Raw genomic sequence first — 57,671 nt, 5'->3', positions numbered from 1 at the left:
GAACCGACAAGCTGGAGCGCGCCGAAGCCGCCCTTGCCGTTGCCGAGCTTGCGGAACAAGGTGCCGGCGCTGTTGCGCAGGAGGAGGTCATTCTTGCCGTCCTCGCCACCCGGGCAATCCGGAGCTTCCAGGAGTCCAGCGGGCGCGTGGCGTTGATCGATCCTGCCCAACCCTGATACTGGCCGAAGCCCAGCCGGCTGGAGGCGTCGACGATGCCGCCGGCCGGCGCCGACGGCCTGGTGCCAGGGTCGATCACATGGACGGCGCCCTGCTCGTCGGCGTACGCGACGTCGCCGCCGAACTTGTCGACGGTCCACGTGACGTTGCGGTCGTCGGCGGTGTCGCCGCGCGGGAAGGTGGCCGGCGTGGCCGTGCTTCCGTCGCCGAGGTCACGGCGTACGAGGGAACCGCTCTCGTCGTGATGGACGAGGAAGTTGTCACCGAGCAGATAGGGGGACGCCGGAAGCGCGGTGTTGACCTTCCGGGTCAGGTCGAACACGCCGGCCGGGCCCTGGACGCCGCAGCTCCAGCAGAGGAAGCGGGCGGTCGCCCGCACCTCGGTGGCCGTGCAGGCCGAGCCCGTCGCCACCGCCGCGCCGAGGACGTCGGTGCGCAGGTTCTGCGGCTGAAGCTTGCCGGGCGCGGCGCTCCACAGCGTCTTGGACCACAGCCCGGCGCCGGTCACCGAACGGGAGGTGTACCTGCTGTGGCCGACGTCCACGATGTACTGCCGGGCCGGGTTGGTTCCGTTCACGATCACGTGACTCAGCGACGCGTCCACCACCGCACCGACCAGTCCGAAGCGCCCGTGCCGCCGACGTAGACGACCCCGTTCGGCGCCTGGATGAGGCCGCTGTTCGCGGTAACGACGGACCGACCCGAGGCGCCGGTCCGGGCCGACGATCACGGAATCGCGGGCCAGGCCCACGTCGTGATAGTCGGCGACAACGGGAGAGCGCCGCGCCACCAGGGTGCCCGAGCGGTCGTAGACGTCGGTCGCGAAGGTCCCGACGAAGGCCACCCGTCGGTGGTGAGCAGAACTTCGGAGGGCGCCGTCTCCGGCGCCGGAAGGGCGTGAAGCGGCCGGTACGCACGTCGAGCAGGCCGTAGTGGACGACGGCGCCCGCGGTCGCGTCGCCCGCCAGAACCTGGAACCCGGTGAGGCCGTCGGGCAGACCGGACGTCTCGATCCGGTACCGGGTGTCGGCGTCCACCAGCCGGGGCGGCACCGTTTCGTTGATCAGAGTGTTGCCGTACAGCTTGGTGTCCGAACCGGAGATGGGGACGTTCCGCCACGCTTGCGTGGCCGCGTTCAGCACTGTGAGCACACTGGGCGCGTTCGGGCCGACGGAGAACGAGTCGCCGCCGGTCGGCCCGAACCGGCTCGCCGCGCTCGTGCCCAGGCCGGGGATCGCGGTGGTGAGCCCGTCCGCGTGGGTCGTCCAGACCCAACTCGACGTGCTGTTGTGCCGGTGCAGGAAGCCCGTCGCGCCGGCGAACCCGATCTCGTCGGACGGGTAGTAGGCCGCCGTGTCGGCGGGGAAGACGGTGATCTCGGAAGGAGCGGCCGCAGCCATCGCGGGGGCGGGGACCGAGGTCCCCGCCGTCACCGCGAGTGCGCCTCCCTTTTAGAGAGTCGCGACACCCAGCACCTCGAGGGTCCAGGCGTTGACGAACGCCTCTTCCTTCCAGGCGTCGTAGCGGCCGCTCGGGCCCGCGTGCCCGGCGCCCATCTCGGTCTTGAGCAGGTAGTCGCCGTCGGGGGCGGTCGCGCGCAGGCGCGCGATCCACTTGGCCGGCTCGTGGTAGAGCACGCGGGTGTCGTTCAGGCTGGTCATCGCCAGGATCTTGGGATAGGCCAGCTTGGCCACGTTCTCGTACGGGCTGTAGGACTTCATGTACGCGTACACGTCGGCCGACTCGAGCGGGTTGCCCCACTCCTCCCACTCGGTGACCGTCAGCGGCAGCGACGGGTCGAGGATGCTGGTGAGCGGGTCGACGAACGGCACCTGGGCCACGATGCCGGCGAAGTCGTCCGGCGCCAGGTTGGCCACCGCGCCGACCAGCAGGCCGCCGGCCGAACCGCCCCGGGCGACCAGGCGGTCGGCCGATGTCCAGTGGCCGCGCACCAGCTGACGGGCGCACGCGATGAAGTCGGTGAACGTGTTCTTCTTGGCCAGCAGCTTGCCCTCCTCGTACCACCGCCGGCCCATCTCGCCGCCGCCACGGATGTGCGCGATGGCGTAGACGACGCCGCGGTCGAGCAGCGACAGCCGGGCGATCGAGAAGAAGGGATCGATGCTTGCCTCGTACGACCCGTAGCCGTACAGCACCGCCGGCGCCGTGCCGTCCCGCCGCGCGCCCTTGCGGGCCACGATCGAGATCGGCACCCGGGTGCCGTCGTCGGCGATCGCCCACTCGCGGAACTGCTCGTAGTCGCCGGGGTTGTAGCCGCCCAGCACCGGCCGCTGCTTGCGCAGCGTCATCGTGCGGGTGATCAGGTCGACGTCGTACATCGCGTCGGGAGTGATCATCGAGGTGTAGCTGATCCGCACCGAGGAGGTGTCGTACTCCGGGTTGCCGGCCAGGCCGACGCTGTAGAGCGGCTCCGGGAACTCCATCTCGTACGAGTCGGTGCTGCCGTCGACCATCACGCGCAGCCCGGTCAGCCCGTCCCGCCGCTGCGAGACGACGATGTGCCTGACGAACGCGTCGACCGACTCGATGCGGGTGCCCGGCTCGTGCGGGATGAGCTCGACCCAGTCGCCCGGCGCGTCGGCCGACGTGTAGGACACCGCGAAGTCCTCGGCGTCCTTGTTGTGCAGGATCAGCAGGCGGTGGCCGTGGTGCTCGACCGAGTACTCGACACCCTGCTCACGCGGGGCGACCAGGATCGGCTCGGCCGTCGGGGTCTCGGCCGGGATGATCCGCACCTCTGAGGTGATCTTGCTGCCGGCGTCGATGACGACGAACTTCTCGCTGCGGGTGAGGTCGACGCCGACCCAGAACCGCTCGTCCGCCTCCTCGTAGATGACCACGTCGTCGGCCGCGGCCTGGCCGACGGTGTGCCGCCAGACGCGGTACGGCCGCCAGGCGTCGTCGACGGTGATGTAGAACAGCACGCTGCCGTCGGCCGACCACGCCGTGCCGTACGAGGTGTCGGGGACCTCGTCGGGGAAGACCTCGCCCGTACCCAAATCCTTGATCTTGAGCGTGAAGCGCTCGTCGCCCTCGAAGTCGGTCGAGTAGGCCAGGCGGGTGCCGTCCGGGCTGACGTCGAACGTGCCGAGCGCGAAGAAGTCCTTGCCCTCGGCCAGCACGTTGCCGTCGAGCAGCACGTCCTCGCCGGCGACGGGCCCGTCGGCGGACGGCGGATCGGTCTCGCCGGGGCGCACGGCCACCCGGCAGTGGATGCCGTATTGCTGACCCTCGACGGTACGGGTGTAGTACCAGAAGTCGCCCTTGCGGCTCGGCACCGTCAGGTCGGTCTCCTTGGTCCGCGACTTGATCTCCTGGAAGAGCGTGTCACGCAGCTCGGCCAGGTGTGCCGTGGCGCGGTCGGTCCAGGCGTTCTCGGCCTCGAGATAGGCCGTCGTCTCCGGGTTCTCCTTGTCGGCGAGCCACGCGAACTCGTCGGTGACGGTGTCGCCGTGGAAGGTGCGCTCGTGCGCCGCCTGGCGCGCCGAGGGTGGGCTGTCCGGAGTCTGAGAAGTCACCCGCACAACGTTACCGGGCGGTCCGATTTCCTAGCCTTCTTTACTTCTCGCACGCGGACCGCGGCCGTTCGAACACGTGTACGATATGCCAGAGTGGACGATCTTAACGGCGTTGGGGGACGGGCAGAATGAGGGAGCACGTGCTGAGCGCGCTTGTGGACATCTGCGGGCCCGACTATGCGCGTGTCGCTCGCTCGGTGGACACGGTCGCCGGCCGTCGCGCCGGCTTCGTCGCGCTGCCCGCCACGCCCCACGCGGTCGCCGACACGGTCCGGCTCGCCGCCGGTCTTCCGCTCCGGTTCGTGGTCCGAGGTTCCGGGTCAAAGATCGATTGGGGTACGCCTCCCGGCGCCGACATCGATCTGATCATCGACACCGGACGTCTCAACGGCATGTGGGACCACGACGTCGAGGGCGCGACGGCCGAGGTCGCCACCGGTACGCCCGTCCACGCTCTCCAAGCGGCACTGGCGCTGCGGGGCCAGCGGCTGCCGGTCGATCCGCCGTCCCGCACGGCCACGCTCGGCGGCATGCTCGCGCTGAACGAGTCGGGCCCGCTGCGCCACCGCTTCGGCACCCCCGCCGAGTACGTCGACCGTGTCACCTACGTCGACGCGGAAGGCCACCCCGGCGAGTCCGACGGCGAGGACGGCCGCCCCGGCCTGGCCGAGATCAAAGGCGTGATCACGTCGGCCGTGCTCCGCCTCCAGCCGCTGCCGCCGGCCCGGCGCTGGGTCGGTACAGCGGTTGCCACCCCACCCCAGATCCGCAAACTCGAGTCGGCCGCGGCCGACCTCCAGCCGAGCGCCATCGAGATCGACCTGCCGGCCGGCGGCCCGGCGGGCACACTGGCGGTGCTCTTCGAGGGCGCCGAGGCGGAGGCGGTCGAGCGCGCCGAACAGTTGGCGGCCCTGTGGGGCGCGGGCGCGGTCGTCACCCCGATCGCCCCACCGTGGTGGGGCGCCTACCCGTTCGGTCACGACGACGTGGCGCTGCGCCTGGCGGTCTCCCCCGACGACCTGCCAGCCGTGATCTACTCCCTGGGCGACGCGGTCGGCACACCGGTCCCGATACGAGGCTCGGCCGGCCTGGGCCGCGTCCACGCGGTGCTGCCCGGCTCCCTGCCCCCCGACCGCCTGCGCGGCATAGTCGACAGCGTCCGCCACGTCCTGCTGGCTCGCGACGGCCGCGCGGTGGTCATCGCCGCCCCACCAGCCGTGGCCACCCAAATCGAAATGGCCGACCGCCACGACCTGTTCTGACCCGCACCTCGCCGCCCTCCACGCCTCACTTGACCGACGGCTCGCGGCTCGCGCTTGGCGTGGTCTGACCCTCGCGCGCCTGGCCCCTGGCGCCCGCGCCGCCGGTGTTTTAATCCGCCGGCGCCCTCTGGCCGTTACCCGTCTCGCGCCTTCTGCCCTTCACCCGTCTCGCGCCTTCTGCCCTTCACCCGTCTCGCGCCTTCTGCCCTTCGCCCGCCCGGCGGCTTCTGCCCGGTACCCGTCCCGCCCCGCCGGCCGTTGGCGGCTTGGCGGCTTCCGGCCTTCACCTGCCTGGCGGCTGCTGGCCCTTATCTGCCTGGCAGCTCCAGGCCTCGCGTCGCGCCGCTTCACGCCCTTGCACCCGTCGCCTGACGCCCTCGCGTCGCGCGAGCTGTGCGTCCTTGCGATCGCGGCTGTGCGTCCTTGCGTCGCGCGGCTGTGCGTCCTTGCGTCGCGCGGCTGTGCGTCCTTGCGTCGCGCGGCTGTGCGTCCTTGCGTTGCGCGGCTTCACGCCCTCGCGCGAGCCGGTCTCACCCGCCCGGCGGGCTCTGACCTCATCCGCCCGGGAGCCTTCGCCCTTCGCCCGCTTGCCCTTCGCCCGCTTGCCCTTCGCCCGCTTGCCCTTCGCCCATCTTCGGCCCTCGCCCACCTTCGGCTTCGCCTACCCGGCGACGCTGGCTGGGCCGGACGGCGGTTCCTTCTGGTGCGGGGCTCGCTTGGCGAGGTTCGGTCGTGGAGCTGGTCAGCGTGAGGCTTGCCTGGCGGCGTTCGGCCGTCGCCTGGTCGGTGCGGTTCGGCTGGCGAATGGGCGTGCCTAGTCGGCGCTGGGCCGCCCGGTGGCAAGCGTGGGCTGGTTAGCGCTGGCCGCCCAATAGTGTTCAGGCGTGGGCTGGTCAGCGCTGGGCCGCCCGGTGGCAAGCGTGGGGTGGTGGGCGCGGGAGCGGCTGATGATGTTCAGGCGTGGCTGGTCAGTGCAGGACTGCCTGGCGGCGTTCGGTGGCGGCTGGGTGGCGGCCCGGCATGGGGTCGGTGCCGACGGCGTAGGTGAGGTAGGCGAAGCGGCCGATCTGGGCGGTGCCGGTCAAGGCCAGGTGCCGCGCGGTCAGGTGCCGGGGCAGCAGCGGGACGCCTTTGCCGAGGACGACCGGTGCGATGCCCAGGATGATCTCGTCGAGGAGGCCCTGGTCGACGAACTGGCCGACCAGGTCGCCGCCGCCTACCAGCCAGACGTTCTTGCCCTTGGCGGCTACCAGCATGGCCTCGTGTACGCGCTGGACGTCGCCGCTGACCATGAAGATGTTGGCGTCCGGCACCAGCGGCAGTTCGCGGTTGGCGAAGACCCAGCAGGGTGCGTCGCCGTACAGGTCGTGCCAGTTCTGCGGCTCGGCCAGCACGTTGTCGTTCTCCAGCACCCACTCGTAGGTGTTCGCGCCCATGGCGAACGCCCCGACACCCGCGAAGAAGCCGCCGAACGGGTTCTCGGTGCCCCCGTCCACGTCGGCGAGCCAGTCGAGCGAATTGCCTTCGTCGGCGATGTAACCGTCGATGCTCGTGGCCGTGTAGTACTGAGTTTTCGCCATGACAATCACCATGCCACGAGCAACCGGGCGAATGGGGCGAATCAGCCGAGGTGGGGGTCTGGCTCAGGCGTCGTTGCGGAGGACCAGGATGGCGATGTCGTCCCGGGGCTCTTCGACCGAGAAGTTGATGGTGGTGGAGCGCAGGCGGGCGGCCATCACCTCGGCCGGGTAGCCGGCCAGCGGTCCCGCCGCGTCGCGCAGGCGACCCGTGCCGAACAGCTCGCGGCCCCGGCGGCGCTCGGTCACGCCGTCGGTGTAGAAGATCAGGGAGTCGCCGGGCTGCAGGCGTATCTCGGCGTCGGGGGACGAGATCGTCTCCAGCAGGCCGAGCGCCGTGCCTCCCTCGCCCACGAACGACGTCTTGCCGTCCGCGTGGACCAGCACCGCCCGGTCGTGGCCGGCCAGGTGCAGGCAGACCGAGAGCACGCCGTCCTTCTCCCGAGCCACCGACGCCATCGCCAGCGTGCAGTAGCGGCCGCCGCCGCGCTGCACCAGCGTCTTGTTGACCCGGCACAGGATCTCGGTCATCGGCTTGCCGTCGTCGACCAGGATCCGGATCACGTCGCGGACCAGGCCGGTCACCGTCGCCGCCTGCACGCCTTTGCCGGAGACGTCGCCCACCACCACGATCCAGCTGTCCGCGCCCGAGGGCACCACGTCGTAGAAGTCGCCGCCCACCTCGGAGCCGGTCGGCACGTACTCCGCCGCGAAGCCGACACCGTCGACGCGGGGCAGGGTCGGCGGCAGCAGGGAGGCCTGGAGCGTACGGGCGACCTTGTGCCTTTCGTCGTGAATGCGGGCGTTGTCGATGGCCAGGGCGGCCCGGCGGGCCACGTCCTCGAGGATCGCCACCTCGTCGGTGTCGTGCCGGATGCGGTGGTGGCGGCCGACCGCCAGCGTGCCGAGCCGGGTGCCCCGGGCCACCAGCGGCACCGCGAAACCCTCGGCCGGCGGCGGCAGCATCACCTGGGTGCCGAGGCGGGACGCCTCCTCGAGCCGGGCCAGGACCGTGTCGGGGCCGGTCTGGGCCAGCGTCTCGTGCAGCTCGGGCAGCGCGCTCTCATCGGTGTGGGTCGCCGCCGCCAGCTGGAGGTGGCCCCAGGCGTCGGTCGTGTGCACCGCGCACCACTGGCCCAGCCGGGGCACCACCAGCTGCGGGATCAGCGCCATGGTCAGGTTGACGTCGAGCGACTGGGCCAGCAGCTCGCTGGCCTCGGCCAGGAAGGTGAGCCACGTCTGCCGGCGCAGGTCGGTGCGGCGCAGGCGGTCGTTCTCCAGGTGGAGCGAGAACCGCTCGGCCACCATCGTGGCCAGCGGCTGGGCGTAGCCCACGGGAGAGGCGTCGAGCTCGAGCTCACCCGCGTACGGCCGGTTCACCGACAGCGGCACCCTGATCGTCTCGGCGTCGTCGCGCGGGGCGCGGCCGTACCGGGCCAGCAGCTGCCGTCCGCCGCCGTCGCCGCGGTCGAGCCGGATGACGCCGCCGGCCGCGCCGGTCAGCCGGGCCAGCTGGGCGAGCAGGCCGGCCGCGAACTCGGCCAGGCCGTCCTCGCTCGGCCGCTCGGGGCTGACGTGGAGCAGCGATGTGAGCGCGCCCGCGCTCGGCGTGCCACCCTCGATCTCCTGGGAGACCGCCGGCACCACGGCCGCGGTGGTCTGGCCGGTCGTGGTGCCCTCGAGGCGGAACCAGACGCCCTTGCCGGTGCCCTCGTGCACGGTGCCCCAGCGGCTGGCGAAGTGGTCGACCAGCAGCAGGCCGCGCCCGCGCTCGGCGACCTCGCCGATGTCGGGGCTCTCGTTGCGCGGGCCGACGGCCAGCTGTTCGACCGGGCCGGGCGCGAAGTCGGTGACGGTGACGGTGAGACCTGTCGCGTCGGCCCGTACCTCGATGTCGAGCTCGGTGTTGGCGTGCACGACCGCGTTCGTGGAGAGCTCCGTGGTCAGCAGCAGGGCCTCGTTGAGCAGGGAATCGAGTCCGGCTTCCTCGAGGACCGAGCGCACCAGGGCGCGCGCCGCCGCCGGCGTACGCCGGTCGTTGGGCAGGCGAACGCGCCGGACCAGCCCGCCCGCCGGACTGTCCGAGATCTCCCCGGCCTCCGCTGACACGCATGCATCCTCTCCTGAGGATGGGCCTGTGCACAAAGTCGTGTCTCGCATTGACCCGGTCGGGCGAGAGAGGATAGGGCGGCCCACGCAGTTGGACAGCGAGTGAGGACAGCATGACCGCCGCCAAGGAAGTCAGCGTCGGTGCACCCGACGACACCGCCGTGCTCGGTGAGCTCGCCGACGCGCTCCGGCGGGTTCGCCGCGGCGATCTCAAGGTTCGGCTGCCCCGCCGGAGCGGGATGGCCGGTGAGGTCGCGGACGCGTTCAACGAGGTCGTGTCGCTCCAGGAGCGGCAAAATCTCGATCTGCGGCGGATCAGTCGCATCGTCGGACGGGACGGCCGGCTCACCGAGCGTCTTGACGACGAGGGCCTCGACGGGGCCTGGGCCGACAGTGTCCGATCGGTGAACGCCCTGATCGACGACCTCGGCCGGCCGACCACCGAGATCTCCCGGGTCATTGTCGCCGTCGCTGAGGGTGACCTCTCGCAGCACATGGCACTCGAGATGGACGGGCGACCCCTTCGGGGTGAATTCCTGCGCATCGGCCGCACGGTGAACACGATGGTCGACCAGCTGTCGTCGTTCGCCGACGAGGTGACGCGGGTGGCCCGCGAGGTCGGCACCGAGGGCGAGCTCGGCGGTCAGGCCGACGTCCGTGGTGTCGCCGGCACGTGGAAGGACCTGACCGACTCCGTCAACACGATGGCGTCGAACCTGACTCACCAGGTGCGATCGATCTCACAGGTCGCCACGGCCATGGCCCGCGGCGATCTGTCGCAGAAGATCACGGTTTCCGCCCGGGGCGAGGTGGCCGAGCTGGCCGACACCATGAACGGGGTGACCGACACGCTGCGCTTGTTCGCCGAGCAGGTCACCCGCGTGGCGCGCGAGGTGGGCACCGAGGGCAAGCTGGGCGGTCAGGCCGAGGTGCCGAACGTCGCCGGTACGTGGAAGGACCTGACCGATTCGGTCAACTCGATGGCGTCCAACCTGACGAGCCAGGTCCGTAACATCGCCCAGGTCTCCACGGCGGTGGCCAAGGGCGACCTGTCGCAGAAGATCACGGTGGCCGCGCAGGGCGAGATCCTCGAGCTCAAGGACACCGTGAACACGATGGTGGACCAGCTGTCGTCGTTCGCCGACGAGGTGACCCGGGTGGCCCGCGAGGTCGGCACCGAGGGCAAGCTGGGCGGTCAGGCCCAGGTCAGAGGCGTTTCCGGTACGTGGCGTGAGCTAACCGAGAACGTCAACCAGCTGGCCGCCAACCTCACCGACCAGGTACGCAACATCGCCCAGGTCTCCACGGCGGTGGCCAAGGGCGACCTGTCCCAGAAGATCACGGTGGACGCCCGGGGCGAGATCCTGGCCCTGAAGAACACGATGAACACGATGGTCGACCAGCTCTCGTCGTTCGCCGACGAGGTGACGCGGGTGGCCCGCGAGGTGGGCTCGGAGGGCAAGCTGGGTGGCCAGGCCCAGGTGAAGGGCGTCTCCGGCACCTGGCGCGACCTGACCGACAACGTCAACTACATGGCGTCCAACCTGACCAGCCAGGTCCGCAACATCGCCTCGGTGACCACGGCCGTGGCCAAGGGTGACCTGTCGCAGAAGATCACGGTCGATGCCCGGGGCGAGATCCTCGAGCTGAAGTCGACGGTGAACACGATGGTCGACCAGCTGTCGTCGTTCGCCGACGAGGTGACGCGGGTGGCCCGCGAGGTCGGCACCGAGGGCAAGCTCGGCGGTCAGGCCCAGGTACGCGGGGTCGCCGGCACGTGGCGCGATCTCACCGACAACGTCAACTCGATGGCCTCCAACCTGACGGCCCAGGTCCGTAACATCGCCCAGGTCTCGACGGCGGTGGCCAAGGGCGACCTGTCGCAGAAGATCACGGTCGACGCCCAGGGCGAGATCCTCGAGCTCAAGAACACCGTGAACACCATGGTCGACCAGCTCTCGTCGTTCGCCGACGAGGTCACCCGAGTGGCCCGCGAGGTGGGCTCGGAAGGCAAGCTCGGCGGTCAGGCCCAGGTGCGCGGCGTGGCCGGCACGTGGCGCGATCTCACCGACAACGTGAACTACATGGCGTCCAACCTGACGGCCCAGGTCCGCAACATCGCCTCGGTGACCACGGCCGTGGCCAAGGGCGACCTGTCGCAGAAGATCACGGTCGACGCCCGCGGCGAGATCCTGGAACTCAAGGACACCGTGAACACGATGGTCGACCAGCTCTCGTCGTTCGCCACCGAGGTGACCCGGGTCGGCCGCGAGGTCGGCGTCGAGGGCAAGCTCGGCGGTCAGGCCCAGGTCAAGGGTGTTTCCGGTACGTGGCAGGACCTGACCGACAACGTCAACCAGCTCGCCTCCACGCTGACCATCCAGCTGCGCGCGATCGCCGAGGTGTCCACCGCCGTGACCCGCGGTGACCTGACCCAGAGCATCGCGGTCGAGGCGCAGGGCGAGGTCGCCGAGCTCAAGGACAACATCAACCAGATGATCGTCACCCTCCGGGAGACGACGAAGGCCAACGCCGAGCAGGGCTGGCTCGACTCGAACCTGGCCCGCATCGGCGGCCTGCTCCAGGGGCAGCGCGACCTCGGCGAGGTCTGCCGCATGATCATGACCGAGGTGACGCCGCTGGTCGACGCCCAGCTCGGCGCGTTCTTCCTGGTCGACAACGAGCAGGCGGTGATGCGGCTGAGGCTGGCCGCCTCGTACGGCTATGTCGCCCGTAATCACGAGGTCACCTTCGGGCCCGGCGAAGGCCTGGTCGGCCAGGCCGCGGTCTCCCGCCGGACGATCCGGGTCCGCGCCACCCACGACGGCATCCTCACCATGCGCTCCGGACTCATGTCGATGCCGCCGAACGACCTGGTGGTGCTTCCGGTTCTGTTCGAGGGGGAGATGCTGGGCGTGATCGAGTTCGCCTCGGTCGCCGCCTTCTCGGGGCTGCACCTCACGTTCCTGGAGCGCCTGGTCTCGACGATCGGGATCGCTCTCAACACCATTCAGGCCAACCGGCGTACGGAGGAACTGCTCTCCCAATCGCAGCGGCTGGCCCGCGAGATGCAGGACCAGTCGGCCGAGCTGCAGCGCACCAACGCCGAGCTCGAGGACAAGGCCCAGCTGCTGAGCGACCAGAAGGCCAACATCGAGACCAAGAACCGGGAGATCGAGCAGGCCCGGCGCGGTCTGGAGGAGAAGGCGCAGCAGCTCTCGCGCGCGAGCGCGTACAAGTCGGAGTTCCTGGCCAACATGAGCCACGAGCTGCGCACCCCGCTCAACTCGCTGCTGCTGCTGGCCCGCCTGCTGGCCGACAACGCCGACACCAACCTGACCGAGAAGCAGATCGAGTTCGCCCGCACGATCCACAGTGCCGGCTCCGACCTGCTGTCGCTGATCGACGACATCCTCGACCTCGCCAAGATCGAGGCCGGCCGGATGGACGTCGAGCCCGACCAGGTCGACTTCGACGGCGTACGCAGCTATGTCGAGCAGGCGTTCGCGCCGCAGGCCGAGGAGAAGGGCCTGCAGTTCCGGGTCCAGGTCGAGAACGGGCTGCCGTCCTCGATCGTCACCGACCCGCAGCGCCTCCAGCAGATCCTGCGCAACCTGCTGTCGAACGCGGTCAAGTTCACCGACAAGGGATCGGTGACGCTGAACATCTTCGCGGCGCCGGCCACCACCGATTTCGACGTGCCGGCGCTGGCCTCGGCCCAGCAGGTGATCGCGTTCTCGGTCAGCGACACCGGCATCGGCATCAACGACGAGAAGCTGGCCATCATCTTCGAGCCGTTCCAGCAGGCCGACGGCACGACCACCCGCAAGTACGGCGGCACCGGCCTGGGCCTGTCGATCAGCCGCGACCTGGCCGCCCTGCTCGGCGGCACGATCGTGGTGTCCTCGCGGCCGGGTGAGGGCTCGACCTTCACCTTGTACATGCCGGACGCGCTGAGCGCCGAGGGCATCCCGGCCATCGCCCTGCCGACCCTGCCCACGGCGACCGTCGTGGTGCAGCCGGCGGCGGCCTCGCTCGACATGCCGCTGATGGAGATGCCGGTGCTCAGCCAGCGGGCCGACATCGAGAGCCACGTGGTGACCCCGGCCAGCCGCCAGCTCGACGGGGCCACGGTGCTGATCGTCGACGACGACGTCCGTAACGTGTTCGCCCTGACCAGCGCCCTCGAGATGCACGGCCTGAACGTCCTGTACTCGGACAACGGCGTCGACGGGGTCCGCGTGCTGGCCGAACACCCCGAGATCGACATCGTCCTGATGGACGCGATGATGCCCGACCAGGACGGGTACGAGACGACCCGCGGAATCCGCCGAAACCAGCGCTTCCAGGACCTCCCGGTAGTGTTCCTGACGGCGAAGGCGATGCCCGGGGACCGGGAGTCGGCCCTCGCGGCGGGCGCCAGTGACTACATCACCAAGCCCGTCGATCTCGACGAGCTGATCGAGCTGATGGCCCGTTGGGTGAACGCGGACCCCGAGGAAAGGATCACGCGTGGCTGAGCGTGCCAAGGCCCTGCTCGTCGACGACCGGAAGGACAATCTGCTCGCGCTGGAAGCGATCCTCCAGGGCCTGCCGGTGACCCCGGTGGCCGTGCAGAGTGGCGAGGCGGCGCTGAAACAGCTGCTCACCGACGATTTCGCGGTCATCCTGCTGGACGCCCAGATGCCCAACATGGACGGTTTCGAGACGGCCAGCCACATCAAGCGGCGGGAACGGACCCGGCACGTGCCGATCCTGTTCCTCACCGCCGCCGACCGGGACGCTCAGCTGGCGCTCCGGGGCTACGCGGTGGGCGCCGTCGATTACCTGACCAAGCCGTTCGACCCGTGGGTGCTGCGGGCCAAGGTGTCCATCTTCGTCGAGCTCTGGACGAAATCGCAGCAACTGAAGGCTCAGGCCGACGCGACCCGCGAGCGGGAGTCACAGTGGCAGCGGCTGACCGAGACGGTCGACGAGGCGGCGCGCGTGCTGCGCTCCGGCGGTGAGGACGCCGCCGCCGAAGCGCTCGCGCTGTTGGAGAAGGCCCGCTGGGGCAATTAACTACACATTGGCGTACGGGGTGAGAGCGTTCGCCAGGAGCAGTCGCAGGACTGACTTCGGGCGGGCGCCGACCGTCGCGCTGACCAGCGTGCCGTTGTCGTAGACGAGCAGGGTCGGCAGCGACATGATCCGGTGGGCCCGGGCGGTCTCGGGGTTCTCGTCGGCGTTCAGGGTGTAGATCCGCAACTTGCCGTCGAACTCGGGGGCGAGTTCGGCCAGGGTGCGGGCCATCGGGCCGCAGGGCGGGCACCACTCGGCCCAGACGTCGACGACGACCGGGGTGGTGGCGTCGCGGATCGTCTCGGCGAAGGTGGCATCGGTCAGGGCTGGCAGATGGTTGTGGGGCTCAGCATGGTCTGGCACAGGGGCTCCTCGACGGCCTCGTTCAGCTGGGCGCGCAGACGCTGCCGGAGGTCGGTGAGCTGCCCGATGTAGCCGTCCACTTCGGCCAGCTTGCGGCGCAGCACCTCGACCGAGTCGGGACAGACATGTCCTGATTCGTTGCCGGCGCGAAGGCACGCGACGAAGGGCTTGATGTCCTCGAGACCGAAGCCGGCCGCCAGCAGCGAGCGGATCTCGTACACGACGCGCAGCTCGGCGTCCTCGTACTGGCGATATCCGTTCGCGTCGCGGCCGGCGTGGACCAGACCGTGCTGCTCGTAGTAGCGCAGCGTCCTCGTGCTGGTGCCGGCCTTCTCGGCCAGCTCTCCGATCAACATCGGCGCCCCCCATCCGTCAACTGACGTTAGGCATTGACACCGGCGTCAAGGCAACGGTTTGTTTCGCCGCTCCAAGATCAACAAGGGTCAGGCGGTGCTGCTGATCATCAGGGCGCTTCTGAGACCGGTGATATCCAGCACTCGCATGAGGAAGTCGCCGACGTTGGCCAGGGCCAGCACCGCGCGGGCGTGCTGGGCCTTGCGACTGAGCACGACCAGCGTGCCCAGGCCCTGCGAATCGCAGAAGGTGACACCCGCCATGTCCAGGACGATGCGGGCGGGCGGCTCGGCGAGCACTTCGTTGACCAGCGTCGACAGATTATTGACCGTGAGCACGTCGATCTCCCCGGCGAGGTGGAAGACGACCTCGTCGGGGGCTCGCTGAACCGTGATCGACAGTTCGGGTCGCTCCACCGGGTCAGCCTATCGCCTATGCACCGGTTCGGCCCGTCGGGCGCGTGCGTAACCGGGCGTTCCGGACATCCCCATGTGCGGCTTTGCGGCATCCTCGGGTGATGTGAGGAACCCTCTTGAGATTCTTGCCCGAGCGCGCTGACACAATGGGAGCCGCTGTGACCACCTCATACCGCGCCGAGGGCCTCCCCTACCCGGAGGACGCCCCGGCTTCCCAGGCCCTGTTCGACCGCGCCCAGGCCATCGTGCCGGGCGGGGTCAATTCACCCGTGCGTGCGTTCCGAGCGGTCGGTGGCACGCCCCGATTCATGGCGCACGGCTCGGGGCCGTGGCTCACCGACGCCGACGGACGGCGCTACGTCGACCTGGTCTGCTCGTGGGGCCCGCTGATCCACGGCCACGCCCACCCCGAGGTCATCGCCGCCATCCAGGCCGCCGCCGCCCGCGGCACGAGCTTCGGCACGCCCACCGCGGGCGAGGTCGACCTGGCCGAGGAGATCGTCCGGCGTACCGCGGTCGACGAGGTCCGCCTGGTCAACTCGGGTACCGAGGCCACCATGTCTGCCATCCGGCTGGCCCGCGGCTTCACCGGCCGTTCCAAGATCGTGAAGTTCGCCGGTTGCTACCACGGGCACGTCGACGCGCTGCTCGCCGCGGCCGGCTCCGGCGTGGCCACGCTGGGGCTGCCCGACTCGCCCGGCGTCACCGGCGCCGCCGCGAGCGAGACGCTCGTACTGCCGTACAACGACATCTCCGCGGTCGAGGCCGTCTTCCGGGAGAACGGCGGCGAGATCGCCGCCGTCATCACCGAGGCCGCCGCCGGCAACATGGGGGTCGTCGCCCCGCGCGAGGGCTTCAACCAGCGGCTGGCCGAGATCGCCCACGCGCACGGCGCCCTGCTCATCGTCGACGAGGTGATGACCGGCTTCCGGGTCTCGGCCGGTGGCTGGGCCGGGCTCGACCCGGTCGACGCCGACCTGTTCACCTTCGGCAAGGTGATGGGCGGCGGCCTGCCCGCGGCCGCGTTCGGCGGGCGGCGCGACGTGATGTCGCGGCTCGCCCCGGCCGGCCCGGTCTATCAGGCCGGCACCCTGTCCGGAAACCCGCTGGCCTGCGCGGCCGGGCTCGCCTCGCTGCGGCTGGCCGACGACGCGGTCTACAAGCGGCTCGACGAGCTGTCGGCCACGATCGGCGCGCTCGCCTCCGACGAGCTGACCAAGGCCGGCGTCCCGCACCGGCTGTCCTTCGCCGGCAACATGTTCTCGATCTTCTTCACCGAGGTCGACGTGGTCGACTACGACTCGGCGAAGACCCAGGACGCCGGTGCGTTCAAGGCGTTCTTCCACGAGATGCTGTCGCGCGGGGTCTACCTGCCGCCGAGCGCGTTCGAGTCGTGGTTCGTCTCGACCGCGATCGACGACGCGGCGCTGGAGCAGATCGCGACGGCGCTCCCGTACGCAGCGAGGGCGGCCGCGCGATGAGCGAGTCCACAAAGACGACGGTGCACGTGCTGCGCCACGGCGAGGTCCACAACCCGGGCAAGATCCTGTACGGCCGTCTGCCCGACTTCCACCTCTCCGAGCTGGGTAAGCAGATGGCCAAGGCGGCGGCCGAGGCGCTGAAGGACCGCGACGTGACGTACGTGGTCTCCAGCCCGCTCGAGCGAGCGCAGGAGACGGCCGAGCCGATCGCGGCCGAGTTCGACCTCGAGATCGCCACCGACGTGCGGCTGATCGAGAGCTCGAACTACTTCGAGGGCAAGAGGGTGTCCGTCGGCGACGGCGCGTTCAGCAACCCGCGGCACTGGTGGGTGCTGCGCGACCCGATCACCCCGTCCTGGGGCGAGGCGTACCTCGTGATCGCGCAGCGCATGTTCGCGGCGGTCCAGGCGGCCCGGGTCGCGGCCGAGGGCCATGAGGCCGTCTGCATCTCGCACCAACTGCCCATCTGGACGCTTCGGCGCTACGTGGAGAAGAAGCGGCTCTGGCACGATCCGCGTAAGCGGCAGTGCGGGCTGGCCAGCCTCACCTCGTTCCACTTCGAAGACTCCAAGGTCGTCGGAATCGACTACTCGGAGCCGGCCGCCCATCTGGTGGCGCTGTCCGCGACTGCCAAGACCGCCAAGGGAGCTTGACCGTGCGCCGCCTCGCCATCGTCCTGGCCACCGCCGTCCTCTCGGCCGGTGCGTTAGCCGGGTGCGGCGGGGACAACTGGGCCGACAAGTGCTCCACGGCCTCCGGCGTCGTCGATTGCGCCCCCGGCCAGCGCACCCCGGTCAAGGAGGTCAAGGGCGAACTGCTGGACGGCAAGCAGTACGACTTGAAGTCCGACCTGGGCAAGGTGGTGGTGGTCAACTTCTGGGGTTCGTGGTGCGCGCCGTGCCGGGCCGAGGCCGACGACCTGGAGAAGACGTACCAGACCACCAAGGCGCAGAACGTGGCCTTCCTGGGCGTCAACACCCGTGACGACCGGGACGCGGCCATCCAGTTCGAGCGCAACCGGGTGACGTACCCGAGCATCTACGACGTCGACGGCAAGGTCGCGCTCCAGTTCGACGTGACGCAGACCAGCACGCCGGCCACCCTGATCATCGACCGCCAGGGCCGCATCGCGGTGGCGATCCGCCAGGCCACCACGGTGACCCAGTTGCAGCCCCTGGTGGAAAAGGTGGCCGCGGAGGGGAACGGCTGATGGGCGAGCAGTTCGCCTCGATCGCCAGCGGCGGGCCACTGATCCTGGCGCTGGCCGTGGCCGCGGTCGCCGGCCTGGTCAGCATCCTGTCGCCGTGTGTGCTGCCCCTGCTGCCGGGCTACCTCTCCTACGTCACCGGGCTGGCCGGCTCCGACCTCGACTCGCGGCTGGAGGGCTCGCGGCCGGACGGCGCGGCGGGCGGCGGCGTCGCCACCCTCGCCAAGATCCGCTCCAAGGGGCGCGTCCTGGCCGGGACGAGCCTGTTCGTGCTCGGCTTCGCGGTCGTGTTCATCCTGCTCAACGTGGTCGTGGTAAACGCCGGCTTCCTGATCCGCCACCAGGACGCGCTGAACGTCGCCCTCGGTGTCCTGATCATCGTGCTCGGCCTCGGTTACCTCGGCTGGATCCCCTGGCTGCAGCGCGAGGCCCGCATCACCAAGCTTCCGGCCGCCGGCCTGCTCGGCGCGCCGATCTTCGGGGCGATCTTCGCGATCTCCTGGGCGCCCTGCGTGGGCCCGACGCTGGGCGCGGTCATGGCGCTGGGCGTGACGTCCGGTGAGACCGACCGGGCCGTGCTGCTCGCCGTCGCGTACAGCCTGGGCCTGGGTCTTCCGTTCGTGCTCTTCGGGCTTTTCTTCAGCAAGTTGATCGGGGTTTTCCGGACGATCCGGCGCAACAGCCGGTGGGTCACGCGGGTCGGCGGGGTGCTGCTGATCCTGGTCGGCCTCGCGCTCGTCACCGGCGGCTGGAACGACTTCCTGATCTGGCTGAAGACGACCTTCGACCTCGGAGCGGAGGGCATCCTGTGACGATCGTCGAGGAGCGCCAGGCGCCGCCGGCCGCGCCGCCGCCCAACCGGGGGAGCCGGATCTGGGCGTTGGTGCGCAATTCGTGGCGCCAGCTGACCAGCATGCGTACGGCGCTGGTCCTGCTCTTCCTGCTCGCCGTCGCCGCGATTCCGGGCTCGGTCTTCCCGCAGCGCGCGGTGAACGCGGAAAAGGTCTCGCAGTACTACACGGCCCACCCGGAACTCGCGCCCTGGCTGGAGAAATTCGGCGGGTTCGAGGTGTACGCCTCGCCGTGGTTCGCCTCGATCTACCTGCTCCTGTTCGTGTCCCTGATCGGCTGTGTCGTACCGCGGCTGATCGACCATGTGCGGGCGCTGCGGATCGCCGTACCGGACGCGCCGAAGCGCTTCGGGCGCCTGCCGCAGCACAGCGACGAGTGGACCAGCGCGCAGGAGCCGGCCGCGGCGGCCGCGGTGATTGCTCAACAACTGCGTAAGCGCCGATTCCGCACCAAAGTCCGCGAACAGGGCGACGGTAGCTTCACGGTCTCGGCCGAGAAGGGCTACCTCAAAGAGACCGGCAACCTCCTGTTCCACATCAGCATGCTGGCCGTGCTGATCGGCGTCGGCTTCGGTCACTGGTACGGCTGGCACGGCAACCGCATCCTGGTCGGCGGCCCCGACCAGGGGTTCTGCAACGTGCTGCCGCAGTACGACGACTCGTCGCTCGGCCCGCGCGTCACCGCGGCCGACCTGCCGGACTTCTGCCTGAAGCTCACCGACTTCGACGCCACCTTCCAGAGCACCGGCCAGCCCAAGACGTTCTCGGCGACCGTCTCGGTCACCCAGAACGGCGAGCCGGCCGAGACCCGGAAGTTCACCGTCAACGACCCGCTGCGGCTCGACGGCGCCAGCGTGCACCTGCTCGGCCACGGCTACGCGCCGATCCTGCGCTTCACCGACCGCTACGGCGTCGCCCAGACCAGGGTCGTGCCGTTCCTGCCGGTCGACGCGATGCAGACCAGCGAGGGCGTCGCCCAGTTCCCGGACGTGAACATCGACCCCAAGACCGGCCGGCGCGACACCAAGCTCCAGATGGCCTTCGAAGGCCGCTACCTGCCGACGGTGGCCAAGGACGGCAGCGCCACCTCGGCCTTCCCGGCCGAGAACGACCCCGCGCTCTACCTGACCGCCTACCAGGGCGACCTCGGGCTCGACGTGGGGACGCCGCGGTCGGTCTACTCGCTCGACCAGGGCCAGATCGCCACCGGCGAGCTGAAGAACATCACCGGCGCCCGGCCGCACCCGCTGCGCGCCGGCGAGACCTGGACCCTGGACGACGGCAGCAAGCTGCAGTTCCTCGGCACGCAGCCGTTCGCCACGCTCTCCATCCGGTACGACCCGACCCAGTCGCTGGCCCTGGTCGGCGCGGTTCTGGGCCTGGCCGGCCTGATGCTCTCGCTGTGGGGACAGCGGCGCCGGGTCTGGTTCCGCGCCCTGCCAGGTACGCCGGCATCGTCCGGCGGTACGTTGTTGGTGGCCGGTGGGCTACCGCGCACCGACTATCCCGGTTTTCCCGATGAGTTCGCATCTTTGGTCAAAACCGCCGAGGAAGGGACGTCCTGATGGCGGAGTTGTCGAATCAGTTAGTGGCGGCCGCCGTCCTGGCTTACCTGTTCGCGATGATCTGCTACGCGGGGGAGTACGCGTTCGGCCGGCGCAGCCACATCGGCAAGGCGGCCGCCCGCCCGGCCCGCCAGCTCGTGGGCGCGGGCGCCCCGGCCCCTTCCTCGGTTGCCGATGACGTGGTGCCTTCTTCCGTTGCCGACGACGTGGCGCCTTCTTCGGCTGCTGGCGACGTCGTGCCGCCTCCGGCCCGGCGCGACCGGGCCGAGCTGATCGGCCGGATCGCGGTCGGCCTCAACGTTCTCGCGCTGCTGTTCCACCTCGGCGCCCTGGTCACCCGCGGAGTCGCGGCCGACCGGATGCCGTGGGGCAACATGTACGAGTACATCCTGTCGACGACCTTCGTCGCCTCGGCGGTGTGGGCGGGGGTTGTCCTGACCCGCCCGAAGGTGCGCCATCTGGGCCTGTTCGCGACGCTGGCGCTGGTCGTCATGCTCGGCGCGGCCAGCCTCATCGCGTACACGCCGGTGGGCCCGCTGGTGCCGGCGCTGAACTCGTACTGGTTCATCATCCACGTGTCGACGGTCATCATCGGCTCCGGCATCTTCCTGATCGGCGCCGTGCCGGCCGCGATGTTCCTCATCCGGCAGGGATACGACGACGGCAAGCGCTCGTTCCCGTACACGCTGGGCAAGCGGGTGCCCGAGGCGGCGCTGCTCGAGCGGCTGACGTTCCGGCTGCACGCCTTCGCCTTCCCGCTGTTCACCTTCGGCGCCCTGATCGCCGGCCCGATCTGGGCCGAGGCGTCGTGGGGGCGCTACTGGGGCTGGGACCCCAAGGAGGTGTGGGCGTTCATCTCCTGGATCGTCTACGCCGGCTACCTGCACGCCCGGGCCACCCCCAGCGTGAAGCGGACGGTGGCGACGTGGATCGCCCTGATCGGCTTCGTGACGATGCTGATGAACCTGTTCGGCGTGAACCTGTTCTTCGAGGGCCTGCACTCGTACGCGAACGCGGGCTAGCCGAAAAGATCGCTGAAGAGCCGGGGCTTTCGCTCCGGCTCTTCCTGCTTTCCGGGTCGCGCCAGTTGCCCTCCGGGCGCCGCCCCTTGCGTTTCGGGCGCCACATGCGTTCCGCCCGTTCCGGGCGCCTCGGCCTGCGTTCCGGGCGCCTCGGCCTGCGTTCCGGGCGCCTCAGCTTGCCCTCCGGGTGCGGCTGCGGCGGGGCCTGGGTCGGCGACCGACTGCATTCCGGGTTCGGGCGCTGCGGGGGTCGGCGCGCCCACCACGTCGGCGTCGCCGAGCGGTAGGGGCGGTGCGGGAGCGACCGCGGAGCGCAGCAGGCCGCTTCGGGAGCAGTCGCCGGCGGTCCACGTGTCGTAGCGGGTGCGCCAGTCCAGGCAGAAGCCGCCGCGCTGCTGGCGCTGGGTGGGGTCGGTGCCGGTCAGCGTGGGTACGTCCTCGCGCCACAGGCGCGGCTCGCCGCCGCCGGCCGGGCGCAGGCGAACGTTGTCGACGGTCACCGGCGGCACGTCGATCAGGCCCGGGCGGCCGGCGTCGACATGCACCTCCACGTACTGCTCGACCACGGCGGTCTCGCCGATCGGCAGGCGCTGGGCGGTGAGAAGGTTCCACCGGTTGCCCCACCACAGCCAGGCGCTCCACACGCCGTCGGGGTCGCTGTGCAGATCGAGCCAGACCTTGTCGCCGGGCCGCAGGACGTACTGGTCGTAGAACTGCCAGGTCTTGGTGTTGGTGTTGAAGGTGTAGATGTGCTGGCGGCCGGTCCCGGCCCAGCCGGTCTCGGCCCAGCCCGCCTCGAGCCAGTTGATGACACCGCGGCCGAGGTTGCGCTTCACCATGAACCGGCCGGCGACGAAGTCGTACGAACGCGGCCGGATCGAACCGTCGACGATCGACATGCGCCCGGAGACACCGGCCCACTCGCCGCCGGTGTTGGCGCCCAGATGGTGATAACCGCTCGGCGTGAACCCGGCCTCGCCCCGCCGCGCGAGCCGCACCCCCGACTCGACGATCGGCTCCGTAACCGCCCGGCACGCCCCCGCCGCCCCGGCCCCCGCAGGCACCGTGGGCGGCCGCGTCGAGCGCCCCGCCATCGGACACGCCGGCAGCGCCCGCCGCCGCGCCGTCTCCAAGGCGGCCCCTTGCGCAGCGGCCGCCTGCCCCGTGGCTCCCTGCCCGGCGGCTTCTTGCCCCGCGCCCTCGCGGCCGGCGGATAGCGCCGGGGTCGCGCTGATCAGCGCGGTGGCCAGCCCTGCCGCGGCACACCAGCGTGCAACGTTCCGGACCTTCACCGGAGCACCTCCCATTCCGCCGGACCAATCGCCCACTCCAACTCGAATCGGACATCCTGAGTGACGGTGATCGCCCCGGCTCGGAACTGCCGGACCGGTGGTGAAGACTGGGTACATGGCGCCGCGTGGGTTTCCCTATGAAGATCTGCAAAGCTTCGTCGCCGCCCTGGAGGCGGCCGGTGAGCTGCGCCGGGTGACCGTTCCGGTCGACCCGACGCTGGAGATCAGCGAGGTGGTGACGCGCACCGTGCGGGCCGGCGGGCCGGCGCTGCTGTTCGAGCGGCCCACCCGCGGCGACATGCCCCTGCTGATCAACCTGTTCGGCACCGAGAAGCGGATGGCCATGGCCCTCGGCGTCGACTCGCTCGACGAGGTCGGCGACCGGATCGGCGCCCTGGTCAAGCCGGAGCTGCCGGTCGGCTGGTCGGGCATCCGCGAGGGCATCGGCAAGGTGCTGCAGCTCAAGTCGCTGCCGCCGCGCAAGGTGAAGACCGCCCCCTGTCAGGAAGTGGTGCTCAAGGGCGACGAGGTCGACCTCGGCCTGTTGCCCGGCCTGCAGATCTGGCCCGACGACGGCGGCATCTACCACAACTTCGGCCTCACCCACACCAAGCACCCCGAGACCGGCAAGCGCAACCTGGGGCTCTACCGCCTGCAGCAGCACTCGCGCAACACCCTCGGCATGCACTGGCAGATCCACAAGGACTCGACCGCCCACCACGCGGTGGCCGAGCGGCTGGGCCAGCGCCTCCCGGTGGCCATCGCGATCGGCTGCGATCCCGTCGTGTCGTACGCGGCGAGCGCCCCGCTTCCCGCCGACATCGACGAATACCTGTTCGCGGGCTTCCTGCGCGGCGAGCGGGTCGAGATGGTCGACTGCCTGACCGTGCCGCTGCAGGTCCCGGCGAACGCGCAGATCATCCTCGAGGGCTACCTCGAGCCCGGCGAGCGGCTGCCCGAGGGCCCGTTCGGCGACCACACCGGCTTCTACACCCCGGTCGAGCCGTTCCCGGTGCTGCACATCGAGACGATGACCATGCGGAAGAAGCCGATCTACCACTCGATCATCACCTCGAAGCCGCCGCAGGAGGACCACGGCCTGGGCAAGGCGACCGAGCGCATCTTCCTGCCGCTGATCAAGATCCTGATCCCCGACATCGTCGACTACGACCTGCCCTCGGCCGGCGTCTTCCACAACTGCGCGATCATCTCGATCCGCAAGCGCTACCCCAAGCACGCTCAGAAGGTCATGAACGCGGTCTGGGGAGCCCACTCGCTGGCGATGACCAAGCTGATCGTGATCGTCGACGAGGACTGCGACGTCCACGACTACAACGAGGTCGCCTTCCGGGCCTTCGGCAACGTCGACTACGACCGCGACCTGATGCTGACCCAGGGGCCCGTCGATCACCTCGACCATGCCTCCTACCAGCAGTTCTGGGGCGGTAAGGCCGGTATCGACGCCACCCGTAAGCTGCCGGGCGAGGGCTACACGCGGGGCTGGCCGGAAGAGATGACGATGTCGCCCGAGGTCGTGAGCCTGGTGGACAAGCGCTGGAAGGAATACGGCATATGACAGCGGTCGCCGCGGTCCCGGAGAAGCCGGGCAAGATCAAAGCGTTCCTGCGGCTGGTCGCCATCGAGCACTCGGTCTTCGCGCTGCCGTTCGCCTACCTGTCGGCGGCGGTCGCCCTCGACCGCGAGGGCACCGGCGTGCACTGGGTCGACCTGCTGCTCATCACGATCGCGATGGTCTCCGGCCGTACGTTCGCGATGGCCGCCAACCGCATCCTCGACCGCCGGATCGACGCGCAGAACCCGCGGACCCGCAACCGCGAGCTGGTCACCGGCGCCGTCTCCCCGCGCACCGCGTGGACCGGCGCGATCGTCTCGCTGGTCGTGATGGCGGTGGCGGCCGGGCTGCTCAACTGGCTCTGCCTGGTGCTCTTCCCGCTCGCCGTGATCCCGCTGGTCGTTTATCCGTACGCCAAGCGCTTCACGAATTTTCCGCACTACGTGCTCGCCCTGGCGCAGGCGGTCGCCCCGGTCGGCGCCTGGCTCGGCATCACCGGCACGTTCTCCGGCTCCGGCCCGGCCTGGCTGCTCGGCGTCGCGGTCGGCCTGTGGATCGGCGGCTTCGATATCATCTACGCCTGCCAGGACGTGGAGATCGACCGCAAGATCGGCGTGCACTCGACCCCGGCCCGCTTCGGCGTGCGGACGGCGCTGCACATCTCGACCGTGACCCACGTGGTGACGTTCGCGCTGTTCGTCTGGTTCGGCCAGGTCGTCGGTTTCGGCTGGCTCTGGTGGATCGGCCTCGCGCTGACCGCGGCCGCCTTCATCTACCAGCACGTCATCGTGACGCCGACCGACCTCTCCAAGGTCAACCGCGCCTTCTTCACCTCGAACGGCTTCGTCGGCATCGCGCTGTTCCTCTTCGCCCTGCTCGATCTGCTCCTGCTGTAACCCCCGGGGCATCGGCCTCCGTCTAATCCGCGTGAGCGACAAAGAGGCCGAGTTCCGGGAGTTCGTCGGCGCGCAGATGGAGTCGCTCTCCGGCAGGCGCTGCTGCGCATACCGGCCAAGCAGCGGGCCGTGCTGGTGCTGCGTTTCCTCGAGGGCCTGAGCGTTCAGCAGACCGCGGCCGCCCTGCGCTGCCCAGAAGGCACCGTCAAGGTCTACACGGCCCGGGGGCTCGACGCGCTGCGCCGCGTCCTCGGCGTGGAGCTCGGCATCGACGAGAAGGCGGGAGGCCGTCATGAAGCAGCTGTCTGACCTGATGGAGGAGGCGGCCCGGGCGGACGCGCCACCGCTGCGCCACACCGTCGACGACGTCGTGTCGGCGGGCAAGCGCCGTACGAGGCGTCGCGCCGTGGGGTGGGCGTCTGTGGCCGCGGTGGCCGTGGTCGCCGCGATCGGGGTGCCACAGGCGGCCCTCCACCGCGCCGAGCCGGCCCACCCGTTCATCGCGCCCGCCACGTCGGCGCCACCGACTGCGACATCGCCCAAGGTCGCATTTACCTTCAAGGGCTTCACCGCGGGGAAGTTCCGGGTCGCCGATCCGTATGGGTGGGATCTGGACCAGCAAGGGGCGCGAATTTTCCTGGGCGCGGAAGAGGTCGGATACCTCAACGTCTACCGGCCCGGAGTCGATCCTCGTCGCCGCTACTTCGATCAGGGAGTCGCGACTGGCCCGGTCCGGGGGCGGCCCGCGTTCGTTCTGACCAGCAGGCCCACGCCACCGCTGATCTGGCAGTATGCGCCGGGCGCCTGGGCTGAGCTTGAGCCGGCCGATAGGCGGCTTTGGAGCGACCTGCGGCCGGTGGTTGAGGCGTTCCAGCTCTCACTGCCCTACGACGTCTCGATCCCCTTCCGCTCTGCCTTCGCGTTCAAAGGCTTCCAGATCACATCTGTGAGTCTCCGCAGTCACCTGGCTCTCGTGCAGATGTCGCCCACCTCGTCCGTCCGCCGGGCGCTCGCCGACCCGGACTACAAGATCGACGGCGGGGACCCGTCCGTGTTCATCGACATCACAGACAGGGTCGACCTCGCCAACTCCGACGCCGAGTGCAAGGACGGAAGACTTGGCCGATCCTGCTACCGGAAGACAGCTGATGGGCGATACCTGATGTCCGTCGTTGCGCCATCCTCCAGCAAGGGGGAAGTGGCACAGGTGCTCGGCGGGCTGTCTCCTACCGACCTCGGCAATCCGGCGACGTGGGTGGCCGTGGATGAGGCATTCCCCGCATCGGCCCTGCCCGGCGCGGGCTGACGTGCACACTTGAGGCATGCGTGAACCATGGGTCGTGGGGGTCTCAGGGGCGTCCGGTACGCCGTACGCCAAAGCGGTCTTGACCTCGCTCCTGGACGCCGGCGAGGCGGTCGACCTGGTTATCTCGCGGGCGGCCCGGCTGACCCTGCTCGACGAGACCGGCGCGACCGTGCGGGACGCGCACTGGAAGGACGACGTCGGCGCCTGGCTCGAGCGCGATCTGGGTGACCTGACATATTGGCCGGCCGGCGACCTGGCGGCCGGGCCGAGCAGCGGCTCGTACCCGGCCAAGGGCATGATCGTGGTGCCGGCCAGCACCGCGGCCTGCGCCGGCATCGCCATCGGGCTGTCCAAGGACCTGCTCCAGCGGGCCGCCGAGGTCAACCTGAAGGAACGGCGACGCACGGTGATCGTGCCGCGGGAAACTCCCGTCACACGCAGTCACCTCGAGCACCAGATCGCCCTGTTGGACGCCGGTGCGGTCGTGTTGCCGGCGAGCCCCGGCTTCTACGGATCCGGGGCTCAGGCGACCGCTCAGCAGCTCATCGACTTCGTGGCGGGCAAGGCGCTGGACGCTCTGGGCGTACCCCACACGCTTCTGACCCGTTGGAAGGGTGAGCTGAATGCTCAGCGCAATCCGTTGGGCGGGCCGTAACCCATGCCCGGATTGTTCGGTCCGGCATTGCGGGGCCGGTTGGCGGCGTCGTCCTCGCGCATTTCCTCGACCACGCCATCGCCCTCCAGCAGGGCCCTGACCTCGGATTCGCGAAACCGGCGGTGGCCACCCGGAGTGCGGATGCTGCCGATGCGCCCGGCGGCCGCCCAACGCGTGACCGTCTTGGGGTCGACGCGGAACAACGCGGCCACCTCGCCCGGTGTCAGCAGACGATCTCCAGTGTCCACAACCCCCTCCTCGCGTCGGTGTTCTGGAGCGGCCGTGATCACGGTGAGTGTCGGCGTGCTCGATCGGGACGTAAAGCCATTAGAGCATTGCCCCGGAACCGAGTCCCTGGAATGCGGAAAAAGCCCTAATTGCGACAGTGATCGTTATCCTGCCGACGATTCATCGCTACCGGGCGTGAGTGGCGATCTGCCACCCGATTAGGGTCATCAGCATGGACTCCATCGACCTGCGGCTGATCGAGCTGCTACGGGAGAACGCCCGCTCGTCGTACGCGGAGCTCGCCCGCAAGGTCGGGCTTTCGGCGCCCGCCGTGCACGAGCGCGTCGGCAAGCTCGAGGCGGCCGGCACCATTCGCGGCTACCGGGCCGAGGTCGACCACGAGGCGCTGGGTCTGGGGGTCACCGCGCTGATCGGCATCATCGAGGACTCCGGGGCCGACACCGACGACGTGCTGGCCGCCGTGCGGGCGATGCCCGAGGTGGAGAGTTGCTACTTCATGGCCGGCGTGGAGTCGTACCAGCTGACCGTGCGGGTCGGCACGATCGCCGAGCTGGAACAGCTGATCGTGCGGATCAACCGCACACCCGGCGTCGCCTCGACCCGTACGGCCATCGCCCTGTCCACCAAGTGGGAGAACCGCCCCCAGCCCGGCCTGGCTTAAGTTTCCGGACCCGCCAGGGGCGGTGATCTGGCAGGCTTGGGCTCAGCCGGACCTGCCGCTCGCACCGACGGCCGTCCCGCTCAGCCGAACCCTGCGGCTCGCACCGACGGCCGTCCCGCTCAGCCGGACCTGCGGCTCGCTCGCACCGACGACCGCCTCGCTCAGCCGGGCTTGCCGTTGGCTCGGACGGCCAGGCCCGGATAGTCGATGACGAAGCCGTCGTCGTCGATGGTCAGGTCCGCGCTGAAGGTCTCGCCGGCATAGCGGACGCGGCCGTCGGGCAGCGCCGTGTAGATCTGGTCGGCCGGCACCACCTCGAGGCTGGGCAGAAGGACCCAGGCCACGTTCAGGCGATGGGCCATGCCGACCTCGTCCCCCCGCGCCTGATGCAGACCGAGACGGCGTACGGGCAAAGTGTTCGTCAACGGCGATCCGCCGAGATCGACGTCGAAGGCGCCGAAGAGCCGATCAGGATCCTCGATGCCAGGGAACCCGGCGCCGGCGTGCCCGGCCGACGACAGCACGGCGTTCAGGTCGCCCTGCTCCTTGGTGGTGGCCCGCCACCGGCCGGCGGCCAGCTCCAGGCGCACGCTGCGCGCCCAGCCCGCCCCCTCGGCGACGACGTCGAGGTAGCCGGTCACCCACTCGGCATCGGTACGCAACTCGTACCGGCACGTGTACGGAATCGGGTCGACGGCGAGCGCGACACCCCGCGCGTAAAGGCCGGACGACGAATCGACGAGGGCGTTCTCGGCCCCCGCGGTGTCTTTGCGTTCCCAGAACAGAGACTGCGGCAACGGCGACATGCTTCCTGTGTACCCGCGCTCGCGTTCATGGAAAAGCCGAAAGCCCGGCACGATCGCTCGTGCCGGGCTTTCGGGAGGAACTGTGGATCAGTAGGTACGCGCCGGGCGCGGGCTGCCGTAGCGGCCCGCCGAGCCGCCCTCGCGGCGGTCGTTGCGCTGGTTGCCGCCGCGGAAGCCGCCGGTGCGCTCGGCGTTGCGGCCGTAGCCGCGGTCGCCGGCCGGGCGGTCACCCGCGGGACGGTCGCCGAAGCCGCGACGCTCGCCGCGGTCGCCATAGCCGCCGCGGTCGCCGGTGGGGCGGTCGCCGTAGCCGGCGCGGTCGCCGGCCGGGCGGTCGCCGTACGAGCGCTGCGGACGGTCGCCGTACGAGGGACGGTCACCGAAGGAACGGTCACCGCCCGTACGGTCGTCGTAGGAACGCTGCGGACGGTCACCGTACGAACGCTGCGGACGGTCACCGCGCGGGCGGTCACCGAAGCCACGGCCACCACGGTCGCCACCGCCGAAGCGGCCACGCGAGCCGCCACGCTCGCGGCGGGGCTCCGGCTCGTCGACCACGGGCACGCCGCTCGGCTCGCGAGCGCCGGTCACCTCGGCCAGCTTCTCGTCGCCGAGGCGGACGCGAACCTCGCCCGGGTTGACCCCGGCCTTCGACATCATCGCCTGGGTGCTGCGGCGCTGCTTGGGCAGCACCAGCGTCACCACGGCACCCGACTCACCGGCGCGGGCCGTACGGCCGGCACGGTGCAGGTAGTCCTTCGGGTCCTTCGGCGGGTCCACGTGCACGACCAGCGAGATGCCGTCGACGTGGATGCCGCGGGCGGCCACGTCCGTCGCCACGAGGACGCTGGTACGGCCCTCCTTGAACTCGGCGAGCGTGCGGGTACGGACCCGCTGCGTCTTGCCGCCGTGCAGGCCGCCGGCCCGGACACCGACCGCGCGGAGCTGCTCGACCAGACGGTCGACGCCCATCTGCGTACGGGCGAAGACGATGGTCTTGCCCTCGCGGTTGGCGATCGAGGCCGCGATCGGGAACTTGTCGTGCGGCGGGATCAGCAGCAGGAAGTGGTCCATGGTGGACACGCTGGCCTCGGCCGGAGCCGTGGAGTGCGTGACCGGGTCGTGCATGAACCGCTTGACCAGCGACTCGACGTCACCGTCGAGAGTGGCCGAGAAGAGCAGGCGCTGCGCGTTCTCCGGCGTCTTGGCCAGCAGATCGGTGACCTCGGGCAGGAAGCCCATGTCGGCCATCTGGTCGGCCTCGTCGAGCACCGTGATCTCGATGTCGTCGAGCTTACAGGCGCCCCGCTCGATCAGGTCGCCGAGGCGGCCCGGGGTGGCGACCATGACCTCGACGCCGCGGCGCAGCGCGTCCATCTGACGGTCGTACGGAACGCCGCCGACAGCGGTCTTGAGGAAGACGCCGACCGAACGGCCGAGCGGCATCAGCGCGTCGGCGACCTGCATCGCCAGCTCGCGCGTGGGCACCAGGATCAGCGCCTTGGGGTGGTGCGGGCGGGCGCGGCCGCCCTGCGCGACGCGGGCCAGCAGCGGCAGGCCGAACGCCAGTGTCTTGCCGGAGCCGGTCTGGCCACGGCCGAGGACGTCACGGCCGGCGAGCGCGTCGGGCATGGTCGCGGCCTGGATCTCGAACGGCTGCGTGATGCCCTCGCGGTTGAGGACGCGAACCAGCTCGGCGGGGAGGCCGAGCTCGGCGAAGGTCTTCACCGGCGCCGGGGTGTCCTCGGCGGTCTCGGTGGCTTCGGTGGTCTCGACAGCGTCGGACGGGGCCGCCACGGTCTCGACAGCGTCGGACGGGGCCGCCACGGTCTCGACAGCGTCGGACTGGGCCGCCACGGTCTCGGTCGCCTCGGACTCAACGACGGCGACGTCGGTGACGGGCGTCTCGGTGACCGCGGTCTCATCGGCGGTCTCGGTGGGGTTTTCGAAGACGGACGGGAACGTGCTGGGATCAGCGAAAGTGGTCAAGAGAACCTCTCTACGGGGGCGCATGCTCGCGAATGGCCCGCCGCGGCTGCCGTGAGCCGACCGCTGAAATGCCCGCAAGAACGCCCGTGGCGTGCTCCGCAAGGGCACGCCGCGTCAATAACTGTCATAAGTGTACGGCTCAACGTTTTCCGCGCCGACCGCATTCCACGCCTGTAGTGGGCAGGCTCACCCCCGGGCGCAACCTCGCCAGCTTAGGGTCAGGCGCGGTCCACCGCCAAAAAAGTCGGATAACGGTCAGTGCGTTACTCGAACATCTTGCCGATCATGTCGCTGAACGAACTGCCCGCGGTGAGCAGGAAGACGACACTGACCGCCACCAACAGGCCTAGCACGACCAGCATGGCCACTGCCACTTTGAGGTTGCCGCGGCGGCGGTCGACGACCTCGTCGTGCCAGCCCTGAGCCAGGATGTGCCCGGTCAGAGAGCCGGAGTTCTCCACCGCGTTCATCGAGACGGGCATCGTTGTGTCGATCGTCTCGTATCCACCGGTGCCGTAGAGCGTGCCGTACAGCCGCTGCTGCGGGACGGCCATGGTGGCATCGATGTCGTCACCGTGCGCCTCGAAGGCGGTGGTGGCGGGCGATCCGAAGACGGTTCCGGCGGGAACTCCGGTCGGCTGAGAAGAAGTCGGCCCGAACGGCCGGGCGGACGGGGCCGGCTCGCCGACCCCGAAGGGGGTGGTCACGCTGCGTGCGCTCGCTTCCGGGGGCATTGAGTACGCCGGTAGACCGGCGCCGTTGGACGGGATCATAGGTGGCGGCGGCACGATCGGCGGCGGCGGCCCCGGCACGGGGCTGGGACCGGGCCCCGGAGGTACCGGGCTCGGCCCCGGACCGGGCGGCACAGGAAACGGACCCGGACCGGGCGGTACGGGCGATGGTCCAGGACCCGGAGGTACCGGGCTCGGCCCGGGACCAGGCGGCACGGGACCCGGCGGAGTAGGGCTCGGTGTCGGGCCGGGGGTGGGCGCCGGGAAAGGGTTCGGCGCCGGGAAAGGACCCGGCGCAGGCGGGGCCGGGAACGGGTCCGGCGGTTCGATCGGCTCGGGCCGGCCGGGCTCGGGCCGCGTGGGCTCGGGCTTCTGCGGCGGTACGGGCACAGGCGGCACCGGAGTGGGGCTCGGCTCAGGCTCGTCCGGCTCAGGCGCGGGCTCCCCGGGCTGCGGCCGACCGGGCGCGGGCTCCCCGGGCTGCGGCCGACCCGGCGTGGGCTCACCCGGCTGCGGCTTGCTCGGCGTGGGCTCACCGGGTTCCGGCTCACCCGGCGTGGGCTCACCCGGCTGAGGCGGGCCTGACAGCTTCGGGTCCGACGTCGGCGGGCCTGACGGCTTCGAGTCCGACGTCGGCGGCCCTGAGAGCTTCGCGTCCGACGGCTGCGGGTCCGACAGCTTGGAGTCGGCCCGTTCCGTATCGGCCCGCTGCGCATCGGCCAGCTCGGGGTCGGCCGGCTGCGGGTCGCTCGCCGAGGTCGTGGCTGGAGTCTTGGCGGTCGCCGTACCCACGACGGGCGCGGCCGGGGCCGTCGCGATCGGGGTTTCCGGCGTGCCGGGAGGAGTGACCAGCTTGGCGGACTTGGCCCCGTACAGCTTCGACTCACCCGTCGGCCGGGTCAGGGCGCGGGCCACCTCGCCGGCGTCGGGCGCGACCGCTCCGGGCACGGTGGCCCGGGCGGCGCCGGAGCCGAGCGTGGGGGAGAGCTGCCGACTCGACCCGTCGACCCGCTCCGGCACGAGTGGCGCCTTTTCGTCCGCTTTGTCAGCGGTGGGCGAAACGGACGCGGATTCCGATCCGGTCATCGCCGATCCGGACGCGGAGGCAGCGACCGAGCTGGCAGCCGCGGACGCGGTACTCGAGCTGGGCGCTCCGGACACGGGCACGGAGGCGGAGGCGGCGGCCGGGCCGGTAGCCGCGGACGCGGTACTCGAGCTGGGCGCTCCGGACACGGGCACGGAGGCGGAGGCGGCGGCCGGGCCGGTAGCCGCAGACGCGGTACCCGAACTGGGCGTTCCGGACACAGGAGCGGAGGCGGTGATCGGGCTGGGCGCCGCGGACACGGGTGCGGACGCCGAAACCGAGCCGGCGGGCGCAGCAGTACCTGGGCTGGGCGCAGCCGACACGGGCGCGGACGCTGAAACCGAGCTCGGCGTCGCCGACACGGGGGCAGTCGCCGAAACCGAACCCGGCGCCGCAGACACGGGGGCCGACGCTGAAACCGAGCCCGGCGTTGCCGACACGGGCGCGGACGCCGAGACCGAGCTCGGCGCTGCCGACACGGGCGCGGACGCTGAAACGGAGCCCGGCGCTGCCGACACGGGCGTCGACGCCGAGACCGAGCCCGGCGCCGCGGACACGGGTGCGGAGGCGGAGACCGAGCCGGGAGCGGCCGAGACGGGGGCGGGGGCCGATGAGACCGGGGCCGACGCGGAGACCTTGGGTGGGACGGGGGTCGAGCCCGCGACCGAGGCGCGGCCGCTCGCGGCGCCGCTTACCGGGGCGCTGCTCGGGGGTGCTCCGCCGTCTGCCGTAGCGGTGCCGGCCGGGGTGGCGCCGCTGCTGGGGGTGGCCCAGAGGGCGCCGTCGGCCGGGGGCGGCGGTGGGGAGAACCAGTCGTCGCTGCTCGACGGCGTCGGGTCAGCGGGCGGCTTGGTGCCGTTGCTGTCCGGTGTCGCCTGCCGCTCGTCCATGGAACCTCCCGACGCCGCGTGCCGACGGTTGGGGAACGTCGGGCGCTGACCATAACCGTGCCATATCCGCGCGCGTCATCGCACCTGGCATCAACTCGACCATGCCCCTGGACCGGGGCTGACCACCGGAAAGGCGATTTTCGCCGCCCCTGGGGGCAACTCTTGATCAGACCCCGACACCGAAGAGGACGACAGGCGTTTACGACCCGGAAGCGGACGACTCGGCCGCCTTGGCCGAAGCGCTGCCGGAAGACGACGCCGGCGAGGACGAGGTGGTGGCCGCCGACGAGGTCGAGCCGCTGTTCGACGGTTTCGTCTCGGTGTTCCCACTTGAGCTGGAGCCGCCGCTGGACGGCTGCTCCTTCGTGGGCTCCGTCGACGGCTCATCGTCGTCGGGGTCCGGCGGATTGCTGGTCGCCGGCGGCGTCGTCGGGTCGGTCTTCGGCGGCGTCGTCGGCGTGTCCGGCGTGCCTGTGCCGGGGTTGCCCGGGGTGCCTGTGCCGGGGTTGCCCGGGGTGCCTGTGCCGGGGTTGCCCGGGGTGCCTGTGCCGGGGTTGCCCGGGGTGCCTGTGCCGGGGTTGCCTGGCGTGCCTGTGCCGGGGTTGCCTGGCGTGCCTGTGCCGGGGTTGCCTGGCGTGCCTGTGCCGGGGTTGCCTGGCGTGCCTGTGCCGGGGTTGCCCGGGGTGCCTGTGCCGGGGTTACCTGGCGTGCCTGTGCCGGGGTTGCCCGGGGTGCCTGTGCCGGGGTTACCTGGCGTGCCCGTGCCGGGGTTGCCCGGCGTGCTCGGCGTGCCTGGCGAACCCGTGCCGGGGTTGCCCGGGGTGCCCGGGTTCGACGGCGTGCCTGTGCCCGGGTTGGTCGGCGTGGTGCCGTCGTCGGCCGGGTCGACGTCGGGCGCGCCCAGGTTGGGGCCCTGCACGATGCCCTCGACCGAGCCGTAGACGCGTGTCGCCTGGAACAGGCGCGACCAGCGCACGGGCGTGAGGCGCACGTTCAGGCCGGTGCGCGGGGCCTCGACCATCATGCCGTTGCCCGCGTACATCGCGACGTGGTGGATGCCGCGCCAGCTGCTCGACGAGCTGAAGAACAGCAGGTCGCCGGGGAGCAGCGAGTACCGGTCGACCACCTTGTCGCGGGTCTGCCAGTACTGGTCACGGGAGACGCGGGTCAGCGCGAAGCCGGTCGAGCGGTACGCCGCGTACATCAGGCCGGAGCAGTCGTACTGATCCGGGCCCTCCTCGGACCAGACGTACGGGTCGCCGCGCTGGGCGAGCGCGAACTCGAGCGCCTTGATGGCCCGCGCGTCGGGGCCACGGCCCGCTTCCTCGCCGGTCAGGAACGACGCGCCGAGCTGGCTGTCCTGGACGGTCTCGGCCGCCTCGTAGGCGTTCAGCTCGTCCTGGTGGGTGAGCTCGAGGGCCTGCTGTGCCCTCTGCTTGGCGCTGAGCTGCTTGTTGAGGGCGTTGTACTTGGCGGCCAGTTCGGCGTAGCGCTCGCCGCTCAGCGTCTGCTCGTCGAGAGCGATCTGGGCGTTGATCTGCGCCTGCTCGATCTGGCGGGTGACTGCCGTCTGGGTGTCGACCTGGCCGCGCTGGAGCCGGGCGAGGTCGCCGAGCCCGCTGAGGCCGGGGTCGATCATGCCCGGCGGCATGGCGGCGGCCTCGCGCATGGCCTGGGCGGCGGCGTCGGAGGCGGCGGACTGCGCCTGGCGGAGCGACTCCTCGGCCTGCGTGTACTTGACCCGGGCCGTGGCCTGCTGGTCACGGGCGAGGTCGCGGTCCTGACCGATCTGGATGAGCTGGTCGCCGAGGGCGGAGATCTCGTTGCGGCCCTTTTCGATCGCCTGGAGCGCGGGGCTGGCCGGCGTGGGGGAGGCGGTCGGGACGGCGCTGACCTTCTGTCCCGGGAGGGCCAGGGTGCCGAGCGCCATCGGGCGCGAGCCGATGTCGGGCACGGCCAAGCTGACGGTGTCCTGCGGGACCGCGAGGGGCGCGGCCGGCGGGGCTGCGGCCGGGTCGGCGAAGGCGGCGGTCGGCGTGAGCAGCGGGGTCAGGAACGTGGCGACGACTGCGGCCACGGCTGAATACACGACGGGGCGCCACCACGGGCGCGATCGCCGAGAACCAAGTCGTGCAGTCGCCATGTGCTCCCCGTCCACCGCGACGCCGGAGCGCCGCTCGTCGTTCCCCCCTAATTGAATACCTCACGTCTCACATTCCTGTCGATTGATCCGAGATGAAAGAAGACTGGGAATCTGGGTTACGGCGACATGATCAACACCCCGCCCGGAGTTTCCTGTCGGGGGTGAGCCGTACTCTCGACGGCGAGGTAAGTGAGAGGGGCGCACATGGATGCCGGCTTGAAGCGCGAGCTCGAGGCCAAGGTCTACGCAGGTGAGCGGCTGACGCGGGCCGACGGCGTGGCCCTGTACGAGAGCGACGATCTCGCCTGGCTGGGCCGGCTCGCCCACCACAAGCGGGCCGAGCTCAACGGCGACCGTGTGATGTTCAACGTCAACCGCCATCTGAACCTGACCAACGTCTGCTCGGCCAGCTGTGCGTACTGCTCATTCCAGCGCAAGCCGGGCGAGAAGGACGCGTACACGATGCGCATCGACGAGGCGGTGGCCAAGGCCAAGGAGATGGAGGACGAGCAGCTGACCGAGCTGCACATCGTCAACGGCCTGCACCCGAGCCTGCCCTGGCGTTACTACCCCAAGGTGCTGCGCGAGCTGAAGGCCGCGCTGCCGAACGTGAAGCTCAAGTGCTTCACCGCCACCGAGGTGCAGTGGTTCGAGAAGATCAGCGGCCGGCCCGCGAGCGAGATCCTCGACGAGCTGATGGACGCCGGGCTCGAGTCGCTGACCGGCGGCGGGGCCGAGATCTTCGACTGGGAGGTCCGGCAGCACATCGTCGACCACGACACCCACTGGGAGGACTGGTCACGCATTCATCGGCTCGCCCATGAAAAAGGCATGAAGACCCCGGCGACCATGCTGTACGGGCACATCGAGGAACCGCGTCATCGCGTCGACCACGTGATGCGGCTGCGCGAGCTTCAGGACGAGACCGGTGGCTTCGCCGTCTTCATCCCGCTGCGCTACCAGCACGACTTCGTCGACTCACAGGACGGCAAGATCCGGAACCGGATCCAGTCGCGGACCACGATGGCCGCGCCGGCCGAGTCGCTCAAGACGTTCGCGGTCTCCCGCCTGATGTTCGACAACGTGCCCCACGTGAAGTGCTTCTGGGTCATGCACGGCCTGTCGGTGGCCCAGCTCTCGCTCAACTTCGGAGCGGACGATCTGGACGGTTCGGTGGTCGAGTACAAGATCACTCACGACGCCGACTCGTACGGCACGCCGCACACGATGCACCGCGACGACCTGCTCAACCTGATCTGGGACGCCGGTTTCCAGCCGGTCGAGCGCAACACCCGCTACGAGGTCGTCCACGAGTACGACAAGGCGCCCTCGCTCGCGAGCCGCCGCGCGGAGCCGCAGAAGGTCTGGGCTTAGCCGGCGCGTACCCTGCTTGTTGTCATGTCGGATACCCAGAGTGCGCGCCGCCCGCGCCGCGACGCCAGTGGACGCCTGGCCACGATCGGTGACCTTCTCGGCACCGCGATGGCCGGGCTGGTGACCGGTGCCGTCGTGCTGTTGCTGCTCGAGGCCGTGCTGTCGCTGACGCACGTCTCCGAGTTCGGCAACACGAGCGGCTGGCTCGCGGTGATCCTTCCGGTGTGGCTGTTCGTCGAGGAGTTCCGGGCCGAGGGCTTCGGCGCGCCCCGGGTCGTGGTGGCGCTGCTGGCCACCGGGTTCGGCGTCGCCGCCGGGATGACCCTGGCCGGCTTCGCATCGTCCCAGTTCGGCTTCCCGACCCTGGTGACCGGGCTGCTCGGCGCGCTGGGCGCCATCGTCGTCTATTGCCTGATCTGGTTCTACGGCCTGCGGTGGCTCGACCACCGCACGGGCTAGGGAGAAATGATGAACCCCGCCATCAAGTACTCGCTGGGCCGCCTCGGGCTGTTCGTGGTCGTCTTCGCGGCGCTTCTGCCGGTCCCGCTCAACTTCCTGGTCCGGGCCATGGTCGCGCTGGTGGTCTCGGCCGTCGCGTCGTACTTTCTGCTCGCCTCCTGGCGCAACCAGATGAACGAGCAGCTGGTCGGCGTGGCGTCCCGGCGTACGGCCGAGAAGCAGCGACTGCGGGCGGCCCTGGCCGGGGACGAGGACGCGGCCTTGGCCGGCGACCGCGCCGCCCCGAAGCCCGAGACCGCGGGGGTGGCCGACGCCACGGTGGAGGACGGCGCCGAGGGGCGCGATCAAAAGGCCGACAGACTCGATCAAGAAGCCGACAAGCTAGATCAAAAAGCCGACAAATAGGAGCCGGCCGGTAGGACCGGGGGAGGGCTCAACCCGGCCGACTGGAGGATCCATGAAACGTATGCTCACCGCCGCCCTGGCGGCTGCCGCCCTGCTGCTCGCCGGTGGTTGCGGCGACGACGGCGACACGTCGGCGACGACGACCACCGCGCCCAGCGCCGCCGCCTCCTATCCGGTGACCGTCGGCGATCTGACGCTGGACGCGCGCCCCGAGAAAATCGTCTCGCTGACGCCGAGCGCCACCGAGATGCTCTTCGCCATCGGGGCCGGGCCGCAGGTCACCGCGGTCGACGACCAGTCGACGTACCCGGCCGAGGCTCCCAAGACGGACCTCTCCGGCTTCAAGCCGAACGCCGAGGCGATCGCCGCCAAGGACCCCGACCTGGTCGTCCTCTCCGACGACATCGACAAGATCGTGTCGCAGCTGCGGACGCTGAAGATCCCCGTCTTCGTGACGCCGGCCGCGAAGACCCTTGATGAGACCTATCAGCAGATCGAGCAGCTCGGCGCGCTGACCGGCCACGGCTCCGAGGCCGGCGCGGTGACGACTCAGATGGCGAACGACATCAAGAAGATCGTCGCCGACGTCCCGAAGAGGACGACGCCGCTGAGCTACTACTACGAGCTCGACCCGACCTTCTACACCGTCACGTCGAAGACCTTCATCGGCGAGGTCTTCTCGCTGTTCGGCATGACGAACATCGCCGACCCGGCCGACGCCGACGGGGCCAAGGGTGGATATCCCCAGCTCTCGCAGGAGGCGATCGTCAAGGCCAACCCGGACATGATCTTCCTGGCCGACAGCAAGTGCTGCCAGCAGTCGGCGGCGTCGGTCACGAAGCGTACGGGCTGGAGCACCATCGCCGCCGTGAAGAGCGGCCAGATCGTCGCCCTGGACGACGACATCGCCTCGCGCTGGGGCCCTCGCACCGTCGACCTCGTGCGCTCCGTCGCCGACGCGGTGGCCAAGGTCCCCGCGTGACGGTTCGGGTCCGGCCGGCCGGTCTCCGGCCGGCCTGGCTCATCGGCGGCGTGGCCGCCGTGCTGGTGGCGCTGATCGCGGGGCTGGCCTTCGGGTCGGTCCCGCTCCCGCCGGCCGGCGTGGCCCTGGAACTTCTCAATCTCATTCCCGGTGTACGGGTCCACAGCGGCCTCACCGAGCGTGAGGTCATCATCCTCACCGAGCTCCGCCTGCCCCGGGTCGTGCTCGGCCTGCTCGTGGGGGCGATGCTGGCGTTGGCCGGCGCCGCCTACCAGGGGGTGTTCCGCAACACGCTGGCCGATCCACACCTGCTCGGCGTCGCGGCCGGGGCCGGGCTCGGCGTCACCGCCGTGATCTCGCTGCGGGCCGGGACGACGGGCGGCGACGCCACCGCCAACCTGCCGTTCGGTGTGCCGGTGGCCGCCTTCGCCGGCGCGCTGCTGGCCGTGGCCCTGACCTGGCTGCTGGGTGCCTCCGGTGGCCGCGACCGGACGCCGTCCACATTGATCCTCTCCGGCGTGGCGGTGTCGTCGTTCCTGGCCGCCGGGCAGACCTATCTGATGCAGCAGCACGTCGAGACGTTGCGTGAGGTCTACTCCTGGCTGCTGGGCCGGCTCGCCACCGCCGGCTGGCACGACGTGCTGGTGATGCTGCCCTACGCGGTGGTGACCGGCGCGATCGTCCTGTCGCAGCGGCGTGAGCTCGATGTGCTGACGGTCGGTGACGAAGAGGCGAGCGCGCTGGGCCTGCACCCGCAGCGCTCCCGCTACCTGCTGATCGTCGCCGCCTCGCTCGGCACCGCGGCCGCGGTCTCGGTCTCCGGCCTGATCGGGTTCGTCGGCATCATCGTCCCGCACACGATGCGGCTGCTCGCCGGCCCGAGCTACCGCTCGATCCTGCCGCTGTCGGTGCTGTTCGGCGGTGCCTTCCTGGCCCTGGCCGACCTGCTGGCCCGCACCGCCGGTGGCCAGGCCGAGATTCCGATCGGGGTGGTGACCGCCTTCTTCGGAGCGCCCTTCTTCATCGTCGTGCTGCGCACCAGCCGGCAGGCGGCCGCCGCGTGACCGCGGTCCGCGTCGAGGGCCTGCGGGTGAGCCTCGACGGCACGCCGATCGTGCTCGGGGTCGACCTCGACGTCGAGCGCGGCGAGTGGGTGACCGTGATCGGCCCCAACGGGGCCGGCAAGTCGACAGCGTTGCGCGCGATCGGCGGCCTGCTGCCGTTCGAGGGAACGGTCGAACTCGACGGCAGTCCGCTCGACCGGTTGCACCGCCGGGAGCGTGCGAAGACCATCGCCACGGTCGCCCAGTCACCGGTCGTACCGCCGGGCATGCGCGTCTTCGATTACGTGCTGCTCGGCCGTACGCCCTATGTCGCACCCCTGGGTCGTGAGTCGGCTAACGATCTGACGGTGGTCGAGCAGGTCCTGGACGAGCTCGACCTGACCCGCTTCGCCGGCCGGCGGCTCGACACCCTGTCGGGCGGCGAGCGGCAGCGGGCGTTCCTGGCCCGCGCGCTCGCCCAGGGCGCCGGCATCCTGCTGCTGGACGAGCCGACCAGCGCGCTCGACATCGGCCACCAGCAGGAGGTGCTGGAGCTGGTCGACCGGCTGCGGGCCGAGCGTGCCCTCACCGTGCTGGCCACGATGCACGACCTCACTACCGCCGGCGAATACGCCGACCGGATGGTGCTGCTGGCCGCGGGCCGGGTGGCGGCGGCCGGGACAGCGCGCGAGGTGCTGACCGAGGAGAACTTGGCCAAGCATTACCGCGTACGGGTACGCGTCATCGAGGGCGAACACGGCCCACTGGTCGTGCCGGTCCGAGGGGTAGCCGGCTAACGATTGCCGGCGAGCACCGCGAACATGCCGCCCTGGGGGTCGCTGAGTACGGCGTACCGGCCGATCGAAAGGCTTCTCGGGGCGTGCAGGACGTGGCCGCCGAGGGCCAGCGTGTGTTCGGCGGCCGTGTCGCAGTCGTGGACCGCGAAGTAGACCATCCAATGCGGACCCATGTCGTCGGGCCACATCTCGGGCAGCATGGGCTGGATGCCGCAGACCGGCGTCTCCTGGACCTTGGCCACGATGTACGGCACGCCGTCCATCACGCTGTTGCGGTACTGCCAGCCGAACACCGCCTGGTAGAAAGCCATCGAGCCGTCCAGGTCACGGGTGTTCAACTCGTTCCAGGTGAGCGCGCCGGGCACGTCGAACAGTTCCGCGCCGCGCATCGCCCAGGGCTGCCAGACGCTGAACGGCGCCCCGGCCGGATCGAGGAAGGCGGCCATCCGCCCCTGGTCGGCCACGTCGAACGGGGGCACGAGCACCTTGCCGCCGGCCGCCGCCACCCGAGCCGACACGGCGTCGGCGTCGTCGGTGCCGACGTAGGTGCTCCACGCCGTGGGCTGCCCCACGCCGTACAGCGGACCGGCGCCGGCCACCGGCCGCCCGTTGCGGAGAAAGGTGATGTAGTCGCCGGACACCTCAGCGGTCCACCCGAACAGCTCGGAGTAGAACCTCTCCGCGTCAGCGAGATCGGCGGTTCCGAGATCGACCCAGCTGGGCGTCCCGGGCGTCGATGCGGTCATCGCCGCATCATCACACCGCGTGTCTAAACACAGCCTTAAGTGTCAATGTTCTAGCTGAAACGCCGACCCTCGTCGCGCCGATCGGACCAGGTGGCGGACCCCGCAAGGGTGGCCGTCCCGCCGATGAGCGCGGGTTGGCTCAGGCCAGCGGGCCCGGAAGCGGCTTCGCGTGCACGACCGACAACCGGGAGACGGCCCGGGTGAGCACCACATAGAGCCGGTTCAGGCCCTTCGGCTCGGCCGCCACGATGTCGGCCGGCTCGTGGACGACCACATGGTCGTACTCCAAGCCCTTGACGACAGTGGCCGGCACCACCGTGACCCGCGCCTCGGAGTCGACGTCGTCGGGCGTCGCGTGCTCGAGGCCCGCGGCCGTGAGATGACCGCGCAGCCGTTCCACGGCGGCGTCGGCCGCGATCACCGCGACCGAGCCCTCGTGGGTGAGCGCCGCCGTGACCTCGGCCAGCGTCTCGGCGTCCAGGCCGGACGGGTCGGCGACCGGCACGATGACCAGGTCGCCGTCGCGGCGCAGGGAGACCGCGTCGGGCACGTTCACGCCCAGCGCCGGCAGCAGGCGGTTGGCCAGCTCCACCACCGCCGCCGGCACCCGGAAACCGACGGTCAGGGGCACGACCGCCGCCTCGGGCTTGCCCAGGTGGGCGAGGGTTTCCGACCACTCGGCGGCGGCCCACGGCGCGGTGCCCTGGGCCAGGTCGCCGAGCACCGTGATGGAGCCGTGCTCGCTGCGCCGGGCGATCGCCCGCGCCTGCATGGGCGAGAGGTCCTGCGCCTCGTCGATGACCACGTGGCCGAAGCTGGTCTCGCGCTCCAACAGCCCGGCCGCCTCGTCGATCAGCACCAGGTCGGCCGCGGTGAACTTCGCCGCCTTGACCGTGCGCGGCGGTTTCGCCCAGCGGATCGCCTCCTGCTCCTCGGCGGTGAGCAGATCGCCGGCCACGAACGGATCGGTCAGCACCTCGGCCACCAGTGACTCGGGGGTGACCGCGGGCCAGGCTTTGTCCAGGAACTCGGTGACCGGGGCGACCTTGCTCATCCGGTGGAGCCAGCCCTCGCTCGGCGAGTTGCCGGTGCGGTATTCCGACTGCCGCTGCAGCAGGCCCACCACCCGGGCCCGGACCCGGTCGCGGCCCACCGCGTACGGCAGGCCCTCGCGCCGGGCCTCGTCGACGATCCGGCGCAGCGGTTCGGCATCGATCCGCCAGCGGTACGAGCCGTCCGAGACCATGATCGGATCGGTCGGCTTGGTCAGCCGGCCCCACAGGACCAGGCGCAGCACCTCGGCCAGGCGGACGTCGTTCTTGACCAGCGCGGCGGCCGGGCTGTCGACCGCGCGCACCGGCACCCGCGCGACCAGCTCGTCCACCGTGGATTGGTGCACTTCCACCTCGCCCAGGGCGGGCAGGACGGCTGAGATGTACGACAGGAAGGCCGTGTTCGGCCCGACGATGAGCACCCCCGAGCGCCGCAGCCGCTCGCGGTGCAGATAGAGCAGGAAGGCCGCCCGGTGCAGGCCGACGGCGGTCTTACCGGTGCCGGGCGCGCCCTGGACGCAGATCGAGTCGGCCAGCTCGGCGCGGACCAGCTCGTCCTGCTCGGGCTGGATGGTCGCCACGATGTCGCGCATCGGGCCGACGCGCGGCCGTTCGATCTCGGCGGTCAGGATGCGGCTGGCGGTGCCCAGCTCCTCGCCGCGGTCGAGGTGTTCGTCCTCGAAGCTGGTGAGCTCGCCTTTGACGAAACCGAACCGGCGGCGGACGCTCACCCCCTGGGGATCGCGCACGCTGGCCCGGTAGAACGAGCGGGACAGCGGGGCCCGCCAGTCGAGCACCATCGGTTCGCCGGCGTCGTCGGTGACGTGCCGCCGGCCCACGTGGTACGCCGACTCGTCGATGTCGAGCCGGCCGAAGAACAGCGGCGTCGAGGGGTCGTCGGCGAGCTCTTTGACCCGGCGGGCCATGTGCCGGCCGAGCTGCTCGGCGGTGTAGGCGTCGCCGGCCACCTTGTCGCCGGTCGAGAAGAGCGCCTCGGCGCGTCCTCGCATCCGGCCCAGCGCGGCGCGCGACCGGCTCAGGTGGTCTCTCTCGGCTGCTAGTTCGGTGTCCAGGTCGAATGCGGGCACGCTTCATCCTCAGGCAGGTTGTTTCCTGGCTGCTCGCGTATCCGGCTGGTCTGACGCCGGCGCGGGGGGACGTCCGCTGCGGTGCATGCTCACCACGGCCGTCGAGCGGCCCTCCACGCTACGCGCAACCGTGCGGCCACTCCACCGAATAATGGCGGCCATGACGGACGGGCAGAGCAGGCGGATCTCCGACCCCAGGTCATGCGCGCGCCGGCCCGTCCGGCCCGCATCGGAATCATGGAATACCTGAACAACACCGGCGCGGCGATCACCGCGACCGAAGATGCCGAACTGGTCGGCCTCTCGCCCAGCGCCACCAGCTACCACCTGCGTGAGCTCGCGAAGTACAAGCTGGTCGAGCAGGCGCCGAGCCGGGGCGACGGCCGTGAACGGGTGTGGCGCAGCACCGGCACCGGGCTGCGCATCGATACCGAGGGCGCCGATCCGGCCGCCCTCTCGGCCGCCCTGGCGCTGGTCGACGTCTTCCTCCAGCGCGGCGTGCGCCGCGCCCGCGAGTGGGTGGAGCGGCAGCCGGACGAGCCGGAGCCGTGGCGCGACGCGGGCGGCATGACAAGCCTCGAGCTGCTGCTGACGGCCGACGAGCTTCGGTCGCTGACGGCCACGATCAGCACGCCGTCGGCCGCCCGGGGGCGGGCGTTCGCCGCGATGAGCGCCCCGATCCAGGGCGCCGGCATGGTGGGCCTGCTCGTGGCCGGTCCGCTGGTCGGCCTGGTCGACGTGCGGGTGCTGGTCGGCGCGGCCGGCGTCGCCGGGTTGCTCGCCGCGCTGGCCGCGCTGGGGGTCGTGCGATATGAACCACCATCGGGACCGGCCGCGGGCGATTCCCACTTGGTGAGAGATAGCGTCGGGGCATGAGCGACAGCGCCGGTCGGCCCCGGGTCGGGCACATCCAGTTCCTCAACTGCCTGCCCATCTACTGGGGTCTGATGCGGTCCGGCGCCCTGCTCGACGTCGATCTGCACAAGGACACGCCCGAGCGGCTCAGCGCCAGCCTGGTCGCCGGCGACCTCGACATCGGGCCGATCACCCTGGTCGAGTACCTGCGGCACGCCGACGAGCTGGTGCTGCTGCCCAACCTCGCGGTCGGCAGTGACGGGCCGGTGCTCTCGGTCAACCTGATCTCCACCCGGCCGCTGGCCGAGCTCGACGGGCGGCCGGTGGCGCTCGGTTCCACCTCGCGCACCGGCGTGCTGCTGGCCCAGATGCTGCTCGCCGAGCAGTACGGCGCCGAGCCGGAGTACTTCCGGTGCCCGCCCGAGCTCACCCAGATGCTCATCGAGGCCGACGCCGGCGTGCTCATCGGTGACCCGGCGCTGCGCGCGATGTACGAGGGGCCGCGCCTCGGGCTCGAGGTCACCGATCTCGGCGAGGCGTGGAAGAAGTGGACCGGGCTGCCCATGGTGTTCGCGGTCTGGGCGGTTCGCAAAGACTTCGCCGCCGCCAACCCGGGCGTGGTCAAGGACGTGCACGAAGCCTTCCAGCGCTCGCGCGACCTGAGCCTGGGCGAGCTCGACGAGGTGGCCGCCGCGGCCGCCCGGTGGGAGCCGTTCGACGCCGAGACCCTGGCGACGTACTTCCGGGTCCTGGACTTCTCGCTGGGCGAGCGGCAGATCGCCGGAATGCGGGAGTTCGCCCGCCGTGCGGCCGCCCGGGGCGAAGTGCCGCCGCTTCCGGCCGACGGCCCGGTGTTCGCCGAGGTTTGATCTTCTGCGAGCGGAGGCTCTAGGCTCCCGGGGCTCTCAGTTGGCACCCAGGAATCGGTGATCCATGCGCCTCCGCTCTCTGGCCGTCCCGGCCGCTCTCGCCGCCGCGGCCCTCGGCGGGCTCGCCGCGCCGGCCCAGGCCGCGCCGTCCGACGACGAGTCGTTCGTCGACCTCTACCTGCCCGAGCAGGTGTCGGTGATCCAGGGCAAGACCAAGACGATCAAGGCTGAGTTGTACAACGCGGGCCGGGGTGACGCGAAGGGCACCGTCATCTCGTTCACCGACGTCGACCCGAGCCTCGGCCTCACCCTGCCGGCCGGATGCGACGCCACGAGCTGCAAGATCGACCTGAAAGCCGGCAAGCGGGGCAGCCTCGCCATCACGCTGAAGCCGACCGGCGACAAGCTCGTCTCCCACTTCACGGCGTCCACCGGCGGCTTCAGCAGCACCGTCACCGTCGTGCGCTCGACCGGCGGCGTCGACCTCGAAGTCGACCCGATCGACGATCTGAAGCTCAACCGCGGCCAGGCCGCGGACGTGCCGATCGTCGTCCGCAACGCCGGCAGCGAGACCGTCGACGCGATCGGCCTGACCCTGGTCGCCCAGCCCGGCCTGGAGGCGCTGACCAGCTACCGCAACTGCGTCACCGAGGTCGAGGGCGAGAAGATCCCCGGCGTTCTCTGCTTCTTCCAGCAGAAGTTCACCCCGGGCACGACCTTCACCGTGCCGTCGGCCACCCCGGTGAAGATCAAGCTGCGGACGGACGCGGGCGGCCCGTACACGTACAGCGCCGCCGTCTCGGCCGTCGGTGTGAAGGGGTCGGTGGCCGGGGCTCTCACCGCCGGGACCGGCCCGGTGCTCACGCTGGAGGCGCGGCGCAAGGCGGCCGTCGGCGTCCCCGACGACAGCCAGGTGCCCGACGACCTGAACGAGGACGACAACATCGCCGTCTTCGGTGTCGAGGCCGGTAAGTCGGCGGCGGACAGCGCGGCGGTCGGCGGCGCCTTCACCGGCGCGATCGGCGACACGACGACCGTCAAGGTCGGCGTCCGCAACCTCGGCCCGACCAGCATCGTGCCGGCCGCGGTCGAGTGGTACCAGACCATCCGGGTCACCGTGCCGACCGGGCTGAAGCTGACCGAGGTCGACGAGGCCTGTTTCCCGGGCGACGGCATACCGGCGGGCCCCGACGGCATCGAGGGGGACAGCCACATCAGCGGCCGCGTCTACACCTGCCTGCCCGACAGCGTCGAAAAGGGCCAGCAAGCGCTCTTCACCTTCACCGGCGTCATCACCGAGGAGAAGGTCACGGCCGGTTGGGTGACTGTCGACGGCGGGCCGCAGGACGGCAACGCGAAGAACAACACGGCGGCCCTCACGCTGAAGCTCACCGGCGGCGGTCAGGGCGGGGGCGACGACGGCCCGAGCCTGCCGGTCACCGGCGCTCCCACGGGCTGGGTCGCGCTGGGCGGTGCCCTGCTGCTCCTCGCGGGCGGCGCCGTCGCGTACTTCTTCCGCCGCCGCCGCATCGTCACCACCATCTGAGAGGCGTGATCGCATGGGCTACCACTTCGACGTCGACACCGCGGTGAGCGGCGCTGACGAGCGGTGGTCGGCGACGCTCACCGACGACTGGTCGATCGCGAGCGGCGTGCCCAACGGGGGCTACCTGTTCGCCGTGGCGCTGGCCGCGGCGGGGCAGGTCGTGCCCGAGCAGCGGCTGATCACCGCGACCGCGCACTACGTGCGGCCGGGCCAGGACGGACCGGCCGAGCTTGCCGTGGAAACGGTCAAGCGGGGCCGGCTGACCAGCACGATCGCGGTCGCGCTGAACCAGGACGGCAAGGAGCGGGTACGGGTCGTCGCCACCTACGGTGACCCGGCCCTGCAGGACGCTCCGGTCGAGCACCCGATTGCCGCGCCGGCCATCCCGTCGCCGGACGAGTGCCGATCGACGCCGTCCGAGCTGGCGTCGGCCATCGGCGCGACGATCGCCGAGCGCTTCGACTACCGCGTACTGCCGGCCTCGCGCTGGGTGGGCGGCGAGGGCCCGGGCGAGGCGCGGGTCGACGGGTGGATCCGTTTCGCCGACGGGCGCGAGCCCGATCTGGCCGCGCTGCCCTTCTTCGTCGACGCGTTCCCGCCCGCGCTGGGTGAGCTGGTGGGGCCGGTGACCGTGCCGACGCTCGAACTCACCGTGCACGTCCGCAAGCAGCCGGCGCCGGGCTGGGTACAGGCCCGGATCGAGGCCCGGCACATCGCGCCGGGCCTCGTCGAGGAGGACGCCTACCTCTGGGACAGCACCGGGGAACTGGTGGCGCTGTCCCGTCAGCTCGGCCTCTGGCGGCCCTAGGAAGTCCGCCATTTCTGGTTCGCGGTGCCCGCGCAGTCCCACAGCTGGAGGCGGGCGCCGTCGGCCGCGTTGACGTCCTTGATGTCGACGCACCGGTTGGCCTGTGGGTTGACCAGGTCGCCGGCGGCCGAGAGGACGAACTGCTGCGCTCCGGTGCCATTGCAGGCGTACAGCTGAATGGGTGTGCCGTTGGCCGTGCCCGCCGCCGCCACGTCCATGCACTTGTTGTTCTGGCTCTTCAGGGCGCCGCCGGTGAACGTCCATTTCTGGGCGTTCGTGCCGTTGCAACCCCACATCTGCAGCGGCGCGCCGTCGGCGAAGTTCGAGCTGGGCACGTCGACGCACTTGTTGTTCAGGGCGCTGATCAGCGGAAGCCCGCTGCCCGCGGGCGGTGGCGTCGTGCCGCCGCCGCTGAACGGCGTCAGGATGAGGCCGGCCGAGCGCGGGTCGCCGTCGTGGACCAGCGATTCGAAGGCACCGACGTCGTCGAAGGCGAACGCGTAGGCCTTGCCGTCGGCCATGTTGGCGTGGATCACCTTGGCGTACACGTTGGTCGGGTTGTTGCGGTAGAAGTCGGCCGCGTTCGTGCTCGGCTGGGTGTCGATGGTGCCGAGCGTGCCCCGGTTCAGCGCCGCGCACAGGGTCCGCGAGATCGGGCCCACCACCTGGTCGTTCGGTGCCGGCAGGTCGCCGTCACAGCCCCAGACGCTGGCCGAGGACGGCCGGTTGAAGGACGCCACCTGAGCGCCCGACGAGTTCGTGAAGACCATGGTGTTGCCCGAGGTGCGCCCGAAGTAGCGCGTGTTGGGCTGGTCGCCGAACGGCACCACGGTCAGCGTCCTGGAGGTGTAGGCATTCCAGGCCGAGGCGATGTACGAGTCGAGGTAGTTGGCGCTGAGCAGGCCCGCCCCGGCCGCCTTGCCGGGCGCGAGCACCCGCAGCACGGTCCCGTCGGAGCGGCTGTAGACCGTGTTCGCCCATCCCGACGTACCGCGAATGGTGTTGATGACCGCGTCGCGGCCGTTCGCCACCAGGTCGCCGGTCCGCTTGGTGGCCCCGGAGGCGCCGGTGACCGTCACCGCGTGCGGCACGGCGAACATGTCCACCTGTGAGCTGTTGAGCCACAGCCCCGCGTCGTTGTAGGTGAACTCGCTCCAGTCGAAGAGGATGTCCCGGTTGGCGTCGCCGCCCGCCCACGGCGCCGGTTGCACGAGCCCGTCCGGCGTGAGGAAGAACTTCAGCTTCGCGCCGAGCGAGAAGTAGACCCGCCCGGAGAAGCCGCGCGGGAACTGGATGGTCGAACTGCCGCCGTTCCCCGCGCCGGGAATGGACACGTCCGGAGCGGCGACGGGTGGAAGCGCCCCGCCGGTCCATGGGGTGAAGGCGCCGGACTGGTTCACATAGCCGAGCCGCCCGGAGGACAGCTGTACGCCGATGACGTAGAGGTAGACCGCGTCGCCGCGTCCGGTGTTGTTGGTGACGGTGACGGGGAGCAGCGAGGGGCCGACGGCCGACGCCGCCGGTGGGGACACGAGGGGCGCGGCGAGGACCGCGGCGGCCAGAAGGCCCAGGACTTTTCGCACGGGGACACCTTCCGTTCGGGGGAGACCCGAGCGTCAGATTTGTTAACAACCCGTGTCAATAGACGAACAGCGATATGACGCCGTCCCGGGCAAACGACGGTACGAACGGGCATAGGGTCGTGTTCATGAGTGAGATGAGTTACCGCCGGCTGGGCACCTCGGGCCTGGTCGTCTCCGTCGTCGGCATCGGCTGCAACAACTTCGGCCGCAAGCTGGACGCCGACGGCACCCGCGAGGTCGTCGACGCCGCCCTCGACGCCGGCATCACGCTGTTCGACACCGCCGACATCTACGGCACCCCGCACGGCGCCTCCGAGGAGTGTCTCGGCGCCGCGCTCAAGGGCCGCCGCGACGAGGTGGTGCTGGCCACCAAGTTCGGCATGAACATGGAAGGCCTCAACGGCAACGACTTCGGCGCCCGCGGCTCCCGCCGGTACATCGTGCGGGCCGTCGAGGCCTCGCTGCGCCGGCTCGAGACCGACTACATCGATCTCTACCAGATCCACGAGCCGGATCCGCGGACTCCGATCGACGAGACCCTCTCCGCCCTGGACGACCTGGTCCGCTCGGGCAAGGTGCGCTATCTGGGCAACTCCAACTTCGCCGGCTATCAGATCGCCGACGCCGACTGGACCGCCCGCGCCGCCGGCCTGACCCCGTTCATCAGCGCGCAGAACCGGTACAGCCTGCTCCAGCGCGACGTCGAGACCGAGGTCGTCCCGGCCTGCGAGCACTACGGCCTCGGCCTTCTGCCGTTCTTCCCGCTCGACTCCGGGCTGCTCAGCGGCAAGTACCGGCGTGGTGAGAAGCCGGCCGCCGGCACCCGCCTCTCCCTGGACCGCTACCAGCGCTTCCTCGACGGCGCCGACTGGGACAGGATCGAGGCGCTGACGTCGTTCGGCGCGGAGCGCGGCCACAGCCTGCTCGACGTCGCGATCGCCGGCCTCGCCTCCCGTCCCGCCGTGACCAGCGTGATCGCGGGGGCCACCAGCGCCGAGCAGGTCCAGGCCAACGCCGCCGCGGGGGCGTGGGAACTGGCGGCGGACGACGTCGCGGCCCTGGACGCCATCCTCACGTCGTAGCGTCAGGTCCATCGTGGAGGTCGCGGTACGCGGGCCGCAGCAGGTCCACCAGCGGGATGTGGCGGACCTTCACCGGCGGCGCGTCCAGCGCGCGTAACAGCAGTTCGGGCGGCGCGGTGACCCGGGACGGCCGCTCACGCAGCCGTCCCAGGCTGATCGCGGGCGCGTAGAAGTCACCGAGCCGGGCGTCCAACGGGGACTCGTCGACGGCGAGCGGGTCGACGGTGGGCGCCGGTTCCGGCGTGCCCCGCAACGCGTCCAGCAAGTCTTCACGCGCGCGCCCGCGCCACGCCAGGACCAGGAACGGATCGTCGTCGAAGGCCTCGGCCAGCACGTAGAGCACGGCCGAGCCGTGCTTGCACGGCACTCCCCAATCAGGACAGTTGCAACTGATGTCGAGCCGGTCGGGGAAGAGCGGCGCGTCATGGGACGCGAACAGCTCCACGATCTCGTGCGGCATCTCGCCCGCGAGCAGCGCCGCGCGATAGAGCGCCTGCGCGCCGAGCGCATCCGTCAAATCCGTCCACTGTGCTTCGTCGAAGGCGGAAATCGCGACATTGACCTCGTACGGCTGGGGTCGCGACCCCTGCACGCGGGCCGTGACCCGGCCGGCGGTGAGGGCGAAGTCCATGACCTGCCCCTTGCGCGCGTAGGCCCGCCCGCGCGCGAGGCGGCCGCCGTCGCAGACCTGCTCGAGCACGTCGACGAAGCGGCGCGACCACCACTGCTCGCCGATTTTGCCGCGCTTGGCCCGTACGGCCAGTCCACCGTCCACTTCGATCGGACGGCCGGACTCGAAGAATCGTCCCTTCGGATCGGTCGGCACGTCACCTCACCGCCGCCGGGTCGAGCGCGAACAGTTCGCGCAGCTGATCGGTGCTGAGGTCGGTGATCCAGTCCTCGCCGGTGCCGACGACCGACGAGGCCAGCGCCTTCTTGCGTTCTATCATCGCGTCGATCTTCTCCTCCAGCGTGCCGGTGCAGATGAACTTGCGGACCTGCACGTTGCGCGACTGTCCAATGCGGAAAGCCCGGTCGGTCGCCTGGTTCTCGACCGCCGGGTTCCACCACCGGTCGAAGTGGACGACGTGGTTGGCGGCGGTCAGATTCAGGCCGGTACCCGCCGCCTTCAGGGACAGCAGGAAGAGCATCGGCTCGTCGTCGTTCTGGAAGCGTTCGACCAGATCGTCGCGCTTGGCCTTCGTCAGTCCACCATGGAGCCACAGCACCGGTCGGTCGAGATGGGCGGCCAGATAGGGCTGCAGCAGCGAGCCCCACTCGGCGTACTGCGTGAAGATCAGGGCCTTGTCGCCGTCCTCGATGATCTCTTGGGCGAGTTCCTCGAGCCGGGCCAGCTTGCCCGAGCGGGCGGGCAGCCGGGAGCCGTCCTTGAGCAGGTGGGCCGGATGGTTGCAGACCTGCTTGAGCTTGGTCATCGCGGCCAGCACGTTGCCGCGGCGCTGGATGCCCTCGCTGCCCTCGATCTCCGACAGCATGTCCTCGACCACGGCCTGATAGAGCGTGGCCTGTTCGGCGGTGAGCGTGCACCAGACCTTCATCTCGTTCTTCTCGGGCAGGTCGGAGATGATGGTCTTGTCGGTCTTGAGGCGGCGCAGCACGAACGGGCCGGTGGCGCGCTTGAGGGCGGCAGCCGCGTCCTCGTCCTGGTGGATCTCGATCGGTTCCTGGAAGCGGCGGCGGAACCGCTTGGCCGGGCCGAGGATGCCGGGGTTGCAGAAGTCCATGATGGACCACAGTTCGGCCAGGTGATTCTCGACCGGCGTGCCGGTCAGCGCGAGACGGGTGCGGGCCGGCACGGCTCGTACGGCCTGGGACTGCCGGGTTCCGCTGTTCTTGATCGCTTGGGCCTCGTCGCAGACCACGCGACCCCAGTCGACCTTCTTCAGCGTCTCCAGATCGCGGGTCGCGGTGCCGTAGGTGGTGATGACCAAGTCTGAATTGTCCACTGTGTCGGCAAACTCGTCGCCGCGGACGCGCGTACCGCCATGATGGACGTAAACGCGGAGCGATGGCGCGAATCGGGCAGCTTCCTTCTGCCAGTTGCTGACCAAGGACATTGGACAAATGAGAATTGTCGGGTTTGCCGGTCCGATTGCCCGCTCGGCCAGCAGGAGGGAGAGGGTCTGGGCCGTTTTGCCGAGACCCATGTCGTCGGCCAGGATGCCGCCCAGCCCGAGCCGGGTGAGAAAGTGCAGCCAGGAGAGACCGCGCTCCTGGTAGGGCCGCAATGCGCCCTGGAAGGAGGCGGGAGTGGGCACGGGTTCCATCCGGTCGGCCGCCTGGCCCGACAGCAGGTCGCCGAGCATCCCGTCGGCGTCCACCTCGACCAGCGGCAGATCCTCCTCGCCGCCGTCCACCACCTGCTGCAGGACCTCGCCCGCGGTCAGCTCGCCCGCACGCCTGGAGGTGACGGCCCTGAGCGCGGCCTTCAGCTGGCGGTCGTCGAGCTCCACCCACTGCCCGCGCACCCGCACCAGCGGAACCTTGAGCCGGGCCAGCTCGGCCAGCTCCTCGGCGGTGACCACGCCGTCGCCGATCACCAGGTCGAGCCGGAAGTCGACCAGCTCCTGGAGGCCGAAACCGGATTCGGCGGCGGCCCGGGTCGAGGTGCCCTTCGGCTTGCGGGTACGGGTGGTCAGCTTGAGCCCGACCGCCTTGCGCCCGGCCCACGCCGGCAGCTGCACGCCGAAGCCGGCCGCCTGGAGCAGCGGCGCCGCGCTCCGCAGGAACTCGTGCGCCCCCGCGGTGTCGATCGCCATCCGGCCCGGCTCCTGGTCGCGCAGGGCCTCGTGGAGCGGCGGGAAGAGCCGTACGGCCCGGCCGAGCCCGGCCAGCAGCGTCTCGTCGGGCCGGGCGGGCAGGCCGGGGAAGCGGCCACCGGCCCAGACCTCCTCGGCCGGCAGGTAGAGGCTGGGATCGTCGGCCGACTGCAGGGCGAACTCGAGACCCCACTCGTCGGTCTCGGGTTCGGGCTCGAACAGCCGGAAGCTCACCCGCACCGGGCCGTTCGCCTCGTGGGCGGCGCGCAGCCAGTCGTCGAGGGCCGAGCGGAGCTCACGTTCCTCGGCCGGGCGGGCGCCGGGCAGGGTGGGGTCGTCGGCGGTCAGGGCGGCGATCCACCGGTCGGGCAGGGGGGCCTTGGGGCCGGCCCGATGCCCGTGCAGGATCCGCTCGGGCATCACGGAGCGTGCGGCCGCGTCGACAAGGTGATCGAGTGCGTTGCGCAGCGTCACCGTCACGCCGTCGCCGGCCGCGCGCACCGACGGGGGCATCCCCTCGGCGAAGTCCCGGTAGACGGCCGCGTCGGCGCCGGTGAGCACCGGCCGCCAGCGGGCGGTAGCCACGCCGTTCTCGGTGACCAGCTGCGGCAGCATCCGGCCCCGCCGGGCCAGGTCGCAGGCGTAGCCGGCCAGGACGCAGAGATAGCGCAGATCGGAGCCGGCCAGCCAGTCATCGGGCGGCTCGGCCAGCCCGCCGAGGGCCGCCATCGCCTCGGCCCCGGGGATCAGGAGCACCGGCACCCGCCAGGGGACGAGCTTGATTCCGCGGCCGGCCGCCTCGAGGCCGGTCTCGGGCGACGGTACGGGCCCGCGGGCGGTGCTGGGCAGATGGAGGATCGCCGTCGTCACGGACCCGCCGGAGATGTCCGGCAGATCGTCGGTGGCGAACGGGTGAGCGCGTTCCTGCGCCCGCGACGAGGTGATCAGCGGCCGGCCCGGGTCCTCGCCCCAGAGCATCAGCTGCCCGCCTGCCCAACCACCGTGTACGACGAGCACACCCACCCCCACCGAAGACCGCCATCGAGAGTAACGACCCATCTGAGAGGTAGGCCGCTGACGGTTCACCCCCGGCGGACGTACTCTTCGGTACGTGACGGCGAACCGGGAGATCGACAGCATTCTGCAGCGCGCGGCCGACGGCGGGCGGATCACGCCCGAGGAAGCGCTGCTGCTCTACACGGACGCTCCGTTCCACGCGCTGGGCGAGGCCGCCGACACGGTGCGCCGCCGCCGCCACCCGGACGGCATCGTCACGTACCTGATCGACCGCAACATCAACTACACGAACGTGTGCGTCACCGCGTGCAAGTTCTGCGCCTTCTTCCGTGCTCCGAAGCACAAGGAGGGCTGGTCGCACCCGATGGAGGAGATCCTCAACCGATGCGGTGAGGCGGTCGACCTCGGCGCCACCCAGGTGATGCTCCAGGGCGGCCACCACCCCGACTTCGGCGTGGAGTACTACGAGAACCTCTTCTCCTCCGTCAAGCAGGCGTTCCCGCAGCTCGCGATCCACTCGATCGGCCCCAGCGAGATCCTGCACATGGCCAAGGTCTCCGGCGTCTCGATCGAGGAGGCCATCCTGCGGATCAAGGCGGCCGGGCTCGACTCGATCGCCGGCGCGGGCGCCGAGATGCTGCCCGACCGTCCCCGCCAGGCCATCGCCCCGCTGAAGGAGAGCGGCGCCCGCTGGCTCGAGGTGATGGCGGTCGCGCACCGCAACGGCCTCTCGTCGACCGCGACCATGATGATGGGCACCGGCGAGACCCACGAGGAGCGCATCGAGCACATCCGGATGATCCGCGACGTGCAGGACCTCGCGGTGGCGAATGGCTACCGCGACGACGCCGTCGAGAGTGGCCAGGCGGTCGGGGGGTTCCGGGCCTTCATCCCCTGGACCTACCAGCCGGAGAACAACCACCTGAAGGGCCGTACGCAGGCCACGACGATGGAGTACCTGCGCTTCCTGGCGATGTCGCGGCTGTTCTTCGACAACGTGTCCCACCTGCAGGCCTCGTGGCTGACCACCGGCAAGGACGTCGGCCAGCTCTCGCTGCACCTCGGCGTCGACGACCTGGGCTCGATCATGCTGGAGGAGAACGTGATCTCCTCGGCCGGCGCCCGGCACCGGTCCAACCTGCACGAGCTGATCTGGATGATCCGTACGGCCGACCGCATCCCGGCCCAGCGCGACACCCTCTACAAGCATCTGGCCGTGCACTACACGCCCGAGGACGACCCGACCGACGAGCGGGTGGTGTCCCACTTCTCCTCGATCGCGATGCCCGGCGGCGGCGCCGGCCGTCAGCAGCTTCCGGTCGTCGGGGTCTCGTAACGGTAAAGAAAGTCACAGGCCGATATCGAGAACGCCCTGTTCGGGGGGTCGCCGTTGACCGTTCGGTCAGGTGCCCCTCGGCGAACCGGGGAGGGCGGATTGCCACTTCGTAACGAGCGACGTGAACCTCTGTTCCGAGCTTTCCCCGCTGGTTACGTTGCCCTCGTAAGACCTGAGACTTCTACCGGGAATCAATCTTCTCGGTGTTGGTTGCGGACCCGACCGATGGCGGTCGTATATATAACGCACAAGGAACCGGGCGGGATGGGTGACCATCCCGCCCGATCTGTTTTCCGGGGTGGCACAGTTGTCCGCGTGACGCGCGCAGATCTGGACAAGCAGCCGCATGAGGTCGCCGAGATGTTCGACGGCGTGGCCAAGCGGTACGACCTGACCAACACGGTGCTCTCCTTCGGGCAGGACCGTGGCTGGCGGCGGGCGACGCGGGCGGCGCTGGGGCTGCGGCCGGGGGAGCGGGTGCTGGACGTGGGCGCCGGCACCGGCGTCTCGACCGAGGAACTGGGCCGGTCGGGCGCGTTCGCGGTCGGGGCCGATTTGTCCGTCGGCATGCTGCGTGTGGGGCGCCAGGCCCGGCCGGTCGTGCCGCTGGTGGCCGGCGACGCGCTGCGGCTGCCCTTCCCAGACGGGACGTTCGACGCGGTCACGATCTCCTTCGCGCTACGCAACGTGGTCGACACGGGGGCTGCGCTGCGTGAGCTCGGCCGGGTGACACGTCCCGGTGGCCGCTTGGTGGTGTGCGAGTTCAGCCACCCGACCAACGGCGCCTTCCGCACTGTCTATCTGCAGTACCTCATGCGGTCGTTGCCCGCGGTCGCCCGCAGTGTGTCGAGCAACCCCGACGCGTACGTCTATCTCGCCGAATCGATCCGTGCCTGGCCCGACCAGGAGGCCCTGGCCGGCCGGATCGCCGAGTCGGGTTCGTGGGACCGCGTCGGCTGGCGCAACCTGACGGGCGGCGTCGTGGCATTGCATCGAGCCACGCGTCTCTAAAGGGGACAAGTCGCACGTTTCCGCCCATCTACGGCGAGTTCCTGTTTTCCTCGGAGAATGACCACTTTCGGGCACCTCGAGGACACCGACATCGACATTGCGATCGACGACCGTGACGCCGGCGAGCGTCGTGGCATGGAGCTGGCCGCCCGCATCCGGATGGTGGCCGCTCAAGATCCTGAGCTGGCACAAGATCTCGTCGAGCAGTTGATCTCCGCTCTGGAGAAGGCGACCGGCGGCACCTTCCGCCAGTTCCTGGACTCCGACGGCGAGTCCGAGATCACCTCGGAGGCACCGTCCGTCAATTCACCGGCGCGAAACAGTTAGGGTTCCCTTACCCGAACGACCTTCGATGGCCGTCTTAGACTCCGACTTGGGCGCGCTTGTGAACTGTTTCACGAGCCGCTGCGAGACGGAGGTGTGGTGTGCGCAACGAGGTACTATCCGGTCCGGTCGCCGACGAAGCGGATGTGATCGTCGTCGGAGCGGGTCCGGGCGGGTCCGCGGCCGCTTATCACATGGCGCGTCATGGCTTGCGCGTTCTGCTTCTCGAGAAAACCGAGTTCCCGCGCGAAAAAGTGTGCGGTGACGGCCTCACCCCGCGCGCTGTCCGGCAACTGGTCCGGATGGGCGTCGACACCTCCGAGAAGGCCGGCTGGCTGCACAACCGTGGCCTGCGCGTGATCGGCGGCGGCGTCCGGCTCGAGCTCGACTGGCCCGACCTGGCCAGCTTCCCCGACTACGGTCTCGTCCGTACCCGGCTGGACTTCGACGACATGCTGGCCAAGCGCGCGGTCGAGGCCGGTGCGCTGCTGCGGACGAACGTGAACGTCACCGGCCCCGTGCTCGACGACGACGGTCACGCCATCGGCGTCGAGGCCAAGGTCGGTCCCGGCAAGGAGCCCGTGCAGTTCCGGGCCCCGCTGGTGATCGCCGCCGACGGCGTCTCGGGCAAGCTCCCGCTGGCGATGGGCCTGGCCAAGCGCGACGACCGCCCGCTGGGCGTGGCCGTCCGGCGCTACTACACCTCGCCCGTGCGCGCCGACGACGACTACCTCGAGTCCTGGCTGGAGCTTCGCAGCTCCGAGGACCCGAGCCGCCTGCTTCCCGGCTACGGCTGGATCTTCGGCATGGGCGACGGCCGGGTGAACGTGGGCCTCGGCATCCTCAACTCGTCCAGCGCCTTCGGCAAGACCAACTACCGGTCGATGCTCACCGACTGGCTGGCCGGCACGCCCGCCGACTGGGGTTTCCGCGACGAGACCAACGCGGACGGGCCGATCCTCGGCGCCGCGCTGCCGATGGGCTTCAACCGGGTGCCGCACTACACGCGCGGTCTCATGCTGGTCGGCGACTCCGGCGGCATGGTGAACCCGATGAACGGCGAGGGCATCGCGTACGCCATGGAGTCGGGCGAGCTCGCGGCCGAGGTGGCCGTGCAGGCGCTGGCCCGGCCCGAGGGTGCCGACCGCGAGCGTGCGCTGCGGGCGTACCCGTCGGAGCTTAGTCTGCGGTTCGGTGGCTACTACCGACTCGGCGGAGTGTTCGTGAAGCTCATCGGCAACCCGCAGATCATGCG

49 protein-coding genes and 1 pseudogene (2 of these 50 cut by a window edge) are annotated in these 57,671 nt (G+C 70.5%); 32 read left to right on the top strand and 18 right to left on the bottom strand.

Annotation, left to right across the window (positions count from 1 at the left end; translation table 11 throughout):
• Positions 1-1,021: the 5' portion of a hypothetical protein gene (locus ACGFJ7_RS41860; protein ID WP_392647619.1), read on the bottom strand. The gene continues 41 nt to the left of window position 1, outside the view; the window shows 1,021 of its 1,062 coding nt (coding positions 1-1,021); its start codon is at positions 1,019-1,021; its stop codon lies beyond the left edge, outside the window.
• Positions 1,022-1,320: 299 nt separating this feature from the next.
• Here ACGFJ7_RS41860 and ACGFJ7_RS41855 point away from each other — a divergent pair, with 299 nt between their 5' ends.
• Positions 1,321-1,521, top strand: a complete 201-nt coding sequence (locus ACGFJ7_RS41855; RefSeq protein ID WP_392647616.1) for a hypothetical protein — start codon at positions 1,321-1,323, stop codon at positions 1,519-1,521.
• Positions 1,522-1,628: 107 nt separating this feature from the next.
• Here the strand turns inward: ACGFJ7_RS41855 and ACGFJ7_RS41850 are convergent, their stop codons facing one another.
• Positions 1,629-3,716, bottom strand: coding sequence for a S9 family peptidase (locus ACGFJ7_RS41850; protein WP_392647613.1), 2,088 nt, complete (start codon positions 3,714-3,716; stop codon positions 1,629-1,631).
• A 128-nt stretch (positions 3,717-3,844) separates the two neighbouring features.
• Here ACGFJ7_RS41850 and ACGFJ7_RS41845 point away from each other — a divergent pair, with 128 nt between their 5' ends.
• Positions 3,845-4,978, top strand: a complete 1,134-nt coding sequence (locus ACGFJ7_RS41845; RefSeq protein WP_392647610.1) for an FAD-binding oxidoreductase — start codon at positions 3,845-3,847, stop codon at positions 4,976-4,978.
• A gap of 968 nt (positions 4,979-5,946) precedes the next feature.
• On the opposite strand, the gene ACGFJ7_RS41840 is transcribed toward ACGFJ7_RS41845, so the two are convergent.
• Positions 5,947-6,558, bottom strand: a complete 612-nt coding sequence (locus ACGFJ7_RS41840; RefSeq protein ID WP_360260635.1) for a dihydrofolate reductase family protein — start codon at positions 6,556-6,558, stop codon at positions 5,947-5,949.
• Between the two features lie 63 nt (positions 6,559-6,621).
• The gene (locus tag ACGFJ7_RS41835) at positions 6,622-8,664 is read right to left on the bottom strand and encodes a SpoIIE family protein phosphatase (protein WP_392647607.1); all 2,043 of its coding nucleotides are present in this window, start codon (positions 8,662-8,664) and stop codon (positions 6,622-6,624) included.
• Between the two features lie 113 nt (positions 8,665-8,777).
• On the opposite strand from ACGFJ7_RS41835, the gene ACGFJ7_RS41830 reads away from it, so the two are divergent.
• Both ACGFJ7_RS41830 and ACGFJ7_RS41825 read left to right on the top strand, forming a co-directional pair.
• Positions 8,778-13,184 (top strand): HAMP domain-containing protein, encoded by a 4,407-nt coding sequence (locus ACGFJ7_RS41830; protein WP_360260630.1) that lies wholly within the window; start codon positions 8,778-8,780, stop codon positions 13,182-13,184.
• Positions 13,177-13,725 (top strand): response regulator, encoded by a 549-nt coding sequence (locus ACGFJ7_RS41825; protein ID WP_360260628.1) that lies wholly within the window; start codon positions 13,177-13,179, stop codon positions 13,723-13,725. The genes ACGFJ7_RS41830 and ACGFJ7_RS41825 overlap by 8 nt, the downstream gene beginning before the upstream one ends.
• Here the strand turns inward: ACGFJ7_RS41825 and ACGFJ7_RS41820 are convergent, their stop codons facing one another.
• The 3 genes from ACGFJ7_RS41820 to ACGFJ7_RS41810 all read right to left on the bottom strand — a co-directional run bounded on the left by ACGFJ7_RS41820 (position 13,726) and on the right by ACGFJ7_RS41810 (position 14,858).
• A complete protein-coding gene (locus ACGFJ7_RS41820) occupies positions 13,726-14,088 on the bottom strand; it encodes a thioredoxin domain-containing protein (protein ID WP_360260625.1) in 363 nt (120 codons plus the stop codon).
• Positions 14,046-14,444, bottom strand: coding sequence for a MerR family transcriptional regulator (locus ACGFJ7_RS41815; RefSeq protein WP_360260623.1), 399 nt, complete (start codon positions 14,442-14,444; stop codon positions 14,046-14,048). The genes ACGFJ7_RS41820 and ACGFJ7_RS41815 overlap by 43 nt, the downstream gene beginning before the upstream one ends.
• An 87-nt stretch (positions 14,445-14,531) precedes the next feature.
• Entirely contained in the window at positions 14,532-14,858 is a 327-nt protein-coding gene (locus tag ACGFJ7_RS41810) for an STAS domain-containing protein (RefSeq protein WP_097327824.1), read from the bottom strand.
• Positions 14,859-15,004: 146 nt separating this feature from the next.
• Here ACGFJ7_RS41810 and hemL point away from each other — a divergent pair, with 146 nt between their 5' ends.
• The 6 genes from hemL to ccsB are packed head-to-tail and all read left to right on the top strand — an operon-like array spanning position 15,005 to position 20,984.
• Entirely contained in the window at positions 15,005-16,339 is a 1,335-nt protein-coding gene (gene hemL / locus ACGFJ7_RS41805) for a glutamate-1-semialdehyde 2,1-aminomutase (protein ID WP_360260621.1), read from the top strand.
• Entirely contained in the window at positions 16,336-16,992 is a 657-nt protein-coding gene (locus tag ACGFJ7_RS41800) for a histidine phosphatase family protein (RefSeq protein ID WP_360260619.1), read from the top strand. The genes hemL and ACGFJ7_RS41800 overlap by 4 nt, the downstream gene beginning before the upstream one ends.
• Positions 16,989-17,549, top strand: a complete 561-nt coding sequence (locus ACGFJ7_RS41795) for a TlpA disulfide reductase family protein (protein WP_360260616.1) — start codon at positions 16,989-16,991, stop codon at positions 17,547-17,549. Before ACGFJ7_RS41800 ends, ACGFJ7_RS41795 begins: the two co-directional genes overlap by 4 nt.
• Positions 17,549-18,358: a cytochrome c biogenesis protein CcdA gene (locus tag ACGFJ7_RS41790; RefSeq protein ID WP_360260613.1), complete on the top strand. Its 810-nt coding sequence runs from the start codon at positions 17,549-17,551 to the stop codon at positions 18,356-18,358. The genes ACGFJ7_RS41795 and ACGFJ7_RS41790 overlap by 1 nt, the downstream gene beginning before the upstream one ends.
• Positions 18,355-19,962: a cytochrome c biogenesis protein ResB gene (locus ACGFJ7_RS41785; RefSeq protein WP_392647601.1), complete on the top strand. Its 1,608-nt coding sequence runs from the start codon at positions 18,355-18,357 to the stop codon at positions 19,960-19,962. The genes ACGFJ7_RS41790 and ACGFJ7_RS41785 overlap by 4 nt, the downstream gene beginning before the upstream one ends.
• Positions 19,962-20,984 carry a c-type cytochrome biogenesis protein CcsB gene (gene ccsB / locus ACGFJ7_RS41780; protein ID WP_360260607.1) on the top strand — a complete coding sequence of 341 codons (1,023 nt, stop codon included), beginning with the start codon at positions 19,962-19,964 and terminating at the stop codon, positions 20,982-20,984. Before ACGFJ7_RS41785 ends, ccsB begins: the two co-directional genes overlap by 1 nt.
• Here the strand turns inward: ccsB and ACGFJ7_RS41775 are convergent.
• Positions 20,981-21,982 carry a hypothetical protein gene (locus tag ACGFJ7_RS41775; RefSeq protein WP_360260604.1) on the bottom strand — a complete coding sequence of 334 codons (1,002 nt, stop codon included), beginning with the start codon at positions 21,980-21,982 and terminating at the stop codon, positions 20,981-20,983. The two genes, ccsB and ACGFJ7_RS41775, sit on opposite strands and share 4 nt — an antisense overlap.
• A gap of 409 nt (positions 21,983-22,391) precedes the next feature.
• Between ACGFJ7_RS41775 and ACGFJ7_RS41770 the strand changes: the two genes are divergently transcribed.
• The 5 genes and pseudogenes from ACGFJ7_RS41770 (at position 22,392) to ACGFJ7_RS41750 (ending at position 26,706) form a co-directional block, all read left to right on the top strand.
• Positions 22,392-23,852, top strand: coding sequence for a menaquinone biosynthesis decarboxylase (locus ACGFJ7_RS41770; protein WP_360260601.1), 1,461 nt, complete (start codon positions 22,392-22,394; stop codon positions 23,850-23,852).
• The gene (gene mqnP, locus ACGFJ7_RS41765) at positions 23,849-24,745 is read left to right on the top strand and encodes a menaquinone biosynthesis prenyltransferase MqnP (RefSeq protein ID WP_392647596.1); all 897 of its coding nucleotides are present in this window, start codon (positions 23,849-23,851) and stop codon (positions 24,743-24,745) included. Before ACGFJ7_RS41770 ends, mqnP begins: the two co-directional genes overlap by 4 nt.
• A gap of 96 nt (positions 24,746-24,841) precedes the next feature.
• Positions 24,842-25,054, top strand: a pseudogene (locus tag ACGFJ7_RS41760) (RNA polymerase sigma factor); the annotation flags it as partial.
• Positions 25,038-26,051: a hypothetical protein gene (locus ACGFJ7_RS41755; RefSeq protein WP_392647593.1), complete on the top strand. Its 1,014-nt coding sequence runs from the start codon at positions 25,038-25,040 to the stop codon at positions 26,049-26,051. The pseudogene ACGFJ7_RS41760 and the gene ACGFJ7_RS41755, both read left to right, overlap by 17 nt.
• A gap of 16 nt (positions 26,052-26,067) precedes the next feature.
• Positions 26,068-26,706, top strand: coding sequence for a UbiX family flavin prenyltransferase (locus ACGFJ7_RS41750; protein WP_360260592.1), 639 nt, complete (start codon positions 26,068-26,070; stop codon positions 26,704-26,706).
• On the opposite strand, the gene ACGFJ7_RS41745 is transcribed toward ACGFJ7_RS41750, so the two are convergent.
• Complete coding sequence (locus tag ACGFJ7_RS41745) at positions 26,679-26,954, bottom strand: BldC family transcriptional regulator (protein ID WP_203804916.1); 276 nt, start codon at positions 26,952-26,954, stop codon at positions 26,679-26,681. The genes ACGFJ7_RS41750 and ACGFJ7_RS41745 overlap by 28 nt on opposite strands.
• A gap of 212 nt (positions 26,955-27,166) precedes the next feature.
• Here ACGFJ7_RS41745 and ACGFJ7_RS41740 point away from each other — a divergent pair, with 212 nt between their 5' ends.
• Entirely contained in the window at positions 27,167-27,616 is a 450-nt protein-coding gene (locus ACGFJ7_RS41740; protein WP_097327836.1) for an Lrp/AsnC family transcriptional regulator, read from the top strand.
• Positions 27,617-27,777: 161 nt separating this feature from the next.
• Here ACGFJ7_RS41740 and ACGFJ7_RS41735 read toward each other — a convergent pair whose 3' ends face one another.
• From ACGFJ7_RS41735 to ACGFJ7_RS41725, 3 genes are all read right to left on the bottom strand, one after another.
• A complete protein-coding gene (locus tag ACGFJ7_RS41735) occupies positions 27,778-28,422 on the bottom strand; it encodes a putative glycolipid-binding domain-containing protein (protein ID WP_392647588.1) in 645 nt (214 codons plus the stop codon).
• An 87-nt stretch (positions 28,423-28,509) separates the two neighbouring features.
• The gene (locus tag ACGFJ7_RS41730; protein ID WP_392647586.1) at positions 28,510-30,411 is read right to left on the bottom strand and encodes a DEAD/DEAH box helicase; all 1,902 of its coding nucleotides are present in this window, start codon (positions 30,409-30,411) and stop codon (positions 28,510-28,512) included.
• 263 nt (positions 30,412-30,674) lie between these two features.
• Positions 30,675-31,118 carry a hypothetical protein gene (locus ACGFJ7_RS41725; RefSeq protein WP_360260583.1) on the bottom strand — a complete coding sequence of 148 codons (444 nt, stop codon included), beginning with the start codon at positions 31,116-31,118 and terminating at the stop codon, positions 30,675-30,677.
• A 1,075-nt stretch (positions 31,119-32,193) separates the two neighbouring features.
• Here ACGFJ7_RS41725 and ACGFJ7_RS41720 point away from each other — a divergent pair.
• Positions 32,194-33,165, top strand: coding sequence for a hypothetical protein (locus ACGFJ7_RS41720; RefSeq protein ID WP_392647584.1), 972 nt, complete (start codon positions 32,194-32,196; stop codon positions 33,163-33,165).
• Positions 33,166-33,315: 150 nt separating this feature from the next.
• Here the strand turns inward: ACGFJ7_RS41720 and ACGFJ7_RS41715 are convergent, their stop codons facing one another.
• Positions 33,316-35,193, bottom strand: coding sequence for an NlpC/P60 family protein (locus ACGFJ7_RS41715; RefSeq protein ID WP_392647581.1), 1,878 nt, complete (start codon positions 35,191-35,193; stop codon positions 33,316-33,318).
• A 270-nt stretch (positions 35,194-35,463) separates the two neighbouring features.
• On the opposite strand from ACGFJ7_RS41715, the gene mqnE reads away from it, so the two are divergent.
• From mqnE to ACGFJ7_RS41685, 6 genes are read left to right on the top strand one after another with little or no spacing between them, the layout of a single operon-like run.
• Positions 35,464-36,633, top strand: coding sequence for an aminofutalosine synthase MqnE (gene mqnE, locus ACGFJ7_RS41710; RefSeq protein WP_392647578.1), 1,170 nt, complete (start codon positions 35,464-35,466; stop codon positions 36,631-36,633).
• Positions 36,634-36,657: 24 nt separating this feature from the next.
• Positions 36,658-37,092: a hypothetical protein gene (locus ACGFJ7_RS41705; RefSeq protein ID WP_360260573.1), complete on the top strand. Its 435-nt coding sequence runs from the start codon at positions 36,658-36,660 to the stop codon at positions 37,090-37,092.
• A gap of 9 nt (positions 37,093-37,101) precedes the next feature.
• Positions 37,102-37,497, top strand: a complete 396-nt coding sequence (locus ACGFJ7_RS41700) for a DUF4229 domain-containing protein (protein ID WP_360260571.1) — start codon at positions 37,102-37,104, stop codon at positions 37,495-37,497.
• Between the two features lie 52 nt (positions 37,498-37,549).
• Positions 37,550-38,479 (top strand): ABC transporter substrate-binding protein, encoded by a 930-nt coding sequence (locus tag ACGFJ7_RS41695; RefSeq protein WP_360260569.1) that lies wholly within the window; start codon positions 37,550-37,552, stop codon positions 38,477-38,479.
• Entirely contained in the window at positions 38,476-39,543 is a 1,068-nt protein-coding gene (locus ACGFJ7_RS41690; protein ID WP_360260567.1) for an iron ABC transporter permease, read from the top strand. Before ACGFJ7_RS41695 ends, ACGFJ7_RS41690 begins: the two co-directional genes overlap by 4 nt.
• On the top strand, positions 39,540-40,319 hold the full coding sequence (locus tag ACGFJ7_RS41685) for an ABC transporter ATP-binding protein (RefSeq protein ID WP_360260565.1): 780 nt from the start codon (positions 39,540-39,542) through the stop codon (positions 40,317-40,319). The genes ACGFJ7_RS41690 and ACGFJ7_RS41685 overlap by 4 nt, the downstream gene beginning before the upstream one ends.
• Here the strand turns inward: ACGFJ7_RS41685 and ACGFJ7_RS41680 are convergent.
• Positions 40,316-41,065, bottom strand: a complete 750-nt coding sequence (locus ACGFJ7_RS41680) for a VOC family protein (RefSeq protein WP_392647573.1) — start codon at positions 41,063-41,065, stop codon at positions 40,316-40,318. The genes ACGFJ7_RS41685 and ACGFJ7_RS41680 overlap by 4 nt on opposite strands.
• 139 nt (positions 41,066-41,204) lie before the next feature.
• Positions 41,205-43,205, bottom strand: a complete 2,001-nt coding sequence (locus ACGFJ7_RS41675) for a HelD family protein (protein WP_392647570.1) — start codon at positions 43,203-43,205, stop codon at positions 41,205-41,207.
• A gap of 237 nt (positions 43,206-43,442) precedes the next feature.
• Between ACGFJ7_RS41675 and ACGFJ7_RS41670 the strand changes: the two genes are divergently transcribed.
• From ACGFJ7_RS41670 to ACGFJ7_RS41655, 4 genes are all read left to right on the top strand, one after another.
• Positions 43,443-44,081 (top strand): ArsR/SmtB family transcription factor, encoded by a 639-nt coding sequence (locus tag ACGFJ7_RS41670; protein WP_392647568.1) that lies wholly within the window; start codon positions 43,443-43,445, stop codon positions 44,079-44,081.
• A complete protein-coding gene (locus ACGFJ7_RS41665; protein WP_360260554.1) occupies positions 44,078-44,929 on the top strand; it encodes a menaquinone biosynthesis protein in 852 nt (283 codons plus the stop codon). Before ACGFJ7_RS41670 ends, ACGFJ7_RS41665 begins: the two co-directional genes overlap by 4 nt.
• 64 nt (positions 44,930-44,993) lie before the next feature.
• Positions 44,994-46,475: an LPXTG cell wall anchor domain-containing protein gene (locus tag ACGFJ7_RS41660; protein ID WP_392647564.1), complete on the top strand. Its 1,482-nt coding sequence runs from the start codon at positions 44,994-44,996 to the stop codon at positions 46,473-46,475.
• Positions 46,476-46,488: 13 nt separating this feature from the next.
• Positions 46,489-47,283: a thioesterase family protein gene (locus tag ACGFJ7_RS41655; protein WP_392647562.1), complete on the top strand. Its 795-nt coding sequence runs from the start codon at positions 46,489-46,491 to the stop codon at positions 47,281-47,283.
• On the opposite strand, the gene ACGFJ7_RS41650 is transcribed toward ACGFJ7_RS41655, so the two are convergent.
• Positions 47,280-48,866 carry a beta-1,3-glucanase family protein gene (locus tag ACGFJ7_RS41650; protein ID WP_360260546.1) on the bottom strand — a complete coding sequence of 529 codons (1,587 nt, stop codon included), beginning with the start codon at positions 48,864-48,866 and terminating at the stop codon, positions 47,280-47,282. The two genes, ACGFJ7_RS41655 and ACGFJ7_RS41650, sit on opposite strands and share 4 nt — an antisense overlap.
• 125 nt (positions 48,867-48,991) lie before the next feature.
• On the opposite strand from ACGFJ7_RS41650, the gene ACGFJ7_RS41645 reads away from it, so the two are divergent.
• On the top strand, positions 48,992-49,948 hold the full coding sequence (locus tag ACGFJ7_RS41645; RefSeq protein ID WP_360260543.1) for an aldo/keto reductase: 957 nt from the start codon (positions 48,992-48,994) through the stop codon (positions 49,946-49,948).
• Here ACGFJ7_RS41645 and ACGFJ7_RS41640 read toward each other — a convergent pair.
• Entirely contained in the window at positions 49,938-50,774 is an 837-nt protein-coding gene (locus ACGFJ7_RS41640; RefSeq protein ID WP_360260541.1) for an SWIM zinc finger family protein, read from the bottom strand. The two genes, ACGFJ7_RS41645 and ACGFJ7_RS41640, sit on opposite strands and share 11 nt — an antisense overlap.
• Before the next feature lies 1 nt (position 50,775).
• Complete coding sequence (locus ACGFJ7_RS41635; RefSeq protein WP_392647559.1) at positions 50,776-53,706, bottom strand: DEAD/DEAH box helicase; 2,931 nt, start codon at positions 53,704-53,706, stop codon at positions 50,776-50,778.
• A 133-nt stretch (positions 53,707-53,839) separates the two neighbouring features.
• Between ACGFJ7_RS41635 and mqnC the strand changes: the two genes are divergently transcribed.
• From mqnC to ACGFJ7_RS41615, 4 genes are all read left to right on the top strand, one after another.
• Complete coding sequence (mqnC, locus tag ACGFJ7_RS41630; RefSeq protein ID WP_360260537.1) at positions 53,840-55,081, top strand: cyclic dehypoxanthinyl futalosine synthase; 1,242 nt, start codon at positions 53,840-53,842, stop codon at positions 55,079-55,081.
• A 264-nt stretch (positions 55,082-55,345) separates the two neighbouring features.
• Positions 55,346-56,092 (top strand): demethylmenaquinone methyltransferase, encoded by a 747-nt coding sequence (locus ACGFJ7_RS41625; protein WP_392647557.1) that lies wholly within the window; start codon positions 55,346-55,348, stop codon positions 56,090-56,092.
• A gap of 57 nt (positions 56,093-56,149) precedes the next feature.
• Entirely contained in the window at positions 56,150-56,419 is a 270-nt protein-coding gene (locus tag ACGFJ7_RS41620) for a hypothetical protein (RefSeq protein ID WP_360260531.1), read from the top strand.
• 98 nt (positions 56,420-56,517) lie between these two features.
• A protein-coding gene (locus ACGFJ7_RS41615) for a geranylgeranyl reductase family protein (protein WP_360260528.1) crosses the window boundary here: on the top strand, positions 56,518-57,671 show its 5' portion. It continues 142 nt past the right edge of the window; the window shows 1,154 of its 1,296 coding nt (coding positions 1-1,154); its start codon is at positions 56,518-56,520; its stop codon lies off the right edge, out of view.

The sequence above is a fragment of the Actinoplanes sp. NPDC048988 genome (assembly GCF_043197815.1).
In the GTDB taxonomy this organism is placed as follows: Bacteria; Actinomycetota; Actinomycetes; order Mycobacteriales; family Micromonosporaceae; genus Actinoplanes.
The sequence above is the reverse complement of the archived record's forward strand: the minus strand, read 5'-3'. Positions and strand labels throughout refer to the sequence as shown.

Coding starts and splice junctions, on each gene's coding strand:
- ACGFJ7_RS41680 (WP_392647573.1), bottom strand. CDS start 41,065: ATGACCGCATCGACGCCCGGGACGCCCAGCTGGGTCGATCTCGGAACC.
- ACGFJ7_RS41750 (WP_360260592.1), top strand. CDS start 26,068: ATGCGTGAACCATGGGTCGTGGGGGTCTCAGGGGCGTCCGGTACGCCG.
- ACGFJ7_RS41845 (WP_392647610.1), top strand. CDS start 3,845: ATGAGGGAGCACGTGCTGAGCGCGCTTGTGGACATCTGCGGGCCCGAC.
- ACGFJ7_RS41655 (WP_392647562.1), top strand. CDS start 46,489: ATGGGCTACCACTTCGACGTCGACACCGCGGTGAGCGGCGCTGACGAG.
- ACGFJ7_RS41815 (WP_360260623.1), bottom strand. CDS start 14,444: ATGTTGATCGGAGAGCTGGCCGAGAAGGCCGGCACCAGCACGAGGACG.
- ACGFJ7_RS41645 (WP_360260543.1), top strand. CDS start 48,992: ATGAGTGAGATGAGTTACCGCCGGCTGGGCACCTCGGGCCTGGTCGTC.
- ACGFJ7_RS41625 (WP_392647557.1), top strand. CDS start 55,346: ATGGGTGACCATCCCGCCCGATCTGTTTTCCGGGGTGGCACAGTTGTC.
- hemL (WP_360260621.1), top strand. CDS start 15,005: ATGGGAGCCGCTGTGACCACCTCATACCGCGCCGAGGGCCTCCCCTAC.
- ACGFJ7_RS41770 (WP_360260601.1), top strand. CDS start 22,392: ATGGCGCCGCGTGGGTTTCCCTATGAAGATCTGCAAAGCTTCGTCGCC.
- ACGFJ7_RS41705 (WP_360260573.1), top strand. CDS start 36,658: ATGTCGGATACCCAGAGTGCGCGCCGCCCGCGCCGCGACGCCAGTGGA.
- mqnE (WP_392647578.1), top strand. CDS start 35,464: ATGGATGCCGGCTTGAAGCGCGAGCTCGAGGCCAAGGTCTACGCAGGT.
- ACGFJ7_RS41660 (WP_392647564.1), top strand. CDS start 44,994: ATGCGCCTCCGCTCTCTGGCCGTCCCGGCCGCTCTCGCCGCCGCGGCC.
- ACGFJ7_RS41620 (WP_360260531.1), top strand. CDS start 56,150: ATGACCACTTTCGGGCACCTCGAGGACACCGACATCGACATTGCGATC.
- ACGFJ7_RS41695 (WP_360260569.1), top strand. CDS start 37,550: ATGAAACGTATGCTCACCGCCGCCCTGGCGGCTGCCGCCCTGCTGCTC.
- ACGFJ7_RS41790 (WP_360260613.1), top strand. CDS start 17,549: ATGGGCGAGCAGTTCGCCTCGATCGCCAGCGGCGGGCCACTGATCCTG.
- ACGFJ7_RS41740 (WP_097327836.1), top strand. CDS start 27,167: ATGGACTCCATCGACCTGCGGCTGATCGAGCTGCTACGGGAGAACGCC.
- ACGFJ7_RS41665 (WP_360260554.1), top strand. CDS start 44,078: ATGAGCGACAGCGCCGGTCGGCCCCGGGTCGGGCACATCCAGTTCCTC.
- ACGFJ7_RS41830 (WP_360260630.1), top strand. CDS start 8,778: ATGACCGCCGCCAAGGAAGTCAGCGTCGGTGCACCCGACGACACCGCC.
- mqnP (WP_392647596.1), top strand. CDS start 23,849: ATGACAGCGGTCGCCGCGGTCCCGGAGAAGCCGGGCAAGATCAAAGCG.
- ACGFJ7_RS41700 (WP_360260571.1), top strand. CDS start 37,102: ATGAACCCCGCCATCAAGTACTCGCTGGGCCGCCTCGGGCTGTTCGTG.
- ACGFJ7_RS41635 (WP_392647559.1), bottom strand. CDS start 53,706: ATGCTCTGGGGCGAGGACCCGGGCCGGCCGCTGATCACCTCGTCGCGG.
- ACGFJ7_RS41670 (WP_392647568.1), top strand. CDS start 43,443: ATGGAATACCTGAACAACACCGGCGCGGCGATCACCGCGACCGAAGAT.
- ACGFJ7_RS41840 (WP_360260635.1), bottom strand. CDS start 6,558: ATGGCGAAAACTCAGTACTACACGGCCACGAGCATCGACGGTTACATC.
- ccsB (WP_360260607.1), top strand. CDS start 19,962: ATGGCGGAGTTGTCGAATCAGTTAGTGGCGGCCGCCGTCCTGGCTTAC.
- ACGFJ7_RS41755 (WP_392647593.1), top strand. CDS start 25,038: ATGAAGCAGCTGTCTGACCTGATGGAGGAGGCGGCCCGGGCGGACGCG.
- ACGFJ7_RS41800 (WP_360260619.1), top strand. CDS start 16,336: ATGAGCGAGTCCACAAAGACGACGGTGCACGTGCTGCGCCACGGCGAG.
- ACGFJ7_RS41735 (WP_392647588.1), bottom strand. CDS start 28,422: ATGTCGCCGTTGCCGCAGTCTCTGTTCTGGGAACGCAAAGACACCGCG.